The 57671-nt window shown below is 41.8% G+C and carries 44 protein-coding genes and 2 tRNA genes (1 of these 46 running past the window's edge); 27 read left to right on the plus strand and 19 right to left on the minus strand.

The features are described from left to right. Window positions 1-712 (minus strand): GTP-binding protein (locus F9K33_08485; protein KAB2879569.1); only part of this gene is annotated, 712 nt, incomplete at its 3' end. 103 nt (window positions 713-815) lie between these two features. Here F9K33_08485 and F9K33_08490 point away from each other — a divergent pair. Further along, window positions 816-2681, plus strand: a complete 1866-nt coding sequence (locus F9K33_08490) for a hypothetical protein (protein ID KAB2879570.1) — start codon at window positions 816-818, stop codon at window positions 2679-2681. Here F9K33_08490 and F9K33_08495 read toward each other — a convergent pair. Together F9K33_08495 and F9K33_08500 are read right to left on the minus strand one after the other, a co-directional pair. Then, window positions 2678-2971, minus strand: a complete 294-nt coding sequence (locus F9K33_08495; protein ID KAB2879571.1) for a Dabb family protein — start codon at window positions 2969-2971, stop codon at window positions 2678-2680. The two genes, F9K33_08490 and F9K33_08495, sit on opposite strands and share 4 nt — an antisense overlap. A gap of 26 nt (window positions 2972-2997) precedes the next feature. Next, window positions 2998-4476, minus strand: a complete 1479-nt coding sequence (locus F9K33_08500) for a hypothetical protein (protein KAB2879572.1) — start codon at window positions 4474-4476, stop codon at window positions 2998-3000. 140 nt (window positions 4477-4616) lie between these two features. Between F9K33_08500 and F9K33_08505 the strand changes: the two genes are divergently transcribed. Further along, window positions 4617-5171: a sigma-70 family RNA polymerase sigma factor gene (locus tag F9K33_08505; GenBank protein KAB2879573.1), complete on the plus strand. Its 555-nt coding sequence runs from the start codon at window positions 4617-4619 to the stop codon at window positions 5169-5171. Further along, window positions 5171-5497 carry a hypothetical protein gene (locus tag F9K33_08510; protein KAB2879574.1) on the plus strand — a complete coding sequence of 109 codons (327 nt, stop codon included), beginning with the start codon at window positions 5171-5173 and terminating at the stop codon, window positions 5495-5497. The genes F9K33_08505 and F9K33_08510 overlap by 1 nt, the downstream gene beginning before the upstream one ends. Here F9K33_08510 and F9K33_08515 read toward each other — a convergent pair whose 3' ends face one another. The 3 genes from F9K33_08515 to F9K33_08525 form a co-directional block, all read right to left on the minus strand. Further along, entirely contained in the window at window positions 5498-7132 is a 1635-nt protein-coding gene (locus tag F9K33_08515; protein ID KAB2879575.1) for an NAD+ synthase, read from the minus strand. A gap of 97 nt (window positions 7133-7229) precedes the next feature. Beyond that, complete coding sequence (gene lexA / locus F9K33_08520) at window positions 7230-7652, minus strand: repressor LexA (GenBank protein ID KAB2879576.1); 423 nt, start codon at window positions 7650-7652, stop codon at window positions 7230-7232. After that, window positions 7642-10569, minus strand: a complete 2928-nt coding sequence (locus tag F9K33_08525; protein KAB2879577.1) for a hypothetical protein — start codon at window positions 10567-10569, stop codon at window positions 7642-7644. Before F9K33_08525 ends, lexA begins: the two co-directional genes overlap by 11 nt. A 102-nt stretch (window positions 10570-10671) precedes the next feature. Here F9K33_08525 and F9K33_08530 point away from each other — a divergent pair, with 102 nt between their 5' ends. From F9K33_08530 to F9K33_08600, 15 genes are all read left to right on the plus strand, one after another. Further along, a complete protein-coding gene (locus F9K33_08530; GenBank protein KAB2879578.1) occupies window positions 10672-12219 on the plus strand; it encodes an acyl-CoA carboxylase subunit beta in 1548 nt (515 codons plus the stop codon). A 183-nt stretch (window positions 12220-12402) separates the two neighbouring features. Continuing rightward, window positions 12403-12993, plus strand: a complete 591-nt coding sequence (locus F9K33_08535) for a septum formation inhibitor Maf (GenBank protein KAB2879579.1) — start codon at window positions 12403-12405, stop codon at window positions 12991-12993. Window positions 12994-13010: 17 nt separating this feature from the next. Beyond that, window positions 13011-13778 carry a hypothetical protein gene (locus F9K33_08540; protein ID KAB2879580.1) on the plus strand — a complete coding sequence of 256 codons (768 nt, stop codon included), beginning with the start codon at window positions 13011-13013 and terminating at the stop codon, window positions 13776-13778. An 18-nt stretch (window positions 13779-13796) separates the two neighbouring features. Further along, window positions 13797-15380 (plus strand): methyl-accepting chemotaxis protein, encoded by a 1584-nt coding sequence (locus F9K33_08545; protein ID KAB2879581.1) that lies wholly within the window; start codon window positions 13797-13799, stop codon window positions 15378-15380. Window positions 15381-15400: 20 nt separating this feature from the next. Beyond that, window positions 15401-16183 carry a geranylgeranylglyceryl/heptaprenylglyceryl phosphate synthase gene (locus tag F9K33_08550; GenBank protein ID KAB2879582.1) on the plus strand — a complete coding sequence of 261 codons (783 nt, stop codon included), beginning with the start codon at window positions 15401-15403 and terminating at the stop codon, window positions 16181-16183. Continuing rightward, window positions 16180-16896: a glycosyltransferase gene (locus tag F9K33_08555; protein KAB2879583.1), complete on the plus strand. Its 717-nt coding sequence runs from the start codon at window positions 16180-16182 to the stop codon at window positions 16894-16896. Before F9K33_08550 ends, F9K33_08555 begins: the two co-directional genes overlap by 4 nt. Window positions 16897-16901: 5 nt before the next feature. Then, window positions 16902-17375: a chemotaxis protein CheW gene (locus F9K33_08560; protein KAB2879584.1), complete on the plus strand. Its 474-nt coding sequence runs from the start codon at window positions 16902-16904 to the stop codon at window positions 17373-17375. After that, window positions 17368-19059: a hypothetical protein gene (locus F9K33_08565; GenBank protein ID KAB2879585.1), complete on the plus strand. Its 1692-nt coding sequence runs from the start codon at window positions 17368-17370 to the stop codon at window positions 19057-19059. Before F9K33_08560 ends, F9K33_08565 begins: the two co-directional genes overlap by 8 nt. A gap of 16 nt (window positions 19060-19075) precedes the next feature. Continuing rightward, window positions 19076-19684, plus strand: coding sequence for a purine-binding chemotaxis protein CheW (locus tag F9K33_08570; GenBank protein KAB2879586.1), 609 nt, complete (start codon window positions 19076-19078; stop codon window positions 19682-19684). A gap of 31 nt (window positions 19685-19715) precedes the next feature. Beyond that, on the plus strand, window positions 19716-20987 hold the full coding sequence (locus tag F9K33_08575) for a hypothetical protein (GenBank protein ID KAB2879587.1): 1272 nt from the start codon (window positions 19716-19718) through the stop codon (window positions 20985-20987). Window positions 20988-21021: 34 nt separating this feature from the next. Further along, complete coding sequence (locus tag F9K33_08580) at window positions 21022-23493, plus strand: hybrid sensor histidine kinase/response regulator (GenBank protein KAB2879588.1); 2472 nt, start codon at window positions 21022-21024, stop codon at window positions 23491-23493. A gap of 7 nt (window positions 23494-23500) precedes the next feature. Next, window positions 23501-24658: a chemotaxis-specific protein-glutamate methyltransferase CheB gene (gene cheB, locus F9K33_08585; GenBank protein ID KAB2879589.1), complete on the plus strand. Its 1158-nt coding sequence runs from the start codon at window positions 23501-23503 to the stop codon at window positions 24656-24658. A 16-nt stretch (window positions 24659-24674) separates the two neighbouring features. Next, window positions 24675-26360, plus strand: a complete 1686-nt coding sequence (locus F9K33_08590) for a hybrid sensor histidine kinase/response regulator (GenBank protein ID KAB2879590.1) — start codon at window positions 24675-24677, stop codon at window positions 26358-26360. After that, window positions 26361-27116, plus strand: a complete 756-nt coding sequence (locus F9K33_08595) for a hypothetical protein (GenBank protein ID KAB2879591.1) — start codon at window positions 26361-26363, stop codon at window positions 27114-27116. It begins immediately after the preceding gene. Continuing rightward, complete coding sequence (locus F9K33_08600; GenBank protein ID KAB2879592.1) at window positions 27113-27556, plus strand: DUF2752 domain-containing protein; 444 nt, start codon at window positions 27113-27115, stop codon at window positions 27554-27556. Before F9K33_08595 ends, F9K33_08600 begins: the two co-directional genes overlap by 4 nt. Here F9K33_08600 and F9K33_08605 read toward each other — a convergent pair. Further along, window positions 27553-28509, minus strand: a complete 957-nt coding sequence (locus F9K33_08605) for a sugar ABC transporter permease (protein ID KAB2879593.1) — start codon at window positions 28507-28509, stop codon at window positions 27553-27555. The two genes, F9K33_08600 and F9K33_08605, sit on opposite strands and share 4 nt — an antisense overlap. Window positions 28510-28525: 16 nt before the next feature. On the opposite strand from F9K33_08605, the gene F9K33_08610 reads away from it, so the two are divergent. Continuing rightward, window positions 28526-28598 (plus strand) — tRNA-Thr (locus tag F9K33_08610). Window positions 28599-28649: 51 nt separating this feature from the next. Beyond that, window positions 28650-28733: transfer RNA gene (locus F9K33_08615), tRNA-Tyr, on the plus strand. A gap of 261 nt (window positions 28734-28994) precedes the next feature. Here F9K33_08615 and F9K33_08620 read toward each other — a convergent pair. The 10 genes from F9K33_08620 to F9K33_08665 all read right to left on the minus strand — a co-directional run bounded on the left by F9K33_08620 (window position 28995) and on the right by F9K33_08665 (window position 48380). Beyond that, window positions 28995-30377, minus strand: coding sequence for a hypothetical protein (locus F9K33_08620; protein ID KAB2879594.1), 1383 nt, complete (start codon window positions 30375-30377; stop codon window positions 28995-28997). 33 nt (window positions 30378-30410) lie between these two features. Then, window positions 30411-31760 (minus strand): hypothetical protein, encoded by a 1350-nt coding sequence (locus F9K33_08625; GenBank protein ID KAB2879595.1) that lies wholly within the window; start codon window positions 31758-31760, stop codon window positions 30411-30413. Between the two features lie 269 nt (window positions 31761-32029). Then, window positions 32030-33811: a hypothetical protein gene (locus F9K33_08630; protein ID KAB2879596.1), complete on the minus strand. Its 1782-nt coding sequence runs from the start codon at window positions 33809-33811 to the stop codon at window positions 32030-32032. A 1-nt stretch (window position 33812) separates the two neighbouring features. Then, a complete protein-coding gene (locus F9K33_08635) occupies window positions 33813-36401 on the minus strand; it encodes a SpoIIE family protein phosphatase (protein ID KAB2879597.1) in 2589 nt (862 codons plus the stop codon). A gap of 17 nt (window positions 36402-36418) precedes the next feature. After that, the gene (locus tag F9K33_08640) at window positions 36419-38413 is read right to left on the minus strand and encodes a PorV/PorQ family protein (protein KAB2879598.1); all 1995 of its coding nucleotides are present in this window, start codon (window positions 38411-38413) and stop codon (window positions 36419-36421) included. Window positions 38414-38552: 139 nt separating this feature from the next. After that, a complete protein-coding gene (gene hflX, locus F9K33_08645) occupies window positions 38553-39845 on the minus strand; it encodes a GTPase HflX (GenBank protein ID KAB2879599.1) in 1293 nt (430 codons plus the stop codon). A 12-nt stretch (window positions 39846-39857) separates the two neighbouring features. Continuing rightward, a complete protein-coding gene (locus F9K33_08650) occupies window positions 39858-41027 on the minus strand; it encodes a DUF2130 domain-containing protein (protein KAB2879600.1) in 1170 nt (389 codons plus the stop codon). Between the two features lie 24 nt (window positions 41028-41051). Continuing rightward, the gene (gene dgt / locus F9K33_08655) at window positions 41052-42335 is read right to left on the minus strand and encodes a dNTP triphosphohydrolase (protein KAB2879601.1); all 1284 of its coding nucleotides are present in this window, start codon (window positions 42333-42335) and stop codon (window positions 41052-41054) included. 2 nt (window positions 42336-42337) lie between these two features. Further along, window positions 42338-45196 (minus strand): PD-(D/E)XK nuclease family protein, encoded by a 2859-nt coding sequence (locus F9K33_08660; GenBank protein KAB2879602.1) that lies wholly within the window; start codon window positions 45194-45196, stop codon window positions 42338-42340. Window position 45197: 1 nt separating this feature from the next. Beyond that, window positions 45198-48380 (minus strand): AAA family ATPase, encoded by a 3183-nt coding sequence (locus F9K33_08665; protein KAB2879603.1) that lies wholly within the window; start codon window positions 48378-48380, stop codon window positions 45198-45200. 125 nt (window positions 48381-48505) lie between these two features. Between F9K33_08665 and F9K33_08670 the strand changes: the two genes are divergently transcribed. The 7 genes from F9K33_08670 to pyrR all read left to right on the plus strand — a co-directional run bounded on the left by F9K33_08670 (window position 48506) and on the right by pyrR (window position 56111). Then, window positions 48506-49315, plus strand: coding sequence for a hypothetical protein (locus F9K33_08670; GenBank protein ID KAB2879604.1), 810 nt, complete (start codon window positions 48506-48508; stop codon window positions 49313-49315). A 9-nt stretch (window positions 49316-49324) separates the two neighbouring features. Then, window positions 49325-50566, plus strand: coding sequence for an FtsX-like permease family protein (locus F9K33_08675; protein KAB2879605.1), 1242 nt, complete (start codon window positions 49325-49327; stop codon window positions 50564-50566). A gap of 17 nt (window positions 50567-50583) precedes the next feature. Next, complete coding sequence (locus F9K33_08680; GenBank protein ID KAB2879606.1) at window positions 50584-51804, plus strand: FtsX-like permease family protein; 1221 nt, start codon at window positions 50584-50586, stop codon at window positions 51802-51804. Between the two features lie 19 nt (window positions 51805-51823). Then, a complete protein-coding gene (locus tag F9K33_08685; GenBank protein KAB2879607.1) occupies window positions 51824-52684 on the plus strand; it encodes a hypothetical protein in 861 nt (286 codons plus the stop codon). 12 nt (window positions 52685-52696) lie between these two features. After that, complete coding sequence (locus F9K33_08690; GenBank protein KAB2879608.1) at window positions 52697-53389, plus strand: ABC transporter ATP-binding protein; 693 nt, start codon at window positions 52697-52699, stop codon at window positions 53387-53389. A 4-nt stretch (window positions 53390-53393) separates the two neighbouring features. Beyond that, window positions 53394-55484 (plus strand): hypothetical protein, encoded by a 2091-nt coding sequence (locus F9K33_08695; GenBank protein ID KAB2879609.1) that lies wholly within the window; start codon window positions 53394-53396, stop codon window positions 55482-55484. A 72-nt stretch (window positions 55485-55556) separates the two neighbouring features. Beyond that, a complete protein-coding gene (gene pyrR / locus F9K33_08700; GenBank protein ID KAB2879610.1) occupies window positions 55557-56111 on the plus strand; it encodes a bifunctional pyr operon transcriptional regulator/uracil phosphoribosyltransferase PyrR in 555 nt (184 codons plus the stop codon). Here pyrR and F9K33_08705 read toward each other — a convergent pair. Beyond that, the gene (locus F9K33_08705) at window positions 56108-56515 is read right to left on the minus strand and encodes a response regulator (protein ID KAB2879611.1); all 408 of its coding nucleotides are present in this window, start codon (window positions 56513-56515) and stop codon (window positions 56108-56110) included. The genes pyrR and F9K33_08705 overlap by 4 nt on opposite strands. 301 nt (window positions 56516-56816) lie before the next feature. Then, window positions 56817-57671 carry the 3' portion of a tetratricopeptide repeat protein gene (locus F9K33_08710; GenBank protein KAB2879612.1) on the minus strand. Its footprint extends 294 nt past the window's final position, so the window shows 855 of its 1149 coding nt (coding positions 295-1149); the start codon falls outside the window, past its right edge; it ends in the stop codon at window positions 56817-56819.

Raw genomic sequence — 57671 nt, forward strand, 5'->3', positions numbered from 1 at the left:
AGTGAATGCCGTTGTACTCAAAATCCGTGTCGATCGAGTCGCGGGTTGTTCCGGGAACGTCCGATACTATATGCTTGTTTTTCCCGATAACGGCGTTAACATAGGAAGATTTGCCGACGTTGGGTTTGCCGATGATTGCTAACTTGATGATATTCTTTTCGTATTCAATGTCTTCCACATTGCCGCGGAAACCGTCACCCAGTTCTGATAAAATATCATCAAGGAAGTCGCCTATGTTTCTGCTATTGAGCGCGGAAATACTTTTAGGTTTTCCTAATCCGAGCTTGTAAAAATCTTTATTAGCAGCGACGTCCAGATCAATATTTTCATTGTCCGCTTTGTTGACGCAGAGCAGATGTTTTTTTCTGGCGCGTTTGATGGTATCTGAAATTTGTAATTCGGTTGTTGTAAGTCCGGAAACGGCATCGACCAGCAATATAACGAGATCGGATTCTTCAATGGCAAATTGCGCTTGCTCACGGATTGCCACGTTGATCTCGTCGCTCGCGTCAGGCATATATCCGCCGGTGTCGATGAGAACAAATTGTTTCCCGTTCCAGTCGGTGATCTCGTAATGCCGGTCGCGCGTTACGCCGGGTGTGCCGTGAACAATTGCATCCTGGCGGCCGATGATTCGGTTGAATAAAGTTGATTTGCCGACGTTGGGACGCCCAACGATTGACACAACCGGTATCCGATTAATTCGTTTCATTTATTTGCAGCAATAATAGTATTGAATTTATGCGTCGAATTAAATATGATAGTTATAATTCGGTATTGATTCAAGTCCAAACTTCCTGTTCAGAGCACAGTTCATGATGGTTTTCAAGGAAATAGAGCTTTTCAACATTCGCCAATTTAAACATAAACGCATTGATTTCAGAACAGGATTCAATCTGATTGCGATAGGCCCCGCTCAAGGTAAGTCAACGTTGACTGAATCTTTACGAACGGCATTGTCAATTTCTGCAGTAAATCCGCCTGATTATTTCAAAGAAGAAACTTCCGACTCCGCAATCCATTTAGTGGTACTAATTAACCGGAAGGAGTATTATGTCAAGAAAGAATGGGCAGCGCAAAAGCTGAAACATAATGTTGTCACATCAAAAGATGGAAAAGTAACGTATGATCTGACCGATTCGGCACAAGCAACTCAATGGGTATGTCATTTTCTGAAACTTGCCGATAAAATGTTCAACGAGAGTATGGAAACCACTCCGGTGGATTTATTATTGCAACGTTACGATGTTATTTGTGGCCTTATTTTCCCGTATAATTACTATGAAAAAGCGGCAGATTCTGTATGGCTCCACACTCTTCTTAATATTCATTTATACGATCATATCAATTCGGAGTTGAATCATATTCAGCAAATTGCTTCTGGTTCACTAAATGAACTTAAGATGAGCCGCCAGGCCGCTATAGCTGACCGGAAAATCGTAGAACGATTCGAAGAAGATCTGAGACATACAGATCATCAAATCAAACAACTGCTCTCGGTTATTGATCAGGTATCAGCCGGTGCACAGGCAGATGAGGCGGAACTTCGACAGGCGGATAAGATATACGAATTTATTGTGGCGAAAAAACATGAAATCGAAAGGATCGATTTCGAGTTGCGCAGCTATAATTCAGTATTAAAAAATGAAATTGGCCATGAATTTACAGAAGACGAGATACAGGAAATTGAAAAGAAAAAGAAAATATATGAGCAAATATCATTACAGGAAGAGTCGCTTCGCAAAAAAATTGTTGAACGGGGGCATCTGGAAAAGAATCTGAACGGCATTCTCAATGAAATTACTCAACATCAGATTTCGCAGGCACCATCCGATACAGGAGCCGGTAAAACAAAGCTGGATACTTACAAGTCAGAAGTGAAGAGAATTCGCGAAACGTTAAAATCCTATTCGAGCCTCGAACACGACATGGAAGCTGCCAAGCGCGAAAAAAACCTGTATCAATCATCTCACGACAAGCATCTCGTGATCGGCAAACTCAAACAATTCGTATCGCAAAACGAACAAAAAAATGTCAAGTTTCTAATTGAAAAACTGGAACAGGACCGGGGCATAATTGTGAAAGAACTTGAGCAAATGCAATCGACGATGCATGAAGATCGTTATCGGAATCTTTTTAGCAAAGTCCAGCAGTTTCGGCAACAGATAATTGAGCAGCGTAAGCGAATCGAACTGTTATACGAAAGGAGACTGGAAACATTACGAAGCTTCGAAGAAAGTGTTAGCGCCGAACCGGATCTGATGGCCATGGAAAGTCGTTTCCGTCGCCAGGTTCATCTAAAGAAATATCTTTCGGTGATAACAGAAGTTGCGCAATTCATTCAAAAAGATGTAGAGGAATCACGTACCGCCGAATTTCAACAACATATCCTTAACCACGCTTCTATATTACCCGACTTTTTTCTTCAACTGGCTGGGTATGTTCTTCAGTTTCAGGACAAGAGTATCCTGCAATCTCAAGTTAAACGCTATTCACATTCACAGATTGCAGAATTTAATTTAATTTTCCGTTTGCTCTGCATTGATTATGCTACGCACCATTCCGGAGCGGTGTTAGATGAACACTATCGCTGGTTGATGGACCCAGCGCAAATTTCAAGAATTGACACACTGCTTCAACATCTGCATTTCGAACAGTGCATCGCATTTGATAAAGCCTAATACTCAAGATCGCCCACGATCAGATCCTCTCGTATCGGCTGAATTGTTTCTTCAATAACCTTTCGATGTTCCGGATGATCCACGTATATTTTAAGGTCTTCCTTATTTCTGAAACGACTTACCAACATAACGTCAAAACCTTTATTGCGATGGGAAAAATTGACGCCCGCATGCATGTCGATCAAAGCCGGGATCTTATTTTTCAAGCCGTGCAAAGACTCCGTCATCGAATTAATTTTATCTGCGGGTGTATTTCTTTTAATCTTAAACATGACAATATGTTCGACCATAGATTCCTCTCAAGTGAGAATGAATGTTAGAATGCAAATTCGACCTCAACTTGTTTAGTAAAATATCTGTTGTAAATATAATTTGTCTTTGCTTCAATTCGAATCCTATACAACCCAGATTGTGCCTTCGAGCTTGAAATGGCCGTTGTTCCAGAATCCTTTGGAGCGCCTTGTTTTCTAATAGAAGATGAGTCAACTGCTAATCTGCGTTTGAGAAGTTCGTTAGGAAAAATACCGCCAACCATACCTTGACCCAGCTGACGATTCCATAGAATAGAATTTTTTCCGATCGAAAATGATTTATTTAGGCATAATAACCCTATTAGGTTGTTTTTTTCGTCAAAAATTCTCGCTGTTATTTTCGAGTGTTCCGTTAGAAGAAAATCAAACCTGACCGAGCTATCTTGAAGCGATATATTCAAATCGAGAATATCAGTTCCGATATGAAAATATTGCGCACTTTTCTTATCATTGATAAATACTTGTCCGTAATTCCTTCCTATGGCGATGCCTCGGGGCTCGAAAAACTGATTATCTCCGTCGCCAATGTTTCCAAAACGCGTAATATAGTTCAAGTGTCTGTCAAATTTATGAACGCAGTGGTTGAACATATCCGTAACCCAAATATTAGAGTAGAAATCGACCGCAACAGAAGTCAAAAATACTTGCTGATAACCATAGTCATTGGAATTAACACCCGCTATGAACCGCCCGTCCGGAGTAAGTTTCCGAATGCGCGTATTATTTAGATCGATCACCACCATGAATTCTTCTCTAAAAAATAAGTCGTTTTCCGTGGGGTCAGCAAAAGCAATTCCATCCGGCCGTACCATAGAAACTGCAAGGCCATTTGAATCATTCTTATCGCCCAACGCATATAGAAATCCCATGTTTTTGTCAAACACCTGAATTCGATCATTACCTGTATCGGTTATAAATATTCTTCCTTCTGTTCCAAGTGCAATGCCGCGGGGTTCATTAAATTCACCCGGTTTAATTCCCTTTTTACCAAACGCATCTACGAATGTAAGGTAGCTGCCGGGATTAAATAATTTTACGATACGGTTATTGCCCGAATCGGCGATATAGACATCGCCGTTGGAATTACAGGCTATACCGCGGGGTTTTCGCAGTTTTTGTTTAGGTCCTTTTCCCTCGTAAATATCAATACTCTGCATTGAGCTGTTAAAAATGATGTTATTTTGTCCGGAATTAACCCCATAGACGGTGAGGTCATCATCGTCGTTCCTATTCTTCGGATCATCCGTGCTTTTTAGCCTCGTGGCGGCAAGGCCTTGCGGATCATCAGGCGTGACGTCGGTTCTTCCGATCAACGCCATAAATGCGAACAAATGCACTGCGGTTGCTTTGTGCAGCGGCGCGTGGCGGGCTGGGGGATAAACCAGCGTCGTAGCTTCATGAACTCTTTTTGCAATGGTTTCCTGAGTCGATGCAGAAGTCACCAAACCGAATAGAAGAATATAAATCTGAAAACATCGAATCATAGGCAGCGTATGTATTTAATTTAATTTTTTTTTTGCGGGTTTGAAATTAGACGAATCAATTACTATTTGCAAGTTCAAAAAATTAATTATATTATTGGAATAATAATTATCGAATATCGTTGAAACAAACGGCTTTACGAATGACAGCAAAAGATTTTGAAGAACAGGCGATGCCTCACGCCGATTCTTTATACAATACGGCTTTGAGGTTGACTCGGAATCCGTCGGATTCTGAAGATCTGGTTCAAGAAGTATTTTACAAGGCCTTTCGGTCTATTAACCAATTCGAATCAGGGACCAATATGCGGGCTTGGCTTTTTAAGATATTGGTTAATACGCATATCTCGCAATACCGGAAAACGGCAAAAGACCCGTCGGTTGCGGGATACGATGATATTGAGGAGTTCTCATTATATGGGCAAGTTCACAGCCGTTCTAGTTCCTTAACCGATTCACCTGAAAGCATTCTGGACCGTTTTTTGGATGAGGATATCCGAAAGGCCATCGATAAGTTGCCGGACCAGTTTAGGGACGTCGTCATGCTGGTAGACATCGAAGGGTTTTCATACAAAGAAGCGTCGGATATTTTGGAAGTTCCCGTGGGCACCATTATGTCGCGCTTATTCAGAAGCCGGAAATTATTACAGAAGTATCTTTGGGAATATGCCGTTGAATACGGTTACGTCAAACCATAATGAAATTGAATACTAAAGGAAATCTCATGAAGACACCGAATGGTAATGAAACCGATCTCCACGCGCACGATCATACCCTCAAATGCGGGGAAGTTGTTCATCGTGTATACGCCTTTTTAGACGGGCAGATGAATCTAGACGATGTGCTGGTTTTTAAGGATCATTTGAAAGTGTGTTTGCCTTGTCAGGCGTACGTGCAGTTCGAAGAAAAACTGATTAATATGATCAAGTCAAAAAGCTGTAACGACGAAACAAAAATACCCGCAGCACTGATGGATAAAATAAAGAAAGCGATCGAAGTATCTAACCTGCCTCCTAAGAGCTGATCAGCGCCACCCTTGCGCAATAGGCAATCTTCTTCCAAAACCGAACGCCTTTGTCGTAACTCTTAAACCCGGAGCCGCCTGTCTGCGTTTATATTCATTATGATCCACCAACTTAAGTACTTTTTTTACAGTTTGTTCATCATATCCTAACTGAATAATTTCCTCTTCTTCCCTCATATTTTCTATGTACGCTTCCAAAATACCATCGAGCACATCATATGGGGGCAGAGTATCCTGATCTGTCTGGTTCGGCTTGAGTTCAGCTGATGGCGGTTTGAGGATCGTATGAGGCGGAATGATTTCCTTATTTCTGTTGATCCATCGTGCGATGCGATAGACCATCGTCTTTGGAACGTCACTGATGACCGCTAAGCCGCCGCACATATCTCCGTATAAAGTGCAGTAGCCGGCCGCTAACTCGGATTTGTTACCTGTGCTTAGCACCATCGCATTTAATTTATTTGATAAAGCCATCAAGATATTTCCACGTAACCGCGCTTGAATATTTTCTTCGGTAATGTCTTCGGGCAGATTCTTAAATTGTGAATGCATGGATTCCAGAAATGCGTTAAACATAGATTCAATTGGGATAGAACGGTATTCAATTCCCAGATTGGTTGCCAGTTTTTTTGCGTCGTCCTTGCTGTGCCTGGATGAATATCTCGATGGCATTGAAACACCAATAATATGGTCTTTACCAAGCGCTTCGACGGAGATTGCAGCGACTAATGCCGAATCGATTCCGCCACTTAGGCCGATGATCGCTTTCTTAAACCCGCATTTACTCATATAATCGCGTATCCCTAAGATAAGCGCGTCATAGATCTGTTGTTCGTCAGGCGCGGTCCAGCCATTTGAAATAGCGCGATTTGCTTCGATATCAACTACAGCCAGTTCCTCTGCAAAAGACTGAGCCTGAGCCAAAAGTTGTCCCTCTGCATCCAGAACAAAACTACATCCATCAAAAATCAGGCTGTCATTTCCGCCGACCAAATTCACAAACACGCAAGGGATATGGTATTTTTGAGAGATGCTCTTGAACATATTTAACCGGAGATTGCTTTTATTGACATGAAAAGGGGAGGCAGACATATTGACCAGGATATTTGCGCCTTGATTAATTAATTCCTCAATTGGGTCTGAATGATAGAGCCGTTGTTTCCAAAAATCTTTATCATTCCAACTGTCTTCACATATTCCTATACCTAATTTCATTCCCCGGAATGGAAATACTTTTTTTTCTTTAGCCGGTTCAAAATGGCGCATTTCATCAAAAACATCGTAATTTGGCAGAAGGGATTTATGTTGGATTCCGATAATTTTACCGTTCTCCATCAGCGCGGCGGCATTGAATACATGATGGCCTTCCGGGTTTTCATTGGGCGATACGAATCCGCATAAGACACCGATGCCGTCGGTATGTTTCATTATGTCATTCAGAGTTTCCGTATTCCTTTTAACAAATATCTTCTTTTCGACCAGATCTTCCGGTGGGTATCCGCAAATGCTGAGTTCCGGGAATACGACCAGGTCAGCCTGAGCCTTACGTGCCCTATGTATGAAGTCAATGATCCTGATGGAATTATTTTTTAAGTCGCCGACGCGGGTGTTGATTTGTGCGAGAGCTATTTTCATAAAGTTATTTAGAATGCTTTTTGTATAGGTTATAATAAAAAAATCCGACTTTAGATAAAAATCGGATTCTTACAAAAGAATATTTGATCAAACATTATCAATTACGAATGACATCAATGATTTTTCCGCCCACACGAAACTCGGAAAACGCCGGATCTATTTCAATTGGTTCCAATTCTGAATTGGCGGGCTGTAGAACGATCTTCGAGCCTCGTTTATAAATACGCTTGACGGTAGCTTCCTCATTGACGTAGGCGATGACGATATCGCCATTAGCAAATTCTGTCGTATATCTCACAACAATATAATTTCCATCATAAATTCCGTCTTCGATCATACTGTCACCGACGATTTGAAGCGCAAAAATATTCTTATTCCGAGCCATGTCTTTGGACGGCATCGAAGTCAAAAATCCCATGTCCACGCTTTCAGAGAATCGGGGTGTTCCTGCGGCAACTTTGCCAAGAATGGGAATACCTGTAGGATCGTCATCCATTACGTAATTTACATTATTTTCCATATTCTAGTTCTCGCATTAATTTGGAAAATAAGAGTTCATTTTGTTTTTTAATATGAGATAGGTGCGCTAACAGACGATTGTCTTTATTTAATTTACAAAATTTTGATAGAAAAGCAAGCTGTTTTTCATCACTCGGCAATTTATTGGACTTACGCTCAAACACCAAATAGTTAAAAACTTCCAATTCACGTAAAAAAGAGTAGTTTTGATGCAAGACTTGAGCGTCATCGCCAGAGATTAAGGATAGGTCTTGAAGCAAACGAAGCGTTTGTAACGTATTCTCTGTTTGAAGAGAATGATGGCTTTTTCCAAATTTCATTTGATACGCCTGAATGGCATATTCAATATCAAGTAAGCCGCCTCTGGAAAATTTTAAATCGTGAATGCTGTCGGAGACCGTCTTAATTTTTTCCTTTGTTTGTCTTAACCTCATATCAATAATTGAATGAATTTCATTTGTTGTAAAATCTTTTTCATATGCGATTTTTATGAACAGTCGCGATACTTTTTCCTTTACCGTCGCTGCTCCGCATATAAAACGTGACTTGATCAGTGCCTGTCTCTCCCAAAACATGGCGCGACTTTCAAAATAGCTCTCATAACGGGACACGGTTACTACAAGCGGAGCTTGCTTACCTTCCGGCCTCAACCTGGCGTCTATTTCGTAAAGTCTGCCTCGTGGCGTTATTTCCATGATCCGTCTTAAAAAATCTTTGGCTTTTGCGATAAGATCGTCCACGTCCGACGAATTATCGCAGACGAAAACGACATCCAGATCTGATTTATAACTCAATTCACGTCCGCCCAGTTTTCCAAGCCCGATAAGCGCCACAGGGTCAGATTCATCAAAACTTTCAAAAAAAATTTTATTCAATATAAAATCCGCAAGGCGGCTGATGTCTTCACACAATTGTCCATTGTGTTTTTTTGAATATTGCAGTGCAAGTTTTAGGAATTCCATCTTCTTGAAATCATGCATATTACTGTATCCTGAGAATTCCAGCTCGGGAAGGTATTCGCCGTCTTGTAACCAGTCCTGGTAATGTGTAATAAGATAATCCACATATAATGGCGATTCACTCAATACGTTGATAAACGAATGCGAATACGAACAAAGGTCCAAAGTAAGTTCTAGGAACTTGGGTTGATGTAAGTAGGTTTTATAGAGCATTTCGGGGAACGGATATGCAGAAACGATGCGTTCAAAATTCATGATGGTATGGTCGGGCGCCGGCGTCAGCTGGACACCTGCGAGAAGATTAGGCAATACCTGGACAAAAAGATCTTGAGTTGTGATCGCATGAAGCTTTGGAAACTGGCCGAAATTTAATAAACGTATGATTCGATGCGTATGCTGAGGCGATTCAAAACCATGTTGGGTCAGCCTGATTTGAAGAGCCTGATTTAATGTCTCAAACCTGAAAAAAAGCGCCGTATCACCCGGATGAGAGACACTATCGGATATTTCGAAAACCGCATCATATATTTTACGAACAGAATCAAGATGAGAGTCGAGTTTCCGAATAAACTCCTCTGCATTATTATAATTCAACAAATAGGCGATTTTTGTAAATTGTTTCCTCTCCCCGGACATGGAATGCGTCTGACGGTCATCCGCGATCTGCAGAATGTGTTCGATTTTACGGTACAAAACGTAACTCTCCGCAAGGAGTTTATTTTCCTCTTTCGAAATAAGTCCATTATCAAATAATTTCGCTAAACCCGACAAGGTGTTCCCGGTTTGTATTTCTGAGATTCGTCCTCCGTTTATAAGTTGTAAGGCCTGCAAAATAAATTCAATATCACGAATACCCCCGGCGCAAATTTTGATATTTAACTTATCCGTCGATTTTTGTTCCTCGATTCGCCATTTCATTTTTGCAATTTCTTTTAGCGGCGATGAAAAAAAAGTTTTAGGATAAATGAATGGCGATAGTTGGGTGAGGAACTTTTGGCCGAATTCAACCGAGCCGGCAACGACGCGCGCCTTAATCAGCATCTGCCTTTCCCAGAGCTGGCCGCGTGATTCGTAATAGTGTATAAAACCGGACGAACATCTCGCAAGAGGTCCCGAATCGCCGTCCGGCCGCAAACGCGCATCCACACGGTATAATTGTCCTTCTCGGGTTGTGTTGACCATGGCGGCGATGAATGCAGAGCATAATTGATTATAAAATTCGTGGTGAGAGATTTCACGTTCGTTGTAATGGATCTGACCTTCTTCGCTGTAAACAAACATGAGGTCGATATCCGAACTGTAGTTCAATTCACCGCCTCCGAGTTTTCCCAAAGCGATCACGGCAAAATCGGTGGTGGGGGACGAATATTTTTCAGTTAACGAATCAGAAAATAATTCTAGAACAGCCCTTATTAGTTCATCAGCTAGCATCGAAATAGCTCGCATTGTCGCTTCTAAGGGGTCATCTAAAATATAGTCACGGATTCCGATCTTCAGAAGCTCACGGCGCTTCAATATTCGCAGTTGATCTAATTTTCTGGTGATTGAGTAGGTAGTATTATTCATAATCGCACGGATCGACTTTAGCAGAGGGTTTATATCTAATGGTTTGCAATCGATATCAGGACGAATTAGAAAATAGGTATACTGAAAATCTCTGATGATGAGGTCGCTCAAAAAACGGCTGGAAGTAAAAATTTTGACCAGCCTTGCGATGATGGGCGGGAAATCGCAAAGCATTTTGTAGAATGAAACTTTGTTGATTACGGATTCGGTCAGTTGTTCAAATGTATTAAGCATTTCATCGGGCACAGGGTTGTGTTGCAGTTCATAGTGCAGACGGGACAAAAATGCAGTATCTTTATCCGGTATGTTTTCTATCATTTTTGCGAGGTTTACATGCGCCTTTTTCCTATCCTCAAACAAACTTAAAAAATCATTTTCGGAGAATTGATACATTTGAATTGTATGTTTTTGGAATATTGTCTACTTTGGAAAGGTAAAAATTTAATTGTTTTCATGCTAATTAAAAATACGTGACGGAAGCCGGAGAAAGCCATCATGACCGATAAGAAAGTTGACGAACTTCGAAAACTCAAGCAGGAAGCCTTGTTAGGAGGAGGCAAATCCAGAATTGAGGCGCAGCATAAGAAAGGAAAACTTACGGCGCGGGAGCGTATCGACTTATTGCTTGATGAAGGGAGTTTTGAGGAACTTGATATGTTAGCGAGACACCGTTCATCCGCATTCGGCCTGGAAAAGGAACGTCCTTTAGGCGACGGTGTTGTAACCGGATATGGAACCATTGACGGCAGGCTCGTGTATCTTTTTAGCCAGGATTTTACCGTGTTCGGCGGGAGTCTTTCCGAAGTGCACGCCGAGAAAATTATCAAGATAATGAAAATGGCGATGAAAAACGGTGCGCCTGTGATCGGACTTAACGATTCCGGTGGCGCGCGGATTCAGGAAGGGGTCGTGAGTCTTGGGGGCTATGCCGATATTTTCTTGTTAAATACGCTCGCGTCCGGCGTGATACCGCAGATCTCTGCTGTGATGGGACCATGCGCCGGCGGTGCGGTTTATTCTCCGGCAATTACCGATTTTGTGTTGATGGTGAAAAACACCAGTTACATGTTTGTTACCGGACCGAATGTGGTTAAAACCGTAACGCATGAGGAAATCTCTTCGGAAGAACTTGGCGGCGCAGTGACGCATGCGACCAAGAGTGGCGTGGCGCATTTTGCAACAGAAAACGAATTAGACTGCCTCATGAAAATAAGAAAACTGCATAGTTTTCTTCCGTCGAATAATATGGAAGACCCGCCGCATAACCAAACCGCCGATCCGGCTGATCGTTGCGAAGAAGCGCTTAAAACCATTATACCCGATAGTCCAAATAAACCGTATGACATCAAAGATGTAATCAAACTCATCGTTGACTCGGAGGATTTTTTTGAAGTGCATGAAAGCTACGCACAAAATATTGTTGTGGGTTTTGCCAGGTTGGGCGGTAAGTCGGTCGGAATTGTAGCCAATCAACCGGCAGTGCTGGCGGGCGTGCTTGACATTGATTCCTCTCTCAAAGGCGCACGGTTTGTGCGATTTTGCGATGCATTCAATATTCCATTGGTCGTATTCGAAGATGTACCCGGTTTCTTGCCGGGCAGCGATCAGGAATGGCGCGGTATTATCAAACACGGCGCAAAACTCCTCTATGCATTCTGCGAAGCGACCGTTCCGAAAATAACCGTGATCACGCGCAAAGCCTATGGGGGCGCCTATGATGTGATGAACTCAAAACACGTCCGTGGGGATATTAATTATGCCTGGCCATCGGCGGAAATTGCCGTCATGGGCGCAAAAGGCGCGGTTGAAATTATTTTTAAGAAAGAGATCGAAAATTCCCCCGATCCTGTCATAACCGAAAATAAGCTCATCGACGACTACAAGGACAAGTTTGCCAATCCATACAGTGCGGCTGAAAGGGGTTATGTGGACGATATTATTGAACCGCAGTTTACACGGCCTAAACTTATCAAAGCGTTAATGATGCTGGAGAATAAAGTCGACACCAATCCCAAGAAGAAACATGGAAATATCCCGCTCTAATTATTAGAACACCAAAGCGCTTTAATTCACAACTGAAGTGTAAACTTTAAAATACACACTGCTTTATGGCCAAAAAAAACTTGTAACTTCTACGTTATTCAAGTATATTATTTACACTATTTTTGAGTTCGCTTTCCGGTCCGGCACATAAAAAAAGTTCTTCCAAATAGAATTTCTATACTAATGCTCCAGCATGGCTATTTTGATCAAAGGTTCGGATTAATAATTTTAGCTTCGGCTTCGCCGAGGCGCGCCCAGATTCTTTCTCAGATCGGATTCAATTATAAGGTTGTTCCAAGTTCGATCGAAGAAATTTTTACAAATCACGACCCGGTTGAAGTTGCCAAAGAACTGGCTCTTAATAAAGCCAAAGAAGTGGCAGAAATCTATCCGGAGAGTATTGTGATAGGCGCCGATACGATTGTTTTTTTGAATAATCAAATTTTGGGTAAGCCGGCGTCAGAGGCTGAAGCCATTGACATGCTGCGGTCATTGAGCGGTAATACCCACGTCGTATACACGGCATTTGCCATCATTCAAAAAAGTGTGAATAAACAAGTCGTAGATTTAGAGGCCACGGAAGTCACATTTAGAAATCTTTCAGATGAAGAGATACGCTTGTATGTGCGATCCGGTTCTCCGATGGACAAGGCGGGAGCGTACGGAATTCAAGATCAGAGCGCTGTATTTGTGGAGAAGATCATAGGAGATTTTTATAACGTAGTGGGATTGCCCATCTCGAAAATATATGATTATCTTCAGAGCCAGTTTTAGGAAGGCATTAGAGAACAATGAATGAATCCTATTTTAAAGATTTTGCCAACCGGCTCAAGGAAAGACGCGAAGATCTTGACATCACTTACAAGAAGATAGTCAGTGAAACTAATTTAAAAAAAGAGTGGATAACATTTATTGAGTCGGGTAATTTTGATTTTGCAGCGGAAGTGTATATCAAAGGGATTTTACGGCAGTATGCAGCGCAGATTCAAATTGATGCGGATGAAGCTCTGAAAGAGTATGAGCGTATTAAGGAAAAGATTAATTTTATTGCTGAAGAGAGGTATGTCGAAGTAAAATCATTTGATGCCAATCTGCATTTTTCGCCAAGGGAGATCATTGATTTTGTTATTACTTCCAAAAAAGACGACGTTTCGGTTGAAGTTCAGGGATTGGAAGCCGAAGTAAAGAAAAAACTACTGCGAGAGCGAAAAATCAATTTTGCCGTTATGAGCTCGGGCTTACTGTTGGCAGTTATTTGTCTGTTTTATGTATTCGTCGATTCATCGGTTGACCAAAGCATTCCGCCCGACAAGAAGACGTCGGTAATATCCTCAACGGCGATGAAGGCTCCTGTCAAGAAGGCCAGATGGGAACTGGCTGAGCCGGTATTGTCAGATCAGCAAAAAGCGTTAAGAGGCGCTTCTGAAAAAAGAATGGAAATGGACAGCACGAACAAAATAAACAATCTAAAAAATGCTTCACTCAAAAAAGATGATATACTCGAACCGATATCCGTTCAAGAAGCCGCACTTTATCTTGAACACAGAATTTCTAATTAACGTGTTGGAGAAACCTCAATGATGCAATATCTCAAAAATCTAAGACTACGCGCCAAACTGATGATTGGTTTTGCCGTATTCGCCGCTTTTTTTATGACGATCGTTACCGTGATTTTTACCGTTCGATTATATCAGACGGCGGTAGATGATCAAAATGAATTGCTGAAAACGTACTCGGATATTACGGCAAAAAACATCAGCGCAGGATTGGATTTTGGAGATAAAGCTTCGGTGCTTAGTTCTTATGAATCCATCAAAGGATCGGTGGAGTTTGTCGTGTCTTACGATGCATCCGGGATGGTTTTTGCAACGTTTGTAAAACAAGGGCGTGATGAGGACAAGATTGTTGAGATGCTGACGAATAACATATCGCAATGGAAAAATTCAAAAAGCAAAGAGTGGCGTTTTAATGAATCTCAGATGAATTGCGTTATTCGCCCTATTGTCAACAGCGTGGATAATGAGATCGGTGTTCTCGCCATGGGCGCATCTACGGAACCTATTTCAACCAAATTAAACCAAGACATTGCATTCAGTGTGATTTTACTGCTTGTGACCATCGGTGTTGGCATATTCGCAGCCTACGTATTTAGTAACGTTCTTGTAAAACCGATCACGCGAATAGTCGACCGCATGCGCGACATTGCTGAAGGTGAAGGTGATTTGACAAAAAGAATCGACGTGGATTCTGCCGATGAGATCGGTGAGCTTGGTAACATATTTAATACTTTTGTTGGAAAACTGCATGAATTAATCGGTCAGGTTGCCAAAGCGTCTGCTCAGATATCACAGTCCGTCGAGTATATCAGTAATTCTTCATCGGGTGTTGCCAACGGCGCAGAACAGCAATCCAATCAGACGACGCTTGTCGCTGTCGCAGCAGAAGAGATGTCGGCGACCATCGTTCAAACATCAAGCAACACATCCGATGCCGTTCGATTGTCGAAAGATGCGCACGATGCCGTGCGGCGAGGCCGCTATGTTGTGGATGATACGGTAAAGGGCTTGCACAATATTTCCGCTGTGGTCAGCGAGTCCGCGCAAACGTTGCTGGAATTAGGCAGGACGGTGTCACAAATAGGAACGGTTGTTGAGGTAATCAACGACATTGCCGATCAGATTAATTTGCTCTCGCTAAATGCTTCTATCGAAGCGGCTACAGCGGGCGAATACGGAAAAGGATTTGCAGTAGTGGCAAGTGAAGTCAAAAACCTAGCGGAAGGGACGACGCAGTCAACGCAGGAAATATCTCACATGATTGAAAAAATTCAAATTGCCATGACGAATGCCATTCGAGCGATGGAGCGCGGCACTAAAGAAGTTGAAAAAGGAAGGGAACTTGGAACTAAAACGGCTGAAGCGCTTAATGATATTCTGCAGGCAAATAACCAGGTAATGGAAATGATTACGAATATTTCGGTTTCGGCGCAGCAGCAAAGTCATACGGCCGAAGAAATTTCTAAGAACATCGAAAATATCGCAAACATTACAAAAAATACGGCCCAAGGAGTACGACAAATAGACGGATCAACCGATACTTTGGTCAATCATACGGAAGTTTTAAAATCTGTTGTCGGAAGATTCAAATTATCAGACAATTAATTGATAATAAGTGGGGTAATATGAGTATTTATGAGCAGTTACTTATGATAAAAGACCGGAAGGGTTCCGGTTACTTTGTTTTGATTGATCCGGACAAAAAATCCGAGGGGGACACTCTTAAAACGGTTGAAGCATGCGTCGCAGGAGGTGTTGATGCTATTTTAGTCGGAAGCAGTCTGCTTTTATCACAACGATTTAATTCGACCATTAAACAAATTAAAGCAGAATTTAATGTACCGGTCATTTTATTTCCAGGAAGCACCATCCAGCTTTCTGAATATGCAGATGCGGTTCTCTTTTTATCACTCATAAGCGGGCGAAATCCGGAATTTCTGATCAGTACGCAGGTTCTTGGCGCTCCGATTATTCGTAAAATGGCATTAGAAGCAATTTCTACCGGCTATATGCTCATCGAGTCAGGTAAGACGACGGCTGCAGAGTTTATGAGTAATTCAAAACCGATACCGCGCGACAAAAACGATATTGCGGTGGCCCATGCAATGGCTGGCGAATATCTCGGGATGAAAATGATCTATTTAGAAGCCGGAAGCGGAGCAACTCATTCCGTTCCGGAGGAGATGATCGAAGCGGTTAGCGGGTACATTACTATCCCGGTCATCGTTGGAGGTGGAATTAGTTCACCGGAAGCTGCTCGTAGGAAAGTTGAAGCGGGAGCTGCGTTTGTTGTGACGGGCAATGTATTAGAGCCTTCGGAAAATATAGGTCTGATCAAAGAATTTTCAGATGCTGTACATTGGAAGAATCCCACGATAGAAACACCCTTTCTCAGAAAGGTCAAATGACGCGCGCGCTCATCGTTTTTGCAAAAAAACCGGAAGCGGAAAAGGTGAAAACGCGGTTAGTGCCGCCGTTAACCTTTGACGAGGCGAAAGAGCTGTATATATGTTTTTTGAAGGACGCCATAGTACAATATTGCAAGCTCGCGTCGGAAATGAAGTTCAAAATATTTCTGATGATCACACCGGATAATGCAGTCGGCTATTTCACGGAATTCATGAACACAATTCCAGAGATAAAAGATCTAAAATCAGACATAAAAATTCTTGTGCAAAAAGGGGCTAATCTGGGTGAGAAAATATCAAATGCTTTTGATACCGTGTTTTCTGAAAAATATACGCAGACCATGGTCATAGGAACGGATCACCCAACATTGCCTGATGAATATATTGCCAGAGCCTTTGATGAAATGGGCCAGAGTAAAACCGACTGCGTCATAGGCCCAACAGAAGACGGAGGGTATTATTTGCTCGGTTTAAAAACGATTCAAAAAGACTATTTTACAGGAGTGGCATGGAGTACGGAAAATGCGTTTGCTCAAACTTTAGAAAATTTGATCAATAAAAAGAAAGCGGTGCAGCTTTTACCGATGTGGTATGATGTAGATGATTACACTGCTTTAATTAAGATGCTGGATGAACTGGCACAGGAAAAAAGTAGACACATACCCTTGTACTCAAAAAAATTCTTAAGTCAAATGAAAACGGTTGAGGTATAGGCATCATGGCTGAAAATAATACACAGTTGCGACTCTTACATTTCAGGTCTGATAATCAAGATTACGCGATGGACTTGAACTGCGTAAAAGAAATAATACGTATGGCGGCCTTGGATCATGTTTCAGAATTACCGGAATTTGTTAAGGGCATTATTAATTTGCGCGGAGAAACTTTACCGGTCGTTGATTTTCTGTCGAGATCTGGCGCGGGAACCACAGCGATACAACTTAAGACGCGCGTAATTATTATGAAAATTAAGTCCGTAACTCTGGGTTTGATGGTGGATGAAGTTAAAGAAACTTTTGAAGTTGAAGAAAAAGATATTTCAAAAAACATTCAACCGGATGTTGTCATTGATCCTAAATATATTTTGGGTACTTTTTTGTTTAACGAGCACATGACCATTTTGGTGGATGTGCAGAAATTATTTACCGTAAATGAATTCAAAAAACTCGAACAGGGCGTAATTAATGCATAGAGCTGATGCAGAAACTACTGCGGCAAAACGCTCGCCAACAAGGTACTCCGCGCGTGAGACAGAGTTTTCGGAGGAGTATTTTATAAAGTTCCGTGATTTGATTCGGACGAAAAGCGGTATTTTTTTTGCTGACCGTAAAAGATCTGATTTGAAAGCGGGGGTTTTGAAGGCTTTTCACTATTCGGGCATGAAAAATCTGAGCGAGTATTTTGACCTCTTATCCGTTGAAAAATCGAATTCACCTGCTTTCAAAATGCTGGTTTCATTTCTGACTATCGGAGAGACTTATTTTTTTCGGCATTTTGACGTTATCGAAAGAGAGGTTTTGCCAAACCTTATCAAGTCGCATCAACACGATAAGACATTGCGTATATGGAGCGCAGGCTGCTCTACAGGGGAGGAGCCGTTCACAGCGGCGATGGTTCTGAATCACCTGTTGCCTGATATAAGGGAATGGAACATCAGTATTATCGGAACCGATATTAATATTAATTCACTGCAATATGCTAAAGACGCCGTGTATAGGCCGTGGTCATTGCGATCAATTAGTGATTTCTATAAGAATAATTTTTTTACAAAAAAAGACGGCTTGTATTACCTTGATGATCGGGTAAGGTCGCTTGTTAATTTTGATTATTTGAATTTAGTAGACGACGCATATCCATTATCTGAAAATTTCACGAAGGACCTTGATCTTATTTTTTGTAGAAACGTTACGATCTATTTTGAGATGGAAACGACGATTAAAGCCGTTCATAAGTTTTATGAATGTTTGAAGGAGAAAGGGTATCTGGCCGTGGGGCATGCGGAACCCAGTAGTTTAATTTATGATAACTACGTGTCCGAGATTTATCCGGATGCAGTTATTTATCGACGTGATACGGCTCTGAAAAAAGAACAACAATATAAGACCGGTATACGAATTCGACGGGATATATTCAAAGACTATAGCGACCAGCAAACGATTGCCTCCTCTGCGAAAACGGCTGTTCCTGATTTATCTGGATTGCAGAAACAGATCGAAAAACTTGAGATTCACAGATCGTCTCCAAAAAAGGAACAACCCGTTTCACAAAGAAGTGAAGTTCGTGAAAAACTGACTCAGCGCAGTGAGCAAATAGAAACCAATAGGGTACAGAGCACGCCTGAAAAAACGGCCGCTCAATCTGAAGTTGAACGGCGCGCTCAGCTTAACGAATCGGATCTTTTCTCTAAGGGAGTAGAACTTTTTCAACAAAATGATTTTAACGCCGCCGAAAAGTCTTTTATAGAGCTGGTGGAGCGATATCCTAAAAATGCACGCGCTTTATATATGGTGGCTCATATTAAGGCTAACAAAGATCTTGTAGAAGATGCAAAACTATTTTGCCAGAAAGCAATTGAAAACGATTCTCTGCTTATCGAAGCATACTATCTTTTAGGCCTGATATATAAAGAAGAGAATGCGTTTGACCAATCCATCCGACTTTTAAAAAAGACGATCTATATTGATCCAAATTTTGCCATCGGTTATTATGATTTGGCTGTTAACTATTTTAAACTAGGTGACAATGTCCAAGGTCACAAATATCTAAAACAGACAGATAGAATATTAAAAACCTGTAATGACGATGATCGCATCGGGCTGCTGGATGATCTGACTGCGCGCGAACTTGGCATGATGGTCAAAATGTGGGATAACTAACGAGTAAGGGATATATATGAGCCATAACCAAAACATGCATACGGACGAAGTATTTGATGAAGTGCATAAACTGATTTCCAGTTTATTGACAAGGGAAATCACGCCTGAACAACAGGAAAAGGTTTTACTCGAAAGAGCCGTAAAGTTAAAAAAGGTTGAAAAAGTAGAAGATACCGGTGAAAAAATGGATGTGGTCATTTTTCAGCTGGGTAGTGACTTGTTTGCGCTCGAGGCCCAATATATTCACGAAATACGTCAGATCGGCGAGATTACCCCGGTTCCGTGTACACCTGATTTTGTTCTCGGAATAACCAGTGTAAGGGGTTCAATCTACTCGGCGCTTGATATTCGAAAGTCGTTCAGCGCAGACGAGAAAGTTGTATCACCGGAAAGTATGTTCATTCTAACAATTTGGAACAAGATTGAGGTGTGTTTGCTCGTTGATTCTGTGTTGGAAAAAAGAGGCATCCCGAAACGTGACATTAAACCCATTGTGACAGGTTCCAAGAATGCAAATCTAAATTATGTTATTGGTTTCGTTTTATTAAACGAAAAAATGGTCACGCTGATAGATTGGAACGGGTTTATAGCGCACGCAAATATTGTTGTTAATGAAGAAGTATAAATATTTAACTTATAGCTGATGGAGTTTAGATATGTTTGATCAACAGATTCTTTGGTTTTTTCTCGGATTAACGGGCGCAACGCTAATTTCAATTGCGTTTTCATTTAGATTGTCAAAGCGACGATTCTATAAAAATATTACTATCGCTATCGTTGTGATTGCAGCCGGGGATGCTTTTTTTGGTTTCTTGCTTGGCAAGTTCAGCAGCAATATGTTGGCTTGGGCCGTAGTTTTTGTTGCAGGATTTGTTTATTCCTTTATTGGAGTTTATATCATTGCAAAGAACTTAGTCTTGCCGCTTGATAAAATGGTACACTACTACAAAAAAAGCGTTTCAGAAGGTGATTATTCCCAAAAACTCGAAATTGATCCAAAAAGCCCTCTCTTTGATGTATTCGAGATAGTAAATAATCTGATTAAATATATTGAAGCTTTGAAAGATAAGATTCAAGATACTGTTTCAAAATTGTCTACGCTCGTAACGGAACTTACAGCAACTATGGATCAGCAAGTGCATGGGATGAATGAACAATCCACTGCGCTCAATCAGACAACAACAACGACTCAAGAACTTGCCGCTACATCCCATCAGACTACCGAGAAGGCTCAGTTTGTTGTTGAAGCAACGGAGAAGAGCATGGAAGTAACCGGCAAAGGCAAGAATGCGGTAGACGGCACGATTGATGAAATGAACGAAATCCGCCGTAAAGTTGAGCGTATTGCAGAACAAATTCTAGATTTGAGTGAAAAAACACAGCAAATCGGTATCATTACCACTACGGTTAATGATATTGCGGAACAAACGAATATGCTTGCCCTGAATGCCGCTATCGAAGCAAGCAAGGCGGGAGAGTTCGGTAAAGGTTTTGGTGTAGTTGCATTCGAAGTTCGCAAATTGGCGGAAAAAAGCAAAGAAGCCTCGCTGCGAATTCGTGATCTCATTACGCAAATTCAAAATGCAACCAATTCCACCGTAATGGCCACTGAAGAAGGCTCTAAACGCGTCGATATCGGCGTGGAGAAAATACGTGAAGCCGGCCGGCTCATGGATGAAAGTATGCAAAGTCTTGAGGAAAATGTAGGTTATGCGCAACAAATCCTCGTTGGAAGTAAACAGCAAACCATCGGTATTGAACAAATTACATTGGCTATGGCTAATATCAATGAGGTGGTGAAACAGGTTGCAACCGGCACGCATCAAACTCAAAATGCCGTTGATTCGGTACTTACTTTGACCAAAGATCTTGACGAAATTGTTGAAACACAGTTGAATGGGAATGGAAACGGGAATAAACGGTCTTAGGTTTTAGGTTTTAACGCCACATAACAAAAATTATATGGAACTTTCGAAAGAAGAATTAAAAGAAATGATGTCCATTTTTAAGGTGGAAAGCGAAGAACACCTTAAGAATCTGAACAAAGGACTTCTCAAATTAGAGGAGTCACCCACATCGAAAGAATTGCTGGATGAGCTTTTCAGAACGGCGCACAGTATCAAAGGCTCTGCGCGGATGATGGGATTCAGCAAGATAGAAGCAGTATCTCACAAGATTGAAGATATTTTCGGCCTGCTCCGAAAGGGAAAAACATCGTTAACTCCAGAGGATTTTGATCTGGTTTATGAAGGCGTCGATCTGATTTCACAGATCATAGAAAAGATTTCTTCCGAAGGAACCGACGACGCCATAGATGTCAATACCCTAAACAAACGCCTCGAAAAATTGGTGCAGGCTAAGAATGCGGATTCTGAACAAGGAAAATCGAAAAAGTCCAAGTCAGCCCCGGCCACCACGAAAGCCGAAATAGAGGAAGAGCCGATTACCGATATTGAGTTGACCGAAGATGAAATGGTGCCGAGATCAGAACAATTTCAATCGGCACTCGATCCTAATGCGACAGAGATCTTTGTAGAAAAATCGGATGGAACCGGAAAAAATTTAGGCAGCGATGATGCCTTCATCCGGGTTCCCACCCGGAGGTTGGATGATCTGATGAATCAGGTCAGCGAACTTATCACTACGCGGATCAAGTCACAGCAGCGTTTGTCGGATATTCGTAAAATATTAGATTTTTGCGAAGAGTGGGGGCAGCAGTATGAAAGGGTGAAACAAATTGTTGACAAGACGGGAAACCGGTTATCAACTGAACATGAAACGGGCCCCGGAAATGGTAAAATGGCAAGGATCAGCAAGGAGCTTATCAGCCATACGGATTTACGCTATTTGATCAATTCATTTAATAATTCATTTGATAAAATCGCAAAATTGATAGAATTCATAAATGATTTGCATGATAAGCATAGCGAAGAAAACCTAAGAACAGCCGTTATTACCGGCGATATTCAGGATAATCTGAGGATCATCCGTCTGCTTCCGATTTCCACTATTTTTGATTTATATCCCCGCATGATTCGTGATATTGCAAAACTTCAGAGCAAAAAAATAAAATTTGAAGTGTTTGGCGCAGAAACACGCGTTGATAAAAAAATATTGGAGGAATTAAAAGATCCGCTTATTCATTTGCTTCGAAATGCAATTGATCACGGCGTGGAGTTGCCGGCAGAGCGTGAATTGTCAGGAAAACCTCCGGAAGGGCAAATCTCCATTCGAGCCAGCTATGCCGGCAATATGGTTCAGATCGAGATTTCTGATGACGGCAAGGGAATTGATACTGAAAGGATTCTGCAAATTGCCATAAAAAAAGGGTATATAAAGCAAGATCAGGCATCCGAAGTTACAAGGAACGACCTGATCAGCCTGATCTTTCATTCCGGATTCTCTACCGCAAAAATTATTACGGATCTGTCGGGACGCGGCGTTGGTTTAGATGTTGTAAAATCCAATATTGAGAAGATCAAAGGTACGATCGAAACGGAGTCGGAAAAGGGCAAAGGATCAAAATTTATTATTAAAATACCCTTAACGCTTTCTACGACGCATGCCCTCATTGTGGATATCGGAGGCGATCAGTACTCCTTGCCGATCGATTATATTGAACGAACGGTACGACTGACTGAAGAAGAGTTGTGGACCGGAGGAGCCAATCCGTTTGTGATGGTTGACGGTTACCCGGTGCCTTTATTTAAGCTTGAAGACGTACTAAGCAATCCAAGACAACGGTTAAAAAGCCGCGGTTTGTTAAAGACGGGCGCAGTTCAGAAAATAGGTCAGCATATCAATACCATCGAGACCAACAAATTTCCCGCCGTTATTTTCAATGCGTCCGGCCGTCGCGCGGCTTTTCTCGTGGACAAATTGTTGGATGAGCAGGAAGTCGTAGTGAAAAGCCTTGGCAATCAATTGAAGCGCGTAAGAAATGTAGCAGGTTCCACTATACTTGGCGACGGTAGAATCTCTATCATTTTAGATCCGAATGACCTCGTCAAATCTGTACAAGGTTCCGGCGGGAAGTTTGTTTTCAAAGAACGACGCAGAAAAGATCTGGCCAAAAAAAAAATACTCGTTGTAGATGACTCCATCACTACGCGAACGCTTGAAAAAAACATTTTGGAATCCGCAGGTTACAATGTTGTCATTGCGACCAATGGCCAGGAGGGCTACCAGAAATTGCATGAAGCGGTGTATGACGTTGTTGTAAGCGACATCGAAATGCCCTTAATGAATGGATTTGAGTTTGCCGAAAAAGTTCGAAAAGAATCTAAATTTCCGGATATTCCCTTTATCCTCTGTACATCCTTGGAATCGGATAAAGACAAGCGCAGGGGAATCGAGGTTGGGGCAAATGCTTATATTATAAAGGGGAGTTTTGATCAATCCAATCTGCTTGAGACCATAGAAAAATTACTCTAACTAAATTATGATTAAAATACTAATAGCTGAAGATTCGCCAACCGTAACGATGATTCTTCAGAAAATATTTGCTGCTGATGATGAATGCCAGGTGATCGGTACGGCTAAAAACGGCAAAGAAGCGATTGACAAAGTGAAGCTACTGCGTCCGGATATTGTTACAATGGATATTCGTATGCCGGTTATGGACGGCTTCGAAGCAACGAAACAAATAATGACATCTCATCCCACACCAATTCTCGTGATTAGTGCTTCGGTAGGTAAGGACGACCTGAATATTGCTTTTAATGCGATACGAGCCGGTGCTTTAGATATTGTTGAAAAGCCCAAGGGTAATCTTGCCATGGATTATGAATACATAGGCAGAGACCTTATCAAGAAAGTAAAAATTCTCTCCGGCGTTAAAGTATTTCACCACGTGTCGGGAAAAGCAATTAGTGCGCGAGCTGATTCCAAACAGGCATCGAGCGGCGATATGCCGCTGACGCCCGCATCAAATAAATTTGGAATAAAAACGCCTTCTACGAGAGAATTGCTGGCTGCCGATAAGCGTTTGTATCCTAAAGCAAAGACCAGTTCAAAGCCTCCGGAGGTTGTAGCCATTGCTTCTTCCACAGGCGGGCCTTCAGCCCTTCTGAAGATCTTAAAAAATTTGCCTGATACTTTTCAGATCCCGATTGTTATCGTACAACATATCTGTGAAGGATTTGGCCAGGGTTTTGTAGACTGGCTTAACAAGGAGTGTAATTTGACTGTTAAAACTGCTGAACGCGGTGAAGTCCTAACCCAAGGAAATATTTATGTTGCTCCAGACGGGTTCCATCTATTGATCGATCCAGGAAAAGTGGTGCGCCTGAGTAAATCAATGCCTATCAATGGCCTACGACCATGTGCGACATTAATGATGGAAACTGCAGCGAAAGTTTACGGCGGTGCGACTATTGGCGTTATTTTGACCGGCATGGGGCGTGATGGTGCCGACGGTATGAAAGCTATCAAAGATGCCGGCGGTCTCACTATTGCGCAAAGTCCGGAAACCTGTGTTGTTTTTGGCATGCCAAAGGAAGCAATCGAATTAGGAGTTGTTGACAAGATTCTCCCGATCGAGCGCATAGCAAACGATCTGGAATATGTAACTAAGCTGAATGAAATTGAAAACGCATAACTAACCGGGCAGTATTGTGGCAAAAGAAAAGATATTAGTGGTCGATGACAGCGCAACGCAACTCATAATGTATAAGATGGCGCTAACCAAAGCCGGTTATCTTGTCATCAGCGCAAAAAACGGAGTAGAGGGCGTTCATCTGGTTGAAACTGAAAATCCCGACTTGATCGTAAGCGATATTATCATGCCGGAACTCAATGGATATCAATTCTGCCGCCTTGTCAAAGATGACCCTTCACGCGGCCACATTCCTATAATATTGTTAACCAGCCTTGGGCAGCAACAAGACCGTTTTTGGGGCATTGAAGCTGGAGCTAACAGCTTCGTTACTAAGTCTACGGATACCGCAGAGTTGCTTGCCGAAGTAGACAGGCTTATCAAGAGCTTTGTCAAACCGCAGATGATTGATTATTCAGAACGAGAAGAGGATAAATACGCTGTCAGCTCTCCTGAAGGCGCGGAAGAAAGCGTTAAGACTAAGATCAATAGGATTCTTGAACGCCTGCTGTATGAATCTACCGTTTCAAATCGGATGAGGGAATTGTCCCGCTATGCATATAATCGATCCGAGATGATGAAAAAGGCTTTTGAATTATTTCATCAGATAGTAGAGTATCATGTGTCCATTATTACTCTTTTTGTCAAAGAGGATGTGCATTTTACGATCGACATTCAAAAACCGGTCACGGACGGATTTGTAGAAAAGTGCATGGAGACGGCGCTGGAACAGGATTTTAATCCTGAAAAAATTCGCCTGGGTATGGCCAAAAATGTGCGTAAGGAAGTTCTGCAGGAAGAGTTGGTGAAAGAAGATGGCACAGCCGATATACAATCGACTCTGATCATACCGCTGCAGGATGATGAGGAGGCCGTTGGATCTATTGCCGTATTTACATCGGATACCTTTGCATATAATAAGGACATTCACAAACTTGTTCAGCTCATCGCGCGGGAGCTCCTGCTCACTATAAAATATATCAGGAAATTGGAAGAGATCGAGAGGATGAAAACTAATTTTACTTCAACGATCGTGAATGATCTGCGCGGCCCGATCATTGCTAACCAAAGTTTTGTGGAGGCACTTTATCATGAATACGTTGATCCGGTCACAGAAGATCAGAAAGAAATTCTTGGAAATATTCTTGGAAATAACAAAAAACTACTCAGTTTTATTAATGATATCCTTGATATTTCAAGGATCGAATCAGGTACCCTGGAAGTCTTTGTCGAGAATAATACCGTCAAAACGGTATTAGATGAAGCTGTCAAAAACATGTCAATTCTGGCCGAGCAAAAAGAAATTATGTTGAATAATGAAATTGAAGATGAGACTCTCAAGGCGGTGTTTGATGCAGAAAAAATTATTCAAGTCATGAATAACCTTATTTCTAATGGAATCAAATTTACTTCAAATGGGGGAAGTGTTTCGATCGGAGTTCAGGCTGACTCAGGCAACCCGCTTCGGTTTTACGTTCGAGATACGGGCATTGGTATTCCGGAAGATGAATTACCGTTTATATTTGAAAAATATAAACGGGGCAGCGGCGTTTTTTCAAGTGACGAGCATGCCGCGGGCGGCGGTGTTGGGCTGGGACTGGCTATATGTAAGTCCATTGTTGAAGCGCACAAAGGCAAAATTTGGGTAGAAAGTAAAGTAGGAGAGGGCTCGGTAGTGTATTTTACCGTTCAGGCGGAGAAATAGATGGATTTTTTTCAAAATGAAATAGAAGAAGAAATCAAATTATCCGATGATGAACGATCGAGGATTCTATCGTTTCTTGCTAAGCTAGTACAGGAAAATTCAAATCAGGGTATAAGCATTGTTGCGTTAAAAAACGCAAAGATCACAAAGCCGGTTCTCGTGCAACTTGCTAAAGAGGGAGTATCAGATGCCGTCTCAGTCTTATCTGAGCTCAACCTGAGAGGAATTCTTGAAGAAGCGAAAAATCCGGATACAAAGGAAGAAATTGCCACCGAAATGCTGGCGCGGCTCGTGATTTGCAATGTGCCGGTCATACGACGGCGCGCCATTCATCTTCTGCTGAAGATTAATTCGGAAAAACTAATTGAAGTGCTTAACGATAAAGGGCTAACGCCTAATACGCGCAACGATATTTTTTCCGACGTGATCTCGGATGAAGAGACGTCGTTACGTATTATGCTTCGTCTTTTACGAAACACGGCAACGCCCCACGAAGTAAAAGAACGTATTATCACCAAAATAGCCCGAATTCGTAAAAACATCGAAGAAAATTCTTCACAGATCATTGATTGGAACCATCGCATTGAAGATCTTGAAAAACGCAAACGCATAAAATTTCACACCATTGAGAAGTATCATCGAGAGGTAATGGAGTCATTGGATGAATTTAAAACGATACCAAATTTTGTCATGGATCTGAAATTTGATGTTGAACTCGCCTTTGAGAACCTGAAAAATTCTGTAAAAGAGCAATGATGAATCCGCCCTCTGAATCTATGGGTCCTTCATTTTCTGCTTTACCGTACGCCATTTATCTGATCTGCCTGGTTTTCATTATTATACTATCGATTGAACTTTCACCTTCAGCAGAAGGACATGGCACGCATCGGCAACTGGGATTCCCGCCATGCGGCTTCTTGACAGTGACAGGATATCCCTGTCCATCTTGCGGTCTTACTACGTCATTTTCCTATCTCGTACGAGGACACGGAATTAAATCCTTGGAAACGCAGCCTTTTGGGGCGTTCTTGTTTATCACTCTGATAGTATTTGGGATTATTGCTTTAGTTGGTTTGGTAAAGAAAATACCAGTTTCTGTTTTTATGGAATCGATGTTGTTTGAGCGAATTCAAGTTCTATTACTGGTTTTGTTTTTACTAAGCTGGATTTACAAAATTTGTATCATGGCAGTTTAAGTGTCGTTTTTGTTCAGGATTCCGATTTGAATCCATGCAAGTAATCCCATGATGATAAGAAGAATATAGGCAACGGCCGAAGCATAGCCCATTCTAAAATCTCTAAATGCCAATTCATAGACGTAATAGATCACAGTTGTGGTCGAATGGAGGGGCCCTCCCTTTGTCATTATATACATTTCAGTAAATATCTGAAAACCTTTGATCGTACCGATCACAATAGAAAACAGGATCATAGGACGAATAAGTGGAAGTGTGATATATCGAAATTGCTGACATGAACTTGCTCCAGCTATGTCTGCGCTTTCATACAATTCCACGGATATATTTTTGATTGCGGCAAGAAATAGAATACAAAAATATCCGGTCCCGATAAATATGTCCATTCCCATGATGCCCGCTAATGCAGTTTTTTCACTTAATAAGATCCCTTCGGGTTCGGGTTGAATTCCGGAAAGACGCGCGAGGAAACTTATATAACCGTCCTGCGAATATAATTGTACAAAGATCAACGACAAAACGGTTATGGAAATAATGGATGGTAAGAAAATGGCAGATCGAAAGAAGGCTTGAAATCGGGAAGTTTGGTGAATAGCATTGGCAAAGAGAATAGCAAGAGCAGTGATAACCGGAATGGTTCCAATGCAGAAGATGAGTGTATTTTTAAGCGCGAGCCGGAATGTATCGTCATTTAACATGGAGCTGTAATTCTCAACTCCTATCCAATGCGCCTTTTCGGGAGATAAAAGCGAATAGTCGGTGAAGCTGAGATAGAATGAATAAACAATAGGGTATGCCCAAAAAACAGAAAATATAACAATCCACGGCAGAATAAAAGCGAACGGGTGTGAAGTGGTCCGGAATAGTTTCATTTTTATTAATTCTTGGTGGATATTTATATTGACTTTTCTTACTCGTTTGTATATATTTTGCCCGCAAAAATATGCGTTCATTCAAATTCTTGATAGTGCTGGTGTAGCTCAGCTGGTAGAGCAACTGACTTGTAATCAGTAGGTCGACGGTTCAATTCCGCCCACCAGCTCTACGGCTTTAGATATCTATCAGAGATTTCAATTGACATATTTTGACTCACGGGCAGTTGGCGGAGTGGTCAATCGCAACAGACTGTAAATCTGTCGGGCTATGCCCTACGGAGGTTCAAATCCTTCACTGCCCACGTGTAAACCCTCAAATCTAAGTTTGAGGGATTTTTTTTGTAAATTTGCCGGGCTATGCCCAGTGCATGCCTATCCGATGTGCTGGAAAAGGTTCTGCGCCCAAAGCTCATCAGCCTTTGGCTGAAAATCCTTCACTGCCTACGTGTAAACCCTCGAATAAATATTCGGGGGTTTTCTTATTGATGGGTCAGAATGCGTCATATACACAAAAAAACCCATCCCGATTAAGATCAGGATGGGTTTTTTTTGAAACAAATAAATTATTTAGTATTCAAGAACTTCGCCTCATTGATTCTTGGTATGTCGCTGCCGTATTGCGTATTGATGGCGTCAATAAACGCATTGGCAACAACAGCATATCCATGAGAAGAAGGATGTACACCGTCTAAGCTAAATAATCCACCTGATAAAAATTTAGCATTCGCAACAAATCCGCCCGGGTATGAAATTCCGGTTGTGGCAATATTATTAAAGATGGTATTGAAATCGACTACAGTTACGCCATTGGCCGTAGCGGCAGCTGCGATGGCGCTATTATACGTGTCAATAATCGACTTAATGCTTCTTACTTCAGCAAAAGTCAACGTGTACTTTCCGCTAACGGGGTCTAAAGGATGCAACCCATAAGGTGTCGAGGCGTTCAAATCTCCAATGGATGCCGACGTGCTTCCGAATACTGAGGAAGCAGGCAGCAGCACATATTGGATGCTGTCTTTGGTTTCCTGATAATAAAGCCGCCCTTTGGCGCCGGTTACGGCGCTTAGGATTAGTGTGTCAACAACCGGCAATACTGTCGGATTGGGATAAAGAAACGTAAAGTAAGGAATCGACGTGACGTAGGGGATATTGCCTGTAATAACTTCTGATCCGGTAATGCCCGCTACACTTGTCAAAGCGTCTGTATACATGTCAGGAAAATTCAGTGTTGATGGAAAACCAAACCCAGTAGCCTCGGCTTGGCTGCGCGGTGTATATGGTGGAACGCCTGAGATAGCCGTAAAGGATCCATTTAAACCGGCGCCGTTGGTAGCATAGCCCAAAATATCGTTGTGGCCTTCCCACCAAATGATAAATGTCGGATTCAGAGTCTGCAGTTGTGTAAATTGAGATCCTGATCCACGTAAGATCGCATCGAAAAGTGTATTAGGAGAAGATCCGAGCACACCGGCGACCCAAGAAGTGGCAGAAGACGTTCCGTTCTTGAAATCATAAATAAATGCACCCGGAATACCCAAATTATCATATGCTCTTGCCAATGCGGCATTAATGAAGCTGTTGGATGGATTCGTTACCGCGGTTGGTTTCGTCGTTGTTAAATTGAGAGTAAGTATGCCGCTGGTACCTGGATCATCAACCAACGGCTGTTCAAAATCCGAACCCAATTCGCCGCCGTGTTCTAAACCTAATTGCCTTGATATCTGCGCACCATAACTGTTTACCTGAAATTGTTCAGATAAACCTCCGTTTTGATAGCCGGCCGTTAGACTATTTCCGGCGACGACAAATTTTGTGAAATTCGCCGTTCCGCTTGTTGTAATTAACGGTAAAGGTTTTTCACTGCTGGACGGATAATCTACCGAGCAGCCGGCATAGACTATGGCGGCAATAAGCAACGATAGACCGTGTTTAAGCATTGTTTTCATTTTTACCTCCAAAATATTTTCAATACGTTGTTGTTATTTTGCGCCAAAGTTATAGCCAAATCCCAATGAGAATAAATTAACGTGAGAATTATAGACTCCATCATATCCATCAACATTTGTTGATTTAGTGCTTCTTTCCTTGAACATGACTGCAAGGTATGCGGCATCAATGTGCCATGCGTCATTAATCTTGTATCCGACACCAATTCCGATATCGTTGCGATCTGCGTCCGGCAGGAGAGGATTAAGGGTTTCTGTTGGAGCCGGCGTTTTATCATATATATAACCGAGGCGTGCATATAGTTTCTCATTAACGGCGTATTCGGCGCCAAAACGTATCTGCCAGGTATTTTTGTAATTTTCTTCAAGAATACTCGTAGGTAAAATGCCGGATTCCGGGAACTCAATTTCGACGGTTTCAAAAACGCTCCAACCTGCATATACATAATCTAATTCGATCGACAATTTTTCAATCGGCTTGTACGCAACACCAACGACCAGACTGCTTGGAAATTCCACTGATGTATTGCCGTTTTGTTTTAAGCCGCCATAAAGCGGGTTTGCAAGTGTTGATGCGACGTTAGCATCCAGTGCAGAAATGCCCGTATTGATCTGGCGGAATCGGGCAGTGCCTTTATACTCATTATTAACCGAGTGTTTGTAATCAACCCCAAACGATAGTTTTTCATTGACCTTTGCATAACCGGCTAGGTGAAATCCGAACGATCCTTTGTCTTCTCCTTCTAGTTCCACACCGATGACATCATACAGACGGTTTTCGTCTCCATTATTGAACATAGCTCCGCTGTGACGCTCTAAGGCAACTTTGGAAAATACATAATCGATACCTACGCCGATGCCAAACATATCATTGATCTTGTAAGAAAATGTCGGTGAAATGTAAACGGCCTGAATATCTGCCAAAATCGATCTAAAACGACCGCTGTAGGTGTTGTTCTTATTTTCCCATTCAGTTCCTAAGCCAAACGGGGTTGTAATGCTTAACCCGGCGGCCATCTTGTCGTTAATCTGATATATTCCGTAAGCATAGAAAGGTGGAAACCACTTATCTTTGGCTTTTTCCTTTACACCGGCACCGGGAAATTCATCAAGTCCTGAGAATTTCGATAAAGATTGGACCGGGGTTATACCGGCATAAACACGCCATTGTCCCGGCGTACCGTAGAATGCGAGACCGGCCGGATTGTAGAAAGCCGCTGAGGCGTCCCACGGACGCGCCACTACAGCGCCACCCTGAGCCGTTGCGCGGCCGCCTTGTTCATAAATCGAAAAGCCGCCGGCAAACACTTGTTGCGACAGTAACATCACAACCAGCATACCCATTGCAGCTTTTGCAAAAAACTTCGTTCGACATGAGTTCATCTGTGATCCTCCTGAGGTTAGTTTTTTCAGTCGATAAGACGTTAAGAGAATAAAAAGAAGAGCTATTAAATTAAAGATTATTACTTAACAAGAACATGTTGAGACAGGAAGGCACACGAAATTGCTTGGAAAAACTACCTAAAAAGAAAATGATTGTCAACATAATTTTTTGACATAAGTATTTAATGTAATTAAAATAATTAAAACACTGGACAAGTAATTGTCAGATTGAATGCGGCAATGATAACGGGTGGTAGCACTAATTAATGCTATGGCTTAAGAATGGTAAGGTCGTCAAACGCAATTTGCACTTCAGGCAATACAGCCAGGCCCACATTCCCATAGATGAATGTATCATCAGTCACTTCACTTATTTGTTGATCATTTATATAAAGCGTGAAACGGTTTCCGATACATTTTGCTGTTAGTATATTATCTCCTTCTGATTTGATGGCCTCGGAAAAACTCCACGGCGCAAGATATTTCCAGTTTGAATTGACGTATTTGCCAAAAGCATATTGCCGATGTTTGTTTATAAAAAAAATGTATCCGTCCGTTGCTGTTTTCACGCGCAGCATCAAACCGTACCCGCTGGCTGCAGAGCCTTGAATCCACAGCGTTTTCACAGAAGCGGTGAAATCATAATAATCCTTATCGAGCCATGACGAACTACCGTGAACAGAATCATACATGACATAAACGCCGCTTTTCATGTAATTATGGTGATCTTCGTACCATTCATTTTGACCGACGAAATTTTCATAAAACATTAGTTTTGCGGTCATGGGCAATTTAGTTTCATCAACCATTTTTTCGTAATGGTAGACTGAACTGATATGTCTACAATCCGAATCAAAGACACCGTTATGATCCAAATCCACCCAACCGATTTGCGCACGAGTACGATCACAGAGAAAAAGATCATTAGACTTCATCATACAGACATCTTTGATCTGCCTGTCTGTGTATTGCATGCCTGCCATATCCAAAATTGAAGCGGTATGCTGGGTGTTCTTATCATCGTACTCGTCCATTGCGTTGAATACATGTCCTGTTTCATGCGCAACAACTTTCCAAATCTGATTATAGCCCCAGCCGTTACACTTGTTCGGGATGACCATATTCGGGCCGCCCACATAAGCCCACGCGACACCGGATTTATTTGCGAAATAACCATCGTCATCGTTTCGCGCAGGCACAACAAATATTACGAACGACCAATCTGTTTTATATTGCTTCCTCAAAACATCCGAATAGGCACGGGTTCGCTCATAGTCTTCACCCTCAGTATAGCCTAATTGGTTCATACAGTCTTTGACCCAAATAGGGCTTTCTTCTCTGCTTCGTGTTATGGGTTCATAGCCGGTAGTACACCTTTTGATATCATACGTCCAAGACAGATTTGCACGATAACCTCCCTCCTGTGACCACCACTCCATGCCACCGTAAATTTGCTCGGTAATATGTTCAATATCATTTGGCGTCCATGTCTCGGTCTTATGGTCCGTAGTTCCGCTTGATTCTACAATAATTATTCCTACACTTACCGAGCCAATTAGGTAGTCGCTCGTGTTTAAACTTTTCGAATTCAGCATTGCTGATTTATTATTCGCGGCTACGTTCGTAGGTCTGCGAGGAATCTCGTCAGGGTATTTATTTATAGCAACTTCATGCGATTTTACAGTGGTAATGAATAAATTATTCCAGTTGTTGACACCCATTTCTTCTGCCGTACTCATGTCTTTCAGAGTTCCGGGTCCAATCGGCTCTTCTGCAATTAGTGTGATTATTCCGGTTAAATTTAAAGCTAATTTACTTTTTTCGGTAAGATAAGCTTGAAGGATCCGAGGTGGGTATATATGAACAACATGTCCGCCGTTAAACTCAATTACTAATCTTGTCGGTTCGAGTTGGCCGGTTTCTTTCAGGACGATGAGAACGCGTTTTCCTTCGAAAGCGGATTGTCCCCATAAAACTGAAGTGAATAAGATAAAATATAGCAGGGTAGAGAGGTAAGTAAATACAGATTTAGTACATGGCTGCGAGCGCATGTTATTCTTGTGATACGGGTCGCTCGGTTTTTTCCGTTTCTGATTCGCCCGTTTTTCGTTGTTGAAGTATCCGGTCAACAATGGAGTCGGTCGAACCGCTGCTCTTGATGACTTCACCGTCCATGGTGAGAAGAGGCGTTCCTGGTAATTTGAATTTCCGTTTTGATTTAGTGCGTTGTGTAACAAAGGCCTGACGTTTCTCTTGAGTGTTTAACCGCATACGAATCAGTTCATCATATATACGTTTTTCTGATAATACGGTAAATCCATATTTTTCCGTATTCATCATATCGCCGATCAACTTCGGCCCAAGATCTGGATTTTCACGAATAATATCGAAAATTTTTGCCTTTTGTTCTATGCTTAAATGCCGGGCTTCGATATCGGAGCCGTCACCCTTGTTCTTTAATCCTTCATCACCTAATTCGGCAAAACGTTTTTTATATTTATAGTACGTTGAAGTTGAAATACGCGCCTTCTTACACGCATCTTTAACGCTCATACCGCCTGCTACATCATCGAGGAGGGTTTTGCGTAAATTAAACAAGACGTCACCGGACGCCATATTCTCTTTAATTGCAACAAATGTTATGTCGTCGTTCTGCGGGGCTCCTTCAGTAAACGACAAAATTTCCTGACGCATGTTTTCCACGAAACCCTTGGCGTCATTCAAAGCAAATCTTCGAATACTCTCGAGAAAACGTTCATCGCTAAATAGGTCGCGGTTCGTATTCATCGCTTCCGTGATTCCGTCTGTATACGCAATGAGAACATCGTCCTCAAGCAGTTTGATGCTGTCGGTTTGAATGGATTGGCCGAACAATTTTCGATCCGGCAAAGAAATACCTACCGGGAACCCGCGTGGATTCAAATAATAGGTTTGTTTTGTCGATGCGCGGTGCAGGATCATCGGATTATGGCCGGCGCTGGCGTAGTGAATGGTTCGATTTCGTGAATCGAGAATAATATAGAACATCGTAACGAACATTCCTTTTTTCATATCGTCAACGACAAAATCGTTGACACGCGCCAGCACATCGCCAGGGTTTTTGTTTCCACGAGCCTCAAGCCGTAATGCGGTTCGAATCATAGTCATAACTAAGGAGCCGGGCACGCCTTTACCGGAAACGTCTGCTACAACTATTCCGATTGTATCTTCATCTACGCTGATAAAATCAAAAAGATCACCGCCGACTTCTTTTGCGGATTCATAATAGGTGGAGATATCGTAACCCTGTACTTCAGGAAAACTGGTCGGGAGCAGCATGTGCTGAATTTCTTGAGCGACCTGAATTTCTTTTTGTAGCTGTTTCTGCTGAACAAGGCCAATCTGCGCTTTACGAAATTTTGATGCCATGTCGCTAAAAGCCTGCGCGATTTCACCGACTTCGTTCGTAGTGTCAATATCCATATCATCGGTGATCGTCTCATGCCCCGCTGATCGGATCCAATCGGTCAGCTTTTGGAACGGACTGATAATACGCGCAACTAATATGGCGATTCCGGAATAACCCAATAAAAGAATAAGCGTAGCTAGTACGATACCCAATAGTTTCAACGTTGCCATTTCGCTTTGAATCGTTTGTTCCTTTACAATGACACGTGAATATCCTAATAAGTTTTGCTGATCAATTATATTAGAACGATAAATGGGCGTATGGACGTCAAAAACATATTCGTCATCCCAGAGGTATTTGTATATCTGCGCAGTCTGTAGAAGTGCCGGGTTAGATATTTTTTCAGCCAAACTGTCCGGCAACTCTTGGCCATCCTGAATTCCCTGAACTTCAATTACTTCATAATCTGAAGGAATCTCATATTTACCCAAACTCTGCCGCCTGGACGAAGCAAAAATACGCTCCTCTTTGTCTACAACGAAAACGTCAACGATAAGGTTCTCGTTTTCTTTTTTAAGCGCATCAACAATTTGGAAAACGGATAGGTCATTGAAATCCGCCATATATTCAGAACTTGAAGTAGATGTGGTCGCAGAAATGGCCGTAATTCGCTTTAATATCTGACCCTCCAGATTTTCCGTCTGAACTTTCTGAAATGCAATATATCCTGCAACAACGAACAACGTCAAAGCGGCTGAGGAAATGATGGCATATCTGTTTCTAAGATTGACCTGACTTAAAAATGTTTTTCTTTTCGATTTGGCAGTACGATATTTGACTAGGCGTAATTCGTTACCTTCGCTCGTTACCTGATAATCAATTTCATCCATCAGCTTTTGGAGCATGAAAATACCAAGGCCGCCTTTCTTGCCGATCTTGATATATTCCTTCATGTCCGGAGCTTTGGCGTTTCGCGGGTCAAATGTACGCCCCTGATCTATCAGCACAATAGTCAGACTTGACGTCTTGACGATCGACCGCATGGTGACAAACCCTCTGCCGGGAGTGTCTCGATAGGCATGGCGGATGATATTAGTCACAGCTTCATCCGTGGCGAGCTTTAACGAGCCGATAACCTTGTCATCAAATCCGTTTTTTCTTCCGATGGTGACCACAAAATCACGAAGATCGGCGAGATACTTCATGTCCGCCGGAACTTTCAGTTCTTCTTTATGTGAACTCTTAAACAGCATATCTTACGATGTTTGTACTATTTCTTCCGCAAATTATTTTGTTTCTGTACGCGCAATTGTTCTTCTGCCTTATCCACAGCCTTGAGAACGCGTTTATTTAAAGGGTCTTTTTCCAGAATTCTCTGCCAGATAATGATCGCCTGCTCATATTTGCCTTCGACATAAAGGTCGACGCCCTGTAGATATGTTTTTTCCTGGTCGCCCTCCAGATTTTTAAAAGTGGCAAAACCTCGAACAATTGATTTTTTGTGATATTCTTTTACAGTTTCATTGCTCGGATCGATGAGCAAGGCCTGTTCAAACGCCTCCATAGCGGCCTGATAATCTGCCTTTTGATAAGCGTCCAAACCGCTTCGTGTTGACTCGAGAAAACTAAGCCGGTTACTGATTTTCTTAAGTTCAGTATCAATCTCTTTTTGAATGGTCTGATTGGTCGGATCCAGGCCTCGGGCTTCGCTCAGAAGTTTTAGCGCTTCCGCAAAATTATTTGCAGCCGCGCTGGATCGCGCTTTAGCAATATAAGATCCGATCTTCTGATCTAAAAGTCCGCGGGTCTCGTTTAGGGCTTTTGCAAGTTCTGAATTGTTTGGAGAACGGTCTAATGCATTCTGGTATTCACTGATGGCACCAAGGTAATCGCCCTTTTGAACGAGTTGCGACCCTTTTTTGTAATGGTCCCTTATGAACTTGTCGTTTTCTTCATTAATCGTAAGCGACTTGACTGCGTTGGCCGTATCTGAAAGCTGTGCCGCTAGCTGTTCGTCCATCAGCATGTTGACACTGTCGATGTAATATTTTGCCTGTTCGTTGGCCGGGTCAAGCTGCAGAACCTGTTCAAATTGAACTAAGGCGGGGAGCAGTTTGTTATCTTTAAAAAGCTCCTTGCCCTGCGCATGGTGTTCTTTGAGAGCACGGGCTCTTGCCGCTTCCTGATTTTTTGTGATCAATTTTTGATCTTCTTCAAGGCGCTGGGCGCGCGCTATTTGAACTTTCTCTTCGACAGTTTTGCCGAAATTCATGGTCAGCGACAAACGATGCAATGGCGTTCCAAACGGATTGCCGATGTTGACGGAATAGTCCACCTGAAAACGCTGGAATTGATTGAACTCTGTGCCCATCCCGACGGTCATTTGTCCGGCCATTAAACCAAGACGCGCTACGAGGAAACGGTTATAAGTAAATTCTGCACCCAAATTAAAAGTCGGACTAGGGCTCTCTTGATTTTTATTCATATCAACCGCCAGAGTAAATTTCTTCAACGTTTCATCGCCGAAGAATAGATCTTTTGCTAAACCAAATTTAATATTATATGGATCGGTATCGCTAAGATCTACCATTTTAATGCTGGGTCTTATTACATTTTGAAAATTAAGTCCGACAGAGAGATTGCGGAGAATGGCATTATCATAATCGGGGCGCCACATGGCGCCGATATCCAGACCGAATCCGGTACCTGATACGGTGTTTACCTGGTCGTTTTCAAGATTTGCTGACGAGGTATGATCTACTTTGAAAGTGGTTCCTAGCGCCAATCCAAACCACGGCAATTTCTTTCCGTACGAAAAGTAATATTCTTCTTTGGTCCATGATTGATTAGAGGAAATTACTGTAAAATCATTGTTGATGCTTATTCCATCAACACCAACCCTCGCGACGCCCACGCCGACTGAACCGAATTGTACAAAAGGAAACGTTACGCTGGCGAAATTGTAGAAGCTTCCGGCGACAAGCGTTGAATGAAATAGGACTAGATTGGACTGACTCAAGTAGTCAAGACCGGCAGGGTTCCAGAAAACAGCGGATCCGTCATTGGCCGTAGCTACGAATGCATTTCCAAATCCTTGCGCCCGCGCACCCATGCCGGTTTCAATGAAAAGACTTTGCGTGCCGTCTGCAGGGCCTTGTGCATAGACTTGCGGAGAAATATTTGTGTAGACAGTTAGAATAGCTGCCCAAAAAAATAAAACTTGAATAACAGCAGACTCGATATATTTTATCAAACGTCGGGGCATACCAATAGCGTAATAATGAGTGAATGTCTAAAGATTGGAACTCTTGAATATTTATAAAAAGATAGGATAATAGCTGCGTATTTGCAATAAAAAACTAATAAAAACAATCAAATAAACTCAAAAAACAATTTGTTCACGCTTACAAGATCTTCAGCCTGTCTTTGTGTTTGTTTTGATAGTCCTGAATTTTTTCCGCATCCTGTTTTCGGGCGCGAAATCTGATTGTGGTTGTCTTGCTTTTATGCTTTGTATCCATTATTTCCGCTAAATAATGTACCATTGAAAACAGTTTTCCGTCGGCATTGTCTATCGTAATTGTTCTGATGACGTAATCAGCATTAATTTGTTTTATAATAGCATGCTTCAATTTGTCCAAACCAATCTTTCGCTGCGCGGAGATAAAAAGCGCTCCTTTAAATGCTTTTTTCAATTGCGACAGCGTGGCTTCGTCGGTTACTTTGTCGACCTTGTTAAACACGATCATCATGGTGTCATTGGTTGCTTCCAGTTCTTTAAGAACCTGATTTACGGTTTCCATTTGTTCATGGAACTGATGATTACCGATATCCACGACATGCAGCAGGATATCGGCCTCGCGAACTTCCTCCAGTGTGGAACGAAATGATGCGACTAAATGATGGGGGAGTTTGCGAATAAATCCAACGGTGTCGGTAAAGAGACACGGATAATCGTTATCGAGGTGAACGCGCCGAACGGTCGCATCCAGTGTCGCGAAAAGTCGGTCTTCGACAAATACGTCTGCATCGGATAAAGCATTAAGAAGAGTCGATTTACCGGCGTTGGTGTAGCCTACGAGCGCGACTTTGAACATCTCGTCGCGCGTGGCGCGCTGGGTCTTACGTTGTTTTTCGATTTTTTTGAGTTCTTCTTTCAGAACGGCGATCCGGTTTCCTATCAGGCGTTTGTCCGTTTCAAGCTGAGTTTCACCCGGACCTTTAGTGAAAACCCCGCCGCCGGCCTGGCGTTCAAGGTGCGTCCACTGGCGTGTAAGGCGCGGTAGCAAATATTCCAGCTGCGCCAATTCTACCTGGGTTTTGGATTCCTTGGTTCGTGCGCGTTTTGCAAAGATGTCTAAAATAAGCGCGCTCCGGTCGATAGTTTTACATTTAACTTCTTTTTCAATGTTTTTGGTCTGGCCCGGTGAAAGATCATCGTCAAAGATCACAACCTGAATATTATTTTCAAAGACCTTCTGCGCAATTTCATGGACTTTCCCTTTGCCAATGTACGTTGACGGATCGATGTGTTTCAGGTTTTGGGTAGCCGTATCGACTACGTCTACGCCTGCGGTGTCGGCCAGTAAAGCTAACTCCTCAAGAAAATCCTCGACCGGAACCGTATCATGGGGATGTGATATCCCAACAAGTAATGCGCGTTCTTTGATCTGTTTTGTTGAATGCGATTTATTCAATTTATTTCTTTCTCATGTGGTGTATTCGTCGTCGCTATTGTTATCAATATCATCTAATGGGAGTTCCAGCATTTGAACCGGCGGCAGTGCATTGCCCATAATGCCTTCCAATTCGCCATGCATTTCTGATGTATTTTGAATGACACGATCAATTTGTTTTTTTCTTTTTTCCCAAATTTTGTACATCGCACGCTTTTCAGATTCAAGATCATCATTCATAGCTTTAAATGATTCTACAATTGCCTCTATGCGTTGACGAAATACCTGGCTTGATAAATAATTATACAATAAATCCTTTTTTTCATTTCTTCCCATCATGGAATTCTGCGTTTGTGCAATTTCAATGATGTTTGTTCTTAGCACGGCGGCTAATCCCATGGCCGTTGAAAAATCGGTTATCCAAATGCCCTCATTATTTCCGATATAACTGACATCTTTCGGCAAAACAGCGGACACTATGACGGCAATACTGGCTTTAACCTCACGCTGATCGTCTTTCAATTTTTGGATCCAGCCGTCGCTCCAGTTCTTCGTACGTTTGGATTCCCACAATATGGTTCCGCACAATTGGCCGGACTTTGAATAGACATGCTGCATCACATCAGCGCCTTTTACACCCTTTGGGACGGGTTCAATGTTGTCATGGCGGAATGTCTGACGCAGAACGTTCTCAAGTTCCAACTCCATTACTTCGCCCTGTGATTGCTGGGAACCTAACTCGGCCTTCCTGTTCAATTCTTCAATCTGTCGTCGCAAGTCATTGATCTGCTTTTCCTTTTCAGCGTCTTTCATGCGGTGTTCTTCGGATAACTTCATCGAGACATCGCTGCGGATTTTGCTTCTTTCTTCTGTAAGCTTACGTTCCATTTCAAGTTTAAACGCATGTTCACGGTCTTCAAGTTCGCGTTGTCGTTTCAGGAAATCCAGCTCCTTTTGCTGCGCGTCCTTAAGTTTATCCGACTTATGATTGAGCTGTTCCCGAAGGTCTTTCACCAAAACATGGATTTCTTCATCTTTTTCTTTTTTTATTTTTTCTTCCCGTTTTCCAATCTCATCCTTGAAACGCTGATTAAATTCAAGTCGCAGTTTTTCTTCAATCTCAAAGCTGATCTGTGAAGATAATGCTTGATTTAATTCGATGATTTGACCGCACTGCGGGCACTTGATAGTTTGTTCTTTCATAAGCAGTTATCCCAAAAGTGTTAATTAAACTAAATCCATGATCGACCCGAAATCGGGATCAAACAATCTTTTGTATGTGCGAATAGCAAAAACATCGGTCATTCCGGCAATATAGTCACAAATTAAACGTGCACGACGAAGAATGTCTTTTTCGTTACGAACATATTTTTCCGTAAATTCCGGCAGCAAAACGAATTTCGAATTCGGATCGGATAAATAATGTTCCTGAAAAGCTTTGAAAATTTTTTTCAGCATATAATCTGCTTTGTATTCTAATTGGTATATTTGTGGCGACCAAAAAACGAGTTCGCGTGAAACCATGCCGAAAAGATCGGCTTCTGCGCGCACCGCCGGATCAATTTCAAGTTTGTAGGCATAACGCCGCGTTATTTCGCTCATAAAATTGGTTGCCTCGACCAGCTTTGCCGCATGGATATACTCGCCGATTTTCCTGGCAAAGAAACGGTTGAGTTCCCGTTTTTGAATGGCGTCAAGAAGCGATTTGAGAGAATCCGTAAGTTCCGAGCTTAGGGATTTTTTTTGCGCCCATTGATCGATCTTTTCAACTGTGATGAGCCCTGCTGCAAGCCCGTCCATCACATCGTTGATTGAATAGGCGGTGTCATCGGCCCAGTCCATGATCTGGCATTCGATACTGCGAAATGTGTTTAGGTTCTTTTCCTCGTGGAATTCCGATGACACAACGGGTGTTCCGAATACAAACTGGGTGTATTTTTCCTGATCATCATACAAAAAATGGTTTTTAGGCGGCTGTCCATCATGAATCATGTCCCGAAACAACATTTTATACTTCATTACACCGTCGGTAAATGCGCGTGTCGGATTCATGCCTTCGCGACCCACTGAGCCGGAGTAAATAGTCTCAGTGAGAATGCGCAACGTTTGAGCATTGCCTTCGAAGCCGCCTAGATTCTCCATGAGCGCATTCAGCGTGTCTTCGCCGGCATGGCCGAAAGGGGGATGGCCGATGTCGTGCGATAAACAGATTGCCTCTACCAAATCCGGATCAATATAGAAATCTCCTCCCAGCAATCCGCTTTCCTGCTGCAAGTAGTGGCAAATTGAACGGCCGATTTGAGCTACTTCGATCGAGTGCGTTAATCGTGTACGATAAAAATCATATTCACCGGAGAAAAAAACTTGTGTTTTTGCCTGAAGCCGCCGGAAGGAGGACGAATGAATGATTCGATCCCTGTCTTGTTGAAAGGGCGTTCTTTCATACTTAGAACGTGTTTCTGCAGCATGAAGTAATTCCGTATCGAACGAATTATAAAATGAATTTTTCATACTCAATTACGCCGGCAGAGTGAAATGTATTCGCAATTACGACAACGTGTAACATCCTCGGTTTGCAAAAATGCCGTTTGCGGGTCTGTAACCTGGATCAAAAGTTTTTTCAAAACCTCTTCAAATTCCGAAAATAATTTTCCGTCAAGTGCAGATGTGCCGTTAACCGATACCGGCTGCAGACCATTGGTCAGCTTCTTAAAAGGATAAACCGCAGAGATCATTTGAGGGTCGGACAACACTCCGGAGCGTACGTAAATATATCCGTACATTATTAACTGAAAACTCTTTGCCAGCCCCGGATCGCTGATAAGTTCGGAAAGAGCGCCAACGTTGAGCTCCTTGTTATCGACTCGGCCTGTTTTGTAGTCGATTATAAAGAGATTTGATTCGACGCCGTCGATCCTGTCCATTTTTCCCTTTAATCTAACGATTTTTTTTTGATCATTCAATTGGAAGTTAAGATCGCATGAAACTTCTTTCTCTAGAGCCAAGACGTGAACGGTTTTTCCACTTTGCTCGATGTCTGCTATGCGACGGGCTTCGAGTTTTAGAAAGTTCTTGATAAGTTTTATTCCGACTTTGAGCATCAAATGATTTTTCCCGTGTTGGATGTCTCCGTTTTTAAGAAACTGCTGGAAAGCCTGTATCAAAAGCGGCTGAGCTTTGGCCGCCATTCCATCGACATCCTTTGACGTAATTATCTTTTCCTCGAAAGGCCTGTATAAATTTTCAAGAGTAAAATGCATTGCGCTTCCGAATGTTCCTGCCTCAATGGTTTCCTCAGTTTCGTCAGCTTCAGTTAGGCGAACAATGTATTTTAAATAAAATTTGAGAGGACAATTAATGTAAGTATTTAAGGCTGTCGGGGAGAGGCCTTTCTCGATAAGGTGGTCTATTTGCCGCACAACCCGTTCATTCTTAAATATTTTTATTTCAGCATCGGCAACGGCATGCGCCGAAAATGTGCCGCCGGCCAAAAAACTTTCCGTTATGTCGCCCGACTGCATGTTGGCGTTAAACTTCGGCATTTCAAAAATCAGTTGAGTAATAAATCGGCTTCGCTCGCCATTGCCAAAATCGTCTGTTTCGGAATTATAGATCAGATAAATATTTTTAGCGCGTTGTATGGAACGGTAGAAATTATACGCAAAAATTGCATCCTTCTCTTTATGTGCGGGGAGGTGGTATGCGATCTTAATATCAAACGGAATCATGGATTGCTGGTTTTTTGCGGCGGGTAATATGTTTTCATTCACAGACAACATAATCACATTTTCGAAATCCAGGGTTCTCGTTTCAAGCATTCCCATAACCTGCAAGCCTTTAAGCGGTTCACCGGAAAATGGGATTCGTTCCGAAGCGAGTATTTCCGTAAGGAGTAAACGCAGGCTTTTTAATTCCAACGGCGTTTCGTGGGATTCTAACAGCGATTGTAATAAGCGGATGGTTGAAAAGAAGCGGAAGAAGGGCTCTAATTCGATATCCCATTGCGCTGTTTTTTCGACTGTTGCGATTTCCCGTAGCCATAAGGCAATGTCCAGCATTGAATTCAAAGCATTGCGAGAATGGTTCCATTTGACGAAAAATATGTTTTTATATGAAGAATCTGTTTCCATAAAGAAAGTTTCTATTTCCGATGAGCTTATGAAAAGGATGTTTTCTGAAATTATATGGCGTATCAACCTCCTGTTGGCATTGGTATTTTTTCGCTCGTCTCTCTCTTGAAGCAGGGGATGACCCAAAACGGAAATGACATCCTTATGATAAAATTTTGATACCACGTTGCCATCAATATCCTTGAACTCGCGTGCATTATCTTGTAAATCAAAAAGGGATTCAATCAGACTGTAAAGTGGGGTGAATTTTAAAGAAAGTCCCATACTGACATTGATGTTTTTTATCGATTCCGGAATGGAATGAAGCATGGGAAACAGAAGCGATTCGTCGGCAAGAATTACGGCGGTGTTATTGATCTCAGCATCTGCATTATGTATTTTTTCCAAAAGATCGCCGGCCACCTTCGCCTGCCCGACGTGTTTTGCCGCGCCAATAATTTGGATTTTCTTCCTTTCTGATAATAGAAAGTTTTTTTCCCATTTTGGACTACTGATTTTCCACTCGCGCAGATATTTTCGAACATAATGTCCGGCTTCCTGCTTGTCATTGCGAACGTAATAGGCATCCATATCCCAAATGACGTCCGCGCGTTTCATCTTTATAAGCGACTTGAATATTTTTTCTTCCGAAAGGCTCAGGGCATTAAAACCTGCAAATATGATTTTTTTCCACGTTTTTTGTGCTATCTTGCTCTCGATATTTTCTGCAACTTCCCGCAAAGCCATTCCTTTATAAGCCAAATGCCTCTGAATCAAATGTTTCCGGAGTCCCTCATAAAGAGGTTCAAATGACTCCCAAAATCGGAGATACTGCAATTGGAAATCCGTCAATGCTTTTCCGTCCGGATCCCACTGCTCAATGGCTTTTGCTTCGTTAAGATGATGAAACAATTTGTCGGTCGGAACCAAATATGCATCGATCTCGTCAAAGTCCTTTAAGAGAATTTCTCCCCATTGTGCGAAGTGATCGAATGAATCCGACCCTCCGGTTTTCCTATAGACTGTGAAAAATTCAAATAAGAGTAACACCGGTTCGATGATCTGAACAGGGTTCAGTTCCAAAATAAAATCTTCTATGGTCAGCACCTTTGGAGCCCAAACGGCCTGCTGAAATTCTTCAGCCAGGAAATGTTTAAAGTAAAGACATGCACGGCGATTTTGAAAAACGATGCATATCTCACCAAGATCATCCCGATGTCGGGAATAAATGTCTTTAGCCAGTTCCGATAAAAAAGAAACCATCTTATATTTTTTCTAGTATTTTTTCATCCGTATAAAGCAAATATTTGTCAACTTTGGAATAGCCCATACTATGAATTGCTTCGGCGTATTGATTCAGTTGAATAACATAATCTTCTTTTTGAGTTTGTCCGGTTTTATAATCAATGACAATAGCGTTATTGTCCTTAAGAATAACCCGGTCAATACGCAACATTCCTTTTCCGGCCAAAAACATTTCCGCTTCGGTTTTTACTGTGAGTCCGGGTTCAAAAAAAGGGCTTATATTATCTTGACTTAAAAGGGAAGTAAGGTTTTGTTCTAACCGCAAGCTAAGCTCGGAGTTAATCCTTCCCGTGAATTCAAGTTCCTTAACGGCATAATGAATATCTCCGACGGTTATAATTTTTGCCAGAGCGGCATGAACCATATTACCCCAGTCTGTTTTACTCATTTCAGTTTTGGGCCAAAATTCGCTCGCGGTTTGCTTAATCCGTATCCGTTGTCGCCAGGAAAATGAAGAAGGGGATGTGATAACATACTCGGATATCGGATTTTTTGATTCTATCTGTCTGTGAGATGTCGCGTCGCCAAAGTCATAAAAAGTCCGATTAATATCCCAGCGCGATATAGACTGCAGGAAATGAATAAATAAAGCATTTATTGAATTGTTATTGTCAGGTTCTTTCTGAACCGCGCTGCAAAATATATGAAGACGCCCCTTTGCGCGTGTGGTGGCAACATATAATAAGTTAAGATTATCGAGAAACGATTTCCGGACCTCTTCTTCAAACCTTTCCGCAAAATCAGTATACTTAAGATCTTTCTGACAAGCGACGAGTACATGTTCCAAGTCCGGGGCAAACGGAAGATCGGGTGAGATCCAAATTTCGTCTTTCGTGTTTTCAATTTTCCAGTCGGCTTTTGGAACAATAACTACGGGAAATTCAAGTCCTTTTGATTTATGAATCGTTAGAACATGGACCGCATCGATTCCAATTGGCAGCGTGACGGAATAACTGGCTTTGTTTTCTTCCCACCAGCCTAAGAAACTATCAATTGAATTGCCTTCCCGGATGGAATACAAAAGCACCACATCTAAAAAATGCTGAACAAAAAGGTTAGCCTCGCGATTTAATGAAAACTTCGATATTATCGTTTCAGCGATTTCATATAGAGAAAGGAACGACAGGCTCCTGAAATAAATACTGAATCCATAGGATTCAATTTTTTTAAAAAAATAATCCGGTTCTTTTATTCCCGCGAATGAGTCGTCTAAGACGGCATCCGGTAATCCGGATTGTTCATGCAGATAATGGAGTATTTCTGCTTTTGCAATGACGTTGGATGAATCAGTTAGGTATTGAAATACGGAAACTATAAAACGGACGTCGGAAGATTTGTGAATAAGCACGGATTCCGCAGAAACAACGGAAATCCCGTTTTGCATCAAAAAGCCCGCAATGGCTATCGCATCGCTATTCGATCTCGTGAGAATAGCTATTTCGTTTCTCGAGAATCCTTCTTTACGAAGTGATTCAATCAGGGACATGGTCTTGTTCAACACATTTTGATTAAATGTGTTTTCCTTATCCGGCGCGAGAAAATCTATTGTAATGTATCCGCCTGTGTTTTCAGCAAGATGCTGTTGCGAGTGATTACGATAAATCCCTTTATTGGACAGTTCCGGCAGTTGGGATAGGAACTCATACAACGCATTGTTAAAATTCACAATATTTTTTGAGCTGCGGTAGTTAATGTCTAACGATCTGATATCATGATGTCGTATCAAGGACGCCTCGTGCTCTGACACTGTCGGGTTATCGTTTTCATTACGTATCTTAGGCAAAAGGTCAAATTGTTCAACATCCCCGTTTCTAAACCGATAGATGGCTTGTTTTCCATCACCCACAACCATGCTTAAATGGCCGGCTGCCAGAGAATTATCAACCAATGGAAGCAGGTTAGACCACTGAAGAAGGGAGGTGTCCTGAAATTCATCGATCAGGTAATGTTCATATTTCTCGCCGATGCGTTCGAAAATAAAAGGAATCGATTCCTGCGAAACCACTTCATGAATCCGTCTATTGAACTCTGAAATCAAAATAAAATTTTTCTCCTGCTTTAGTTGAGCAAGCAGATCATTAATTTGATTCAAAACGCTTAAAGAATAAATACGCTGCAGAATAACTCGGGATATTACATAGTTATTGTGATTTTGTGCGACAATTTGCTGAATAGATTTGAAACATTCCGTCAATCGCGGTTTGATAGATTCGATTTTTCTCCGATTATTTTCATGAATTTGTCTGGTATACCATTTATGAGTATCGATTGACTCTTTGACGTAACTGTTTGGGAATAAATGGTCGACTGCAAAATCAGATTCCAATTTCCTAAAATAGCCGGCGATGCCTTTGCTGCGCTGATAAAAATCCGTTTCCGATAGCTCGTTTTGATCGATAAGCTGTAAAGCATTAGACGCTATGGCATTAATTTGCGATTCGATCTGCCTTGTAAAGGTAAAAAGCTGTTTACGGACACGTTCAAATATTTCCAGATCCATATTGTTTAAACTCTCGAGGCGGTGCATACTCTCATCGTCTAATAATGATTTAGCCAGCTTATTAAGCGGGTTTTCAATATGCCAATCCTTCTCATCCTCAGTCTGGCTCTCGACAAATCCGATGAGCGAACGCGTTAGCGGTTCGTTTTTCCCAACTGAGTTGATCAATAGATCCACAGTCTCCGACAGCATGCGTATCTCTTCGGTTTCAACTTCGAAATTCCACGACAATTTCAGGTCCCGGGCAAAATGTCGAACAATATTATGAACAAAACTATCAATCGTGCTGACTGCAAAATCAGAATAGCCATGCAAGACGTTTTGTAAAACACGTCCGGAAGAGATCACGATTTGTTCATCGGCAAGTCCGGTTTCCTTCTTCAAATCCTGGAATAACACGGCGGATAACTTGTCCGACGATCGGGAAGAGATGTTTGCCATTGCGTTAATAATACGCGTTTTCATTTCTTCAGCTGCTTTGTTCGTAAAGGTGACGGCAAGGATACGGCGAAAGTTTTCGTCCGATGCCAATGCGATTTTGAGATACTCTTTGACTAGCGTATAAGTTTTGCCAGATCCGGCAGACGATTTATAAATTAAAAAAGGCATGCGTTTGAAATGAATGAGATTGGTTTCCAGCATATATAAAAAAGTTTAAGCAGAAAACATATAAAAAAAATGTCAACTCTTTCTGCCCGCAGTTTTTATGTGGAATATTTGATAAAAATTTCCGATCATGTAAAAATTCGAAATAAGTTTTACTATTCATGGCTAAGTCTTCCGCAAAAAAAGCTTCAAAGATCACCATGGCGCGTAAGTCCGATGAAAACGATGCGATGATGAAGTTTGCCCAATTTATGGGCTGGCTGAAGGAAGATCGGATACTCAATGCCCGGAAAAAGGTAAATGACGAGCTCCAGGAAGGTATTCGACAGCTTGAGTGGGCTGTGTTAAAACTCGAAGCAGAGGAAAAAGGTGCGCTTACGTCGCTCAATCTTCAGTGGCATGAAAAGCGCCTTAAAGCGGCTTCGTTAACGGATCTCGAAAAGGAGTTAAAGGAGTTTACTCGCCAGTACCATAAATTGAAGAATCTTGAAAACCAACAGATGCAGATTACCGAAAAAGGTATGTATGAGAAAGCGGCGGTTGAACGAATTGAATATGAGATCACATCACTTATTCGCGATCCGGATTTGATCAACGAGTTGAAAGGTGTCATAGAATTGAAGAAAACGGAGATACAATCATTACGAAATGAGTATCTTCTCATGGAAGACCAGATCAAAAAAATGGAAGTTATTCCCAAGCAAATTGCAACATTGGAATTGCTGATAGCCGATGCAAAAAGGGCGGAACACGATAGCCAGACGCTTCAGGAAGAAATTGAAAAAATAAGAAACCAGTTATCGAAACAATCGTTTGCCAAACGCGAGCTTATGGCGATAGAAGATATGAAACGACAGATTAGTGCGAGTAACTACGATGTTGCACATCACAAGGAAGTGAGGCAGCTTATAGATCGTTATCTGGAGTTTGAATTGCCTGTCTGGCTCAAAGAAGCCGGGCTTATTGAATAACGGACGTCAATGTATTATCCATTTTTTATTTCAAAAAAGTATCTGTGGGCAAAACGAAAAACGGGCTTTGTTTCTGTTATTGCATATATTTCTATTGCGGGCGTCGCTTTGGGTACGGCGGCTCTGATCATAACTATGTCCATTATTTCCGGATTTGAGCGTGAACTGCGTTCTAAGTTTATTACGTTTGATTCACATGTCCGTATCAAAACGTTTGATGGAACGCCCTTAATTTCCAATTATGATGAGTTGGAATTAAAAATCCGCACGGCTCCGGATGTAAAAGGTGTTTCACCGTATGTGGAGAAAGAAGCGATGATACGGTCTAAACGCTCTACGGATGGAATCATCATAAAAGGTATTGACCAGGATAAAGTTGATCAGGCATTGGATATTCGCAGCGATGTAATCCTTTCCAAAAGTGAGAACAAAATAAATCTTAAAAGGAATACTCCGGGCGAGTTGCCCGGCGCTTTGATGGGAAAAAAATTGGCGGACAAATTGTTCGTGTCTATCGGCGATAAAGTTACGGTTTTCAGCCTCCAAAACACATTGGCTTTCATAAAACAACCGAAAGTAAGCCAGTTTATCGTAACCGGAATTTATCGGAGCGGCCTTTCAGAATACGATAATGTTTACGTGTATATCGATATTACGGAAGCACAGAAACTCTTTGATTACGGCAATTCCATAACAGGCGTCGAATTGCGTCTATTGGATTTGTTTTTAGCGCAGGATGTGGGGAAAGAGTTAGGGGAGTTGCTTGGGTATCCGTTCTATGTGCGTACGTGGCTGGATATTCATCGAAATTTATTCGGATGGCTTGAGACAAACAACTTCATCATGATGATCATTTTTACTCTGATTATTACGGTTGCAGCGTTCAACATCATCGGAACTTTATTCATGATCGTCATTGAAAAAACTAAGGATATTGGCGTATTAAAATCTATGGGTGCCGGGGCCAACGGCATTCGCAATATCTTCATTTTAGAAGGTTTTTGGATTGGACTGATAGGATCGGGCATCGGAAATATATTCGCTCTTGCTTTGTGCTGGCTGCAATTAAAGTACAAGATCATTTCACTTAATTCCGATGTGTATTTTATGGACAGTGTCCCGATTGAAATGCGTTGGTATTATTTCTTGGGTATCACTGTTTTTTCAATAGGGCTGTGCGTGGCAGCCACGGTTTTTCCATCTTATAGAGCAGCAAAATTAGATCCAGTTAATGCGATTAGGTATGAATAACCTCCAGAGGGATTAGTTTGAAGTTTGAGCATTTCGTAGCAAATAGATACCTAAAACCGCGCCGCGATAACCTCTATGTGACGTTGATCGGAGGAATTTCAGTCGTTGGAGTAACGGTTGGCGTCATGGCTATCGTTCTCGTGTTGTCCATTCTCAACGGATTTGAACGTGAGATCAAATCAAGATTCATAGGTTTTGATTCACATATCAAGATTATGAAACCGCATGATGAAGGTATCACGCATTGGGATGAAGTGGTTGAAAAAATTCGTTCAGAAAAATCCGTGGTCGGAGTTTCGCCATATGTTCTGCAAAAAGCGATGATCACCAGTTCGTCCGGAAATCACGTGACGTTTGTAAAAGGAACCACAGAGGAAACAATTGTTCAGGTGACGACGTTAGAAAAAAGCATTCTGCATGGCAAAGTTGATTTTTCGAAGCAAGACAGCGCCTTTAATGGAATGCTCGTGGGTTACAGTTTATCTCTCCAACTCGATGTAAACGCCCAGGATACGTTAACTGTAATAAGTCCTGCCGGAGTAACGAGTCCTTTCAGTATGCCGATCGCAAAGCGCTTCAGTGCATCGGGCGTATTCAAAACAGATATGTATGAATACGATAATGCGTACGTATTCGTCGGTCTTAGCGATGCACAGGATTTATTTGAAATGGAAGATCAAATAACTGGCATAGACGTGAAGCTTGATCATATCGACAAATCATTTGACGTGCGGGACAGATTAGCGGCGACGTTAGGAGAAAAATACGTAGTAGAAACGTGGTTTGATCAGCACAGCGATCTTTACAGCGCCATGAAAATTGAAAAATGGGGATCGTTAGTGGTGCTGAGTCTCATCATTTTGGTTGCAGGTTTCAACATTGTCAGTACATTGATTATGGTCGTTATGCAAAAAACTGCAGAAATCGGCATTTTGAAGTCGATGGGTGCAAGTTCCAATGTTGTTTCGGGAATCTTTATGCGGCAGGGTCTTATTATAGGGAGTATTGGAATATTGATGGGATGTTTGTTAGGCTACGGAATTTGTGTTATACAAATGCAATTTTCAATTATCAAAATGCCGCAGGACATATTTTTTCTGGATGCATTGCCTGTGGAACTGAAATGGGTGGATTTTTTTGCAATAGTGATCGTTGCGTTTTGTTTATGTCTTTTCTCCACCGTATATCCGGCACGTAAAGCAGCCAAACTATTGCCAGTAGAAGCGTTGCGATCATAAACTAATAAGGGAATTATTCATGAATTTCAAATCAGCCAAAGTTCATTTCTTTCTCATAGTTTTCCTGACTGGATGTCTGTCGTTTAACGTCTATTCACAGAAAGCTAAATTCTACGTATTGGTTTATAAATACAAGGAAGGTGATAAATACCGAATAACGGCCAGTACGTATAAAAATTTCTCAACGACTGCCGGTACGTTTACCAATTCTTTTTCGGGCGAAACGAGTTTCGATTTATTTCAGGAGATCGAAGGCGCGGACGACGAGGCTGCTGATATGAAAATTCGTATTGAACTCACGCGTCAAACAGAAAATGGAAAGAATTTGACTTATAAACTTTCCAAAGTGTTTAAAGGCGACGAGCTTAGATTAACCTTTGACCGGTTCGGAAGGATTTTGCCTAAATCGGTGCAATACCAGTACTCGGATAGTCAGCGTGTGCATCAATCGGAAAGTTTGTCCCTCTTGCGTAATATTTTCGTTCCACTACCGGATCGGGCATTAAAAGCCGGGGACACATGGGATGTTACGGAAGTTTTCGAAGCAGAACAGTTGGCTGCGCTGGCAGGCTCATCATATGGGATAAAAAGGCCGGATGTACGCGGCCTGTATACACTTGAAAGCGTAGATGAGGGTGTCGCCAAAATAGTTTTGCATCTTGAGGTTTCCGGAAATGGAAAATTAGTTGAATTGAAGGATAGTCCGGAACTTGATTTTTTATTACAAATCGAGGGAATTTTCTACTTCGAAATCGCAGAGGGAAAAATCGTAAACGGAAGTATTACAACGGAAGCCGTTGGTGTGACGAGTATGGCAGATGCAATCATAGATTTTAAGGGTTCGCTCATGTCGACTTTCACTATGGAAAAATATAAATAGGACTTTGCTACAATGAATTCTGACTATATTGTTAAAGCGGATCAACTCACGAAATCATACGTTATGGCAAAGGGCGAATTGCCTGTACTGAAGGGCATTACCCTTGACATACAAGCGGGTGAAATATTATCCATCGTTGGTCCGTCCGGCGTCGGGAAAAGCACGCTACTCCATATTTTGGGAGCGTTAGACAGGCCAAGTAAGGGTAGGGTGACGGTAGACGGGGTCACGGCGCATGAATTATCAGAGGAAAAAATGGCGCAATTTCGAAACGCAAAGATCGGTTTTGTTTTTCAGTTTCATCATTTATTGCCGGAATTTACGGCCCTTGAAAATGTGCTGATGCCCTCGCTCATAGCGGGAAAATCGATTGATCAGTCAAGAAAGCGCGGTGAAGAACTTCTGAAAAATGTCGGCTTATCTGGCCGCATGGATCATCGTCCGAATGAACTGTCCGGAGGTGAGCAGCAGCGAGTCGCTGTTGCAAGAGCATTAATGAATAATCCAAAGCTGATCCTTGCCGACGAACCATCAGGCAACCTCGACCGAGAATCGAGCGAGAGTCTTCATGACCTTTTGTTTCAATTGTGCGAGGAGAAAAATCAAACATTTGTCATCGTGACGCACAACGAAATGCTAGCGGCGCGGTCTCATCGCACTATAACTATGTTTGACGGTAAAATAAGTTCTGATACACGCAGGTAAAAGTATGTTCACTTTCTTAAATACGATTATCCTATCCGCGCTTGCTTTGTCATTGATTCCAATCCTCATTCATTTACTGAATCGTAAAAAATCAGTACTTGTTCAATTCAGCACGCTTGCCTTTCTGAAATCGCTCCAAAAGAAAAAAATGAAGAAGATCAAGATCCGGCAAATCCTGCTCTTGATTCTGCGAACTTCAATTTTGCTACTGGCGGTTATGGCATTTGCCAGGCCCGTTTCGAAAATGGAGAGCCATGGCACCATTGACGCTCATGCAAAAACTTCCGTTGCTATTGTCATCGATAACGGGATTGGTGCATCCTATATTTCAGAAAATGGAATGATTCTTGACGCGATTAAGAAGAAAACAGAAGAAATTCTGAATTACCTTAAGGAGGGAGACGAAGCAGCGATAATTGCCGGTCGTAGATCATTGTATAGCGGTAATGAGGGCTTCACGCAAAATTTTACGGAGTTAAAGGCGCTTGTAAAAAGCATGTCATTTAGTTATGCGAATTCCAATATCACTGAGTCGCTTTTTTTGGCAAACAGGAAATTTGAATCGGCAAGAAACGTTAATCGGGAAATATACGTTTTAACTACTTTTCAGGCATCCAATTTTACTGACGAAAAAATTATTCTGCAAAACGATATTAAAACAATCTTTATTGACCTTTCTCCAAAAGAAATGAAAAATATAGGCATCCGCAGCGTCCAAGTAATGAGTAAGATCATTGAAATCAATAAGCCTGTCGAGATTCGGGTAATTATTAAGAACTTTGGCCATAACAATGCGCAAGATATTTTGTTGAATGCTTTCTTGGATGGACGCAGAGTAGGGCAATCGTCCGTCACTCTTAATGCCGACGACGAGTCAGTCGTTGACATGAAAATCATACCTTCAAAATCCGGTTATATACAAGGTTCGGTTGAAATTGACGACGATCCTTTTGCTGCTGATAATAAAAAATTTTTTCACGTTTTCGTACCGAACCGTATCAATGTTTTGTTAGCGGGTAACAAATTATCTGATATTGAATTTATAAAATTGGCTTTGAATCCTACGGCTCAAACGAACCCACTGATTCAAGTCAAGACGGTAAATGCTGCGCAGTTGCCCATGGAAAACCAAGGTGATTTTGATGTAATTGTTTTGTCGAATATTCCGCGATTAGATGGTTTATTCATGCGTAGATTAGAAGGGTTTCTAAATCTAGGGAAAGGGCTAATGATCATACCGGGCTCGGATGCCGATATATCTAATTATAACACATTACTTTCAACAATTGGTTTCGGTCAGATGTTGAATTTGTCGGATAATTCAATTCGAAGTGACGCTCATATGAAATTTGGTAAGATAGATTATTCGCATCCGATCATTCGGGGTATGTTTGATCAAAATATTACATCTGAAAAGCCATTGGAATCACCGAGTTTTCAGAAGTATTTTAATGTAGGCGGAACCGCGACATCTCAGACGGTGATCGCGTACTCCAATAACGAGCCCTTTCTAGAGGAATCCGCCTCAAAGAAATTTGGGGCGTTGCTTTTTTTGAGTGCCGCCAATCTGACATGGAGTGATTGGCCGATAAAAGGCATATTTGTTCCGCTCATCAACCGTTCCATACATTATCTATATTCAAAAAATTATGGAATCAATGAAAGTTATAGTTCAGGCGAACCCATCGAATTGCGATTAAACGCCGCCTCGGGCGAGAACATTAGCTTAATAGACCCGAGTGGGATAGAATTACGGCCAAAGATCAAACAAATTGGAGAGGATATTCTCATAAGTGTGCCAACGGCTGAAATGCCGGGAACGTACAAAGTGCTTCATAGGGGAGAATTGAAAGTTATGTTTGACCTGAATACTGTTGATGACCCATCTGGTTATCGGAAACTTGATCGTACGAAATTGGAGGAAATAATTTCTTCGAAGCAGTATGAGATAGTTGATGCATCCGAAGACATTTCTACCATGATTTTGCAGTCACGATCTGGAGTAGAACTATGGAAATGGTTTGTTTTTGGCGTGCTTGTTCTGCTCATAGCTGAGACTTTGATCTCTCAAAGCCCCCGCACCAGTAAAAAATAGCTAAACATAGTTAAGATCTTATATTAATAGGATTGATGTTCATTTTATGATCTAAAACAGAAGGTAATTATTATGTCAGCTCAAAATTATAAGCTAAAAACGCGCTTACTGGATGCGGCCGATTTTACCAGGGTCATAACCCGAATGGCACACGCAATGATCGAGAATAATAAAGGGACACAAAATATGGCATTAATCGGCGTTCGTACCAGAGGTGAATTTTTAGCTCGACGAATTGCTGAAAAGATAAAGAGTATTGAGGGGAGCATGCTCCCGTTGGGAATTTTGGATGTTAGTTTTTACCGCGATGACACACGGGCTAAACTAAAACAGCCTCAGGTTCAAAGTACGCACATTCCGTTTGATATTACTGATAAAAACATCATTTTGATCGACGATGTCTTATACACAGGAAGATCAGTAAGGGCAGCATTGGATGAAATTATGGATTTTGGGAGGCCGGCTAAGGTCGAACTTGCGGTCTTGATTGACAGGGGCCATCGTGAATTGCCCATACAGCCTGATTATGTTGGGAAAGAGGTAACAACGGCTTTCGACGAAGAAGTGAAAGTTAAAATGACGGAGCAAGATGGTCTGGATGAAGTAATCATTGTCATCAAAGGTTAGTCTGAATATACAATCTCAAATTGGTATATCTTACTCAATAACGTATCAAACGCATATGGTTTACGGACTGCTTTTGTAAAGCTATCTTGTAATTCCAGAGCCGTGTCGTAGTCTGAACCTGTTACTGCGATAATCGGCAGAAAGGGCTTGACTTTTCGGATATTCTGTATCAATTCAAGTCCTCCCATCTTCGGCATCATCACATCGGTGATAATAAGATCAAATTTCGTCAGACACATTCGATCCAACGCTTCAACTCCATTTTCTGCACAAGTAACCTCGAAATTCATTATACGCAAGAATTCGCACAATACGACGCTTAGGGTTGGTTCATCCTCAACAATGAGTATTCTCGATATTTTTGTTTGCTGGAATACAACCGGGATAATGTTTTTGTTTGTCATAAAAGCCCCTTTCACATGACTTATACAACAAATGACGTGCCATATTGAAAAAATGGGTATTTTAGGCAATCTTAGTGACGAGAGTCACAAATAGCGTAGGGTCTTCTGTACTGCGGTATTGTTTTAGTATCAAAACGATACAAAAAGAGTGAGGATTGCGATTAGTGTATGACGACAAAAATGGGTTTGACGGGTATTTGGTCAGTTTAATTTGTGGTAAAAGAACGGAAGGAGAGTTCTGTGAAGCGCCTTTTGAAGATGTCAGGGATTTAAAGAGCACAACATAACAAAACGGGGATATTTATTTCAAAATTGCACGCAAGAGATTCAAGAACTCACGCCCGTCGTTTTGAACTAAGCGGAAATTCTTATACGCGCTTTTGTATGAAGGATTGATCTCGTATGCCTTCTTGAATTGGGTCATGGCTTTCAAAAACAAATTGCGGCACTGGATTAGGTACACCAAGCCCAACGAATTATGAAGGTCGGCATACTGCGGATTCTCCTCAATATGTTTTTCCAATTTGCCGCGATAATCCATCAATACTTTTTCGTCTTTGCCTGCGCCTCCAAATAAGAATTTCAAATAGAAGCCATGTATGGTTTCATCAAGGCTTGGACGTAGAATTGAATTTCGTATGTCCGAGATAGTTTCAATAGCTTGAGCATAAGCGTCAGTCTCAATATATTTTGCAATTTTTTCAAAGCGAAATGTATAAAATCGATAATTTGCAAAATCGGGGTTGGTTACTAAACTTTTCTGAAAGAGTTCCATAACCTCGGTTTTACGGTCCGATACCGACGGAAGGCCGTTAGCTTCCGGTGAATTTTGAATACTTTGAAGATAGGTTTCACCGATATTGAGGTGCACGAGAACATAATTAGGGTTGATTTTCAATGCTTCTTGATATTCATTTAGTGCTTCAATATACATCTTAGCCTTACTGTACGCGGCGCCCAAATTATTATGAAGATCCGCAAAATTGGGTTTCATATCCGTTGCGCGTTTTAGGATGGCGATAGCGTCTTTATAATCGCCTCGCTGCATATAAGTGAGCCCAAGATTATTATACGCCTCAACCATGTCTGGGCTTTTTTCGATAGTAAACAAGAACTCAGTGATGGCTTCATCTAATAGTCCTTTACGCAAAAACAA

Source organism: bacterium (genome assembly GCA_008933615.1).
In the GTDB taxonomy this organism is placed as follows: Bacteria; CLD3; CLD3; order SB21; family SB21; genus SB21.

Coding starts and splice junctions, on each gene's coding strand:
- F9K33_08490 (KAB2879570.1), top strand. CDS start 816: ATGATGGTTTTCAAGGAAATAGAGCTTTTCAACATTCGCCAATTTAAA.
- F9K33_08495 (KAB2879571.1), bottom strand. CDS start 2,971: ATGGTCGAACATATTGTCATGTTTAAGATTAAAAGAAATACACCCGCA.
- F9K33_08500 (KAB2879572.1), bottom strand. CDS start 4,476: ATGATTCGATGTTTTCAGATTTATATTCTTCTATTCGGTTTGGTGACT.
- F9K33_08505 (KAB2879573.1), top strand. CDS start 4,617: ATGACAGCAAAAGATTTTGAAGAACAGGCGATGCCTCACGCCGATTCT.
- F9K33_08510 (KAB2879574.1), top strand. CDS start 5,171: ATGAAATTGAATACTAAAGGAAATCTCATGAAGACACCGAATGGTAAT.
- F9K33_08515 (KAB2879575.1), bottom strand. CDS start 7,132: ATGAAAATAGCTCTCGCACAAATCAACACCCGCGTCGGCGACTTAAAA.
- lexA (KAB2879576.1), bottom strand. CDS start 7,652: ATGGAAAATAATGTAAATTACGTAATGGATGACGATCCTACAGGTATT.
- F9K33_08525 (KAB2879577.1), bottom strand. CDS start 10,569: ATGTATCAATTCTCCGAAAATGATTTTTTAAGTTTGTTTGAGGATAGG.
- F9K33_08530 (KAB2879578.1), top strand. CDS start 10,672: ATGACCGATAAGAAAGTTGACGAACTTCGAAAACTCAAGCAGGAAGCC.
- F9K33_08535 (KAB2879579.1), top strand. CDS start 12,403: ATGCTCCAGCATGGCTATTTTGATCAAAGGTTCGGATTAATAATTTTA.
- F9K33_08540 (KAB2879580.1), top strand. CDS start 13,011: ATGAATGAATCCTATTTTAAAGATTTTGCCAACCGGCTCAAGGAAAGA.
- F9K33_08545 (KAB2879581.1), top strand. CDS start 13,797: ATGATGCAATATCTCAAAAATCTAAGACTACGCGCCAAACTGATGATT.
- F9K33_08550 (KAB2879582.1), top strand. CDS start 15,401: ATGAGTATTTATGAGCAGTTACTTATGATAAAAGACCGGAAGGGTTCC.
- F9K33_08555 (KAB2879583.1), top strand. CDS start 16,180: ATGACGCGCGCGCTCATCGTTTTTGCAAAAAAACCGGAAGCGGAAAAG.
- F9K33_08560 (KAB2879584.1), top strand. CDS start 16,902: ATGGCTGAAAATAATACACAGTTGCGACTCTTACATTTCAGGTCTGAT.
- F9K33_08565 (KAB2879585.1), top strand. CDS start 17,368: ATGCATAGAGCTGATGCAGAAACTACTGCGGCAAAACGCTCGCCAACA.
- F9K33_08570 (KAB2879586.1), top strand. CDS start 19,076: ATGAGCCATAACCAAAACATGCATACGGACGAAGTATTTGATGAAGTG.
- F9K33_08575 (KAB2879587.1), top strand. CDS start 19,716: ATGTTTGATCAACAGATTCTTTGGTTTTTTCTCGGATTAACGGGCGCA.
- F9K33_08580 (KAB2879588.1), top strand. CDS start 21,022: ATGGAACTTTCGAAAGAAGAATTAAAAGAAATGATGTCCATTTTTAAG.
- cheB (KAB2879589.1), top strand. CDS start 23,501: ATGATTAAAATACTAATAGCTGAAGATTCGCCAACCGTAACGATGATT.
- F9K33_08595 (KAB2879591.1), top strand. CDS start 26,361: ATGGATTTTTTTCAAAATGAAATAGAAGAAGAAATCAAATTATCCGAT.
- F9K33_08600 (KAB2879592.1), top strand. CDS start 27,113: ATGATGAATCCGCCCTCTGAATCTATGGGTCCTTCATTTTCTGCTTTA.
- F9K33_08605 (KAB2879593.1), bottom strand. CDS start 28,509: ATGAACGCATATTTTTGCGGGCAAAATATATACAAACGAGTAAGAAAA.
- F9K33_08620 (KAB2879594.1), bottom strand. CDS start 30,377: ATGAAAACAATGCTTAAACACGGTCTATCGTTGCTTATTGCCGCCATA.
- F9K33_08625 (KAB2879595.1), bottom strand. CDS start 31,760: ATGAACTCATGTCGAACGAAGTTTTTTGCAAAAGCTGCAATGGGTATG.
- F9K33_08630 (KAB2879596.1), bottom strand. CDS start 33,811: ATGCGCTCGCAGCCATGTACTAAATCTGTATTTACTTACCTCTCTACC.
- F9K33_08635 (KAB2879597.1), bottom strand. CDS start 36,401: ATGCTGTTTAAGAGTTCACATAAAGAAGAACTGAAAGTTCCGGCGGAC.
- F9K33_08640 (KAB2879598.1), bottom strand. CDS start 38,413: ATGCCCCGACGTTTGATAAAATATATCGAGTCTGCTGTTATTCAAGTT.
- F9K33_08650 (KAB2879600.1), bottom strand. CDS start 41,027: ATGAAAGAACAAACTATCAAGTGCCCGCAGTGCGGTCAAATCATCGAA.
- dgt (KAB2879601.1), bottom strand. CDS start 42,335: ATGAAAAATTCATTTTATAATTCGTTCGATACGGAATTACTTCATGCT.
- F9K33_08660 (KAB2879602.1), bottom strand. CDS start 45,196: ATGGTTTCTTTTTTATCGGAACTGGCTAAAGACATTTATTCCCGACAT.
- F9K33_08665 (KAB2879603.1), bottom strand. CDS start 48,380: ATGCTGGAAACCAATCTCATTCATTTCAAACGCATGCCTTTTTTAATT.
- F9K33_08670 (KAB2879604.1), top strand. CDS start 48,506: ATGGCTAAGTCTTCCGCAAAAAAAGCTTCAAAGATCACCATGGCGCGT.
- F9K33_08675 (KAB2879605.1), top strand. CDS start 49,325: ATGTATTATCCATTTTTTATTTCAAAAAAGTATCTGTGGGCAAAACGA.
- F9K33_08685 (KAB2879607.1), top strand. CDS start 51,824: ATGAATTTCAAATCAGCCAAAGTTCATTTCTTTCTCATAGTTTTCCTG.
- F9K33_08690 (KAB2879608.1), top strand. CDS start 52,697: ATGAATTCTGACTATATTGTTAAAGCGGATCAACTCACGAAATCATAC.
- F9K33_08695 (KAB2879609.1), top strand. CDS start 53,394: ATGTTCACTTTCTTAAATACGATTATCCTATCCGCGCTTGCTTTGTCA.
- pyrR (KAB2879610.1), top strand. CDS start 55,557: ATGTCAGCTCAAAATTATAAGCTAAAAACGCGCTTACTGGATGCGGCC.
- F9K33_08705 (KAB2879611.1), bottom strand. CDS start 56,515: ATGACAAACAAAAACATTATCCCGGTTGTATTCCAGCAAACAAAAATA.